The sequence below is a fragment of the Mycobacterium sp. SMC-21 genome (assembly GCF_045310825.1).
GTDB lineage: Bacteria > Actinomycetota > Actinomycetes > Mycobacteriales > Mycobacteriaceae > Mycobacterium.
This window is the reverse complement of sequence record NZ_JBJIAO010000021.1, coordinates 56,272-99,570: the sequence shown is the minus strand read 5'-3', so window position 1 is coordinate 99,570 and position 43,299 is coordinate 56,272. Positions and strand designations below refer to the sequence as shown.

45 protein-coding genes (1 of these 45 only partly in view) are annotated in these 43,299 nt (G+C 68.1%); 21 read left to right on the top strand and 24 right to left on the bottom strand.

Translation table 11 applies throughout. The features are described 5' to 3' along the window. The first annotated feature begins 242 nt into the window (after nucleotides 1-242). Both ACJH6H_RS19635 and ACJH6H_RS19630 read left to right on the top strand, forming a co-directional pair. Nucleotides 243-1,079, top strand: coding sequence for an SDR family NAD(P)-dependent oxidoreductase (locus tag ACJH6H_RS19635; protein ID WP_318986603.1), 837 nt, complete (start codon nucleotides 243-245; stop codon nucleotides 1,077-1,079). Nucleotides 1,080-1,108: 29 nt separating this feature from the next. Further along, nucleotides 1,109-1,939 carry an SDR family oxidoreductase gene (locus tag ACJH6H_RS19630; RefSeq protein ID WP_212812610.1) on the top strand — a complete coding sequence of 277 codons (831 nt, stop codon included), beginning with the start codon at nucleotides 1,109-1,111 and terminating at the stop codon, nucleotides 1,937-1,939. A 281-nt stretch (nucleotides 1,940-2,220) separates the two neighbouring features. On the opposite strand, the gene ACJH6H_RS19625 is transcribed toward ACJH6H_RS19630, so the two are convergent. Both ACJH6H_RS19625 and ACJH6H_RS19620 read right to left on the bottom strand, forming a co-directional pair. Beyond that, nucleotides 2,221-3,081, bottom strand: a complete 861-nt coding sequence (locus tag ACJH6H_RS19625; protein WP_212812611.1) for a glycine betaine ABC transporter substrate-binding protein — start codon at nucleotides 3,079-3,081, stop codon at nucleotides 2,221-2,223. 5 nt (nucleotides 3,082-3,086) lie between these two features. Continuing rightward, entirely contained in the window at nucleotides 3,087-4,229 is a 1,143-nt protein-coding gene (locus tag ACJH6H_RS19620; protein WP_212814933.1) for an NADP-dependent malic enzyme, read from the bottom strand. Nucleotides 4,230-4,365: 136 nt separating this feature from the next. Between ACJH6H_RS19620 and corA the strand changes: the two genes are divergently transcribed. From corA to ACJH6H_RS19605, 3 genes are all read left to right on the top strand, one after another. Beyond that, nucleotides 4,366-5,472, top strand: coding sequence for a magnesium/cobalt transporter CorA (corA, locus tag ACJH6H_RS19615; RefSeq protein WP_212812612.1), 1,107 nt, complete (start codon nucleotides 4,366-4,368; stop codon nucleotides 5,470-5,472). Nucleotides 5,473-5,673: 201 nt separating this feature from the next. Beyond that, nucleotides 5,674-7,071, top strand: a complete 1,398-nt coding sequence (locus ACJH6H_RS19610; protein WP_346416936.1) for an NAD(P)/FAD-dependent oxidoreductase — start codon at nucleotides 5,674-5,676, stop codon at nucleotides 7,069-7,071. Nucleotides 7,072-7,114: 43 nt separating this feature from the next. Beyond that, the gene (locus tag ACJH6H_RS19605; protein ID WP_318986183.1) at nucleotides 7,115-7,393 is read left to right on the top strand and encodes a hypothetical protein; all 279 of its coding nucleotides are present in this window, start codon (nucleotides 7,115-7,117) and stop codon (nucleotides 7,391-7,393) included. On the opposite strand, the gene ACJH6H_RS19600 is transcribed toward ACJH6H_RS19605, so the two are convergent. The 6 genes from ACJH6H_RS19600 to ACJH6H_RS19575 form a co-directional block, all read right to left on the bottom strand. Next, nucleotides 7,390-7,986 carry a suppressor of fused domain protein gene (locus tag ACJH6H_RS19600; protein WP_318986184.1) on the bottom strand — a complete coding sequence of 199 codons (597 nt, stop codon included), beginning with the start codon at nucleotides 7,984-7,986 and terminating at the stop codon, nucleotides 7,390-7,392. The two genes, ACJH6H_RS19605 and ACJH6H_RS19600, sit on opposite strands and share 4 nt — an antisense overlap. Continuing rightward, nucleotides 7,983-9,158, bottom strand: coding sequence for an ABC transporter ATP-binding protein (locus ACJH6H_RS19595; RefSeq protein ID WP_406775620.1), 1,176 nt, complete (start codon nucleotides 9,156-9,158; stop codon nucleotides 7,983-7,985). The genes ACJH6H_RS19600 and ACJH6H_RS19595 overlap by 4 nt, the downstream gene beginning before the upstream one ends. A 3-nt stretch (nucleotides 9,159-9,161) precedes the next feature. After that, nucleotides 9,162-9,998: a carbohydrate ABC transporter permease gene (locus ACJH6H_RS19590; protein ID WP_346416938.1), complete on the bottom strand. Its 837-nt coding sequence runs from the start codon at nucleotides 9,996-9,998 to the stop codon at nucleotides 9,162-9,164. 13 nt (nucleotides 9,999-10,011) lie between these two features. Further along, the gene (locus ACJH6H_RS19585) at nucleotides 10,012-10,911 is read right to left on the bottom strand and encodes a sugar ABC transporter permease (protein ID WP_346416939.1); all 900 of its coding nucleotides are present in this window, start codon (nucleotides 10,909-10,911) and stop codon (nucleotides 10,012-10,014) included. Continuing rightward, nucleotides 10,908-12,317, bottom strand: coding sequence for an ABC transporter substrate-binding protein (locus ACJH6H_RS19580; RefSeq protein ID WP_346416972.1), 1,410 nt, complete (start codon nucleotides 12,315-12,317; stop codon nucleotides 10,908-10,910). Before ACJH6H_RS19580 ends, ACJH6H_RS19585 begins: the two co-directional genes overlap by 4 nt. Before the next feature lie 113 nt (nucleotides 12,318-12,430). Beyond that, nucleotides 12,431-12,931, bottom strand: coding sequence for a general stress protein (locus tag ACJH6H_RS19575; protein ID WP_212812619.1), 501 nt, complete (start codon nucleotides 12,929-12,931; stop codon nucleotides 12,431-12,433). A gap of 80 nt (nucleotides 12,932-13,011) precedes the next feature. Between ACJH6H_RS19575 and ACJH6H_RS19570 the strand changes: the two genes are divergently transcribed. Both ACJH6H_RS19570 and ACJH6H_RS19565 read left to right on the top strand, forming a co-directional pair. After that, complete coding sequence (locus tag ACJH6H_RS19570; protein ID WP_406775619.1) at nucleotides 13,012-13,671, top strand: DUF4190 domain-containing protein; 660 nt, start codon at nucleotides 13,012-13,014, stop codon at nucleotides 13,669-13,671. Continuing rightward, entirely contained in the window at nucleotides 13,668-13,898 is a 231-nt protein-coding gene (locus ACJH6H_RS19565; RefSeq protein WP_212812621.1) for a DUF4190 domain-containing protein, read from the top strand. The genes ACJH6H_RS19570 and ACJH6H_RS19565 overlap by 4 nt, the downstream gene beginning before the upstream one ends. Before the next feature lie 9 nt (nucleotides 13,899-13,907). Here the strand turns inward: ACJH6H_RS19565 and ACJH6H_RS19560 are convergent, their stop codons facing one another. After that, entirely contained in the window at nucleotides 13,908-14,873 is a 966-nt protein-coding gene (locus tag ACJH6H_RS19560) for a CoA ester lyase (RefSeq protein WP_212812622.1), read from the bottom strand. A gap of 25 nt (nucleotides 14,874-14,898) precedes the next feature. Between ACJH6H_RS19560 and ACJH6H_RS19555 the strand changes: the two genes are divergently transcribed. From ACJH6H_RS19555 to ACJH6H_RS19535, 5 genes are all read left to right on the top strand, one after another. After that, on the top strand, nucleotides 14,899-16,212 hold the full coding sequence (locus tag ACJH6H_RS19555) for a magnesium transporter MgtE N-terminal domain-containing protein (RefSeq protein WP_406775618.1): 1,314 nt from the start codon (nucleotides 14,899-14,901) through the stop codon (nucleotides 16,210-16,212). Then, entirely contained in the window at nucleotides 16,209-16,799 is a 591-nt protein-coding gene (locus tag ACJH6H_RS19550) for a DUF1003 domain-containing protein (RefSeq protein WP_406775617.1), read from the top strand. The genes ACJH6H_RS19555 and ACJH6H_RS19550 overlap by 4 nt, the downstream gene beginning before the upstream one ends. 119 nt (nucleotides 16,800-16,918) lie before the next feature. After that, nucleotides 16,919-18,424, top strand: a complete 1,506-nt coding sequence (locus ACJH6H_RS19545; RefSeq protein WP_406775616.1) for a lytic transglycosylase domain-containing protein — start codon at nucleotides 16,919-16,921, stop codon at nucleotides 18,422-18,424. A 43-nt stretch (nucleotides 18,425-18,467) separates the two neighbouring features. Beyond that, on the top strand, nucleotides 18,468-19,601 hold the full coding sequence (locus ACJH6H_RS19540; protein WP_406775615.1) for an Mrp/NBP35 family ATP-binding protein: 1,134 nt from the start codon (nucleotides 18,468-18,470) through the stop codon (nucleotides 19,599-19,601). Nucleotides 19,602-19,629: 28 nt separating this feature from the next. After that, entirely contained in the window at nucleotides 19,630-20,634 is a 1,005-nt protein-coding gene (locus ACJH6H_RS19535; protein ID WP_406775614.1) for a beta-ketoacyl-ACP synthase III, read from the top strand. A gap of 4 nt (nucleotides 20,635-20,638) precedes the next feature. On the opposite strand, the gene ACJH6H_RS19530 is transcribed toward ACJH6H_RS19535, so the two are convergent. The 3 genes from ACJH6H_RS19530 to ACJH6H_RS19520 form a co-directional block, all read right to left on the bottom strand. After that, entirely contained in the window at nucleotides 20,639-21,550 is a 912-nt protein-coding gene (locus tag ACJH6H_RS19530; RefSeq protein WP_406775613.1) for an acyl-ACP desaturase, read from the bottom strand. A gap of 182 nt (nucleotides 21,551-21,732) precedes the next feature. Further along, nucleotides 21,733-23,424, bottom strand: a complete 1,692-nt coding sequence (locus ACJH6H_RS19525; RefSeq protein ID WP_406775612.1) for an aldehyde dehydrogenase family protein — start codon at nucleotides 23,422-23,424, stop codon at nucleotides 21,733-21,735. 41 nt (nucleotides 23,425-23,465) lie between these two features. Then, nucleotides 23,466-24,551 (bottom strand): oxygenase MpaB family protein, encoded by a 1,086-nt coding sequence (locus ACJH6H_RS19520; RefSeq protein ID WP_212812628.1) that lies wholly within the window; start codon nucleotides 24,549-24,551, stop codon nucleotides 23,466-23,468. A gap of 140 nt (nucleotides 24,552-24,691) precedes the next feature. Here ACJH6H_RS19520 and ACJH6H_RS19515 point away from each other — a divergent pair, with 140 nt between their 5' ends. Further along, nucleotides 24,692-25,399 carry a TetR/AcrR family transcriptional regulator gene (locus ACJH6H_RS19515; protein ID WP_212812629.1) on the top strand — a complete coding sequence of 236 codons (708 nt, stop codon included), beginning with the start codon at nucleotides 24,692-24,694 and terminating at the stop codon, nucleotides 25,397-25,399. Between the two features lie 5 nt (nucleotides 25,400-25,404). Here ACJH6H_RS19515 and tatB read toward each other — a convergent pair whose 3' ends face one another. The 4 genes from tatB to sigE all read right to left on the bottom strand — a co-directional run bounded on the left by tatB (nucleotide 25,405) and on the right by sigE (nucleotide 28,736). Continuing rightward, nucleotides 25,405-25,827 carry a Sec-independent protein translocase protein TatB gene (tatB, locus tag ACJH6H_RS19510; RefSeq protein ID WP_406775611.1) on the bottom strand — a complete coding sequence of 141 codons (423 nt, stop codon included), beginning with the start codon at nucleotides 25,825-25,827 and terminating at the stop codon, nucleotides 25,405-25,407. Continuing rightward, nucleotides 25,827-27,320, bottom strand: coding sequence for a trypsin-like peptidase domain-containing protein (locus tag ACJH6H_RS19505; protein ID WP_346416948.1), 1,494 nt, complete (start codon nucleotides 27,318-27,320; stop codon nucleotides 25,827-25,829). Before ACJH6H_RS19505 ends, tatB begins: the two co-directional genes overlap by 1 nt. An 84-nt stretch (nucleotides 27,321-27,404) precedes the next feature. Next, entirely contained in the window at nucleotides 27,405-27,812 is a 408-nt protein-coding gene (gene rseA, locus ACJH6H_RS19500; RefSeq protein ID WP_406775610.1) for an anti-sigma E factor RseA, read from the bottom strand. 90 nt (nucleotides 27,813-27,902) lie between these two features. Next, on the bottom strand, nucleotides 27,903-28,736 hold the full coding sequence (gene sigE, locus ACJH6H_RS19495) for an RNA polymerase sigma factor SigE (protein WP_082762086.1): 834 nt from the start codon (nucleotides 28,734-28,736) through the stop codon (nucleotides 27,903-27,905). Nucleotides 28,737-28,973: 237 nt separating this feature from the next. Between sigE and ACJH6H_RS19490 the strand changes: the two genes are divergently transcribed. The 6 genes from ACJH6H_RS19490 to ACJH6H_RS19465 all read left to right on the top strand — a co-directional run bounded on the left by ACJH6H_RS19490 (nucleotide 28,974) and on the right by ACJH6H_RS19465 (nucleotide 34,683). Beyond that, nucleotides 28,974-29,720 (top strand): O-methyltransferase, encoded by a 747-nt coding sequence (locus ACJH6H_RS19490; protein ID WP_226520965.1) that lies wholly within the window; start codon nucleotides 28,974-28,976, stop codon nucleotides 29,718-29,720. Nucleotides 29,721-30,126: 406 nt separating this feature from the next. Further along, nucleotides 30,127-30,780: a TetR/AcrR family transcriptional regulator gene (locus ACJH6H_RS19485; RefSeq protein ID WP_061007091.1), complete on the top strand. Its 654-nt coding sequence runs from the start codon at nucleotides 30,127-30,129 to the stop codon at nucleotides 30,778-30,780. After that, nucleotides 30,777-31,700, top strand: a complete 924-nt coding sequence (locus ACJH6H_RS19480; RefSeq protein WP_406775609.1) for an ATP-binding cassette domain-containing protein — start codon at nucleotides 30,777-30,779, stop codon at nucleotides 31,698-31,700. The genes ACJH6H_RS19485 and ACJH6H_RS19480 overlap by 4 nt, the downstream gene beginning before the upstream one ends. Then, nucleotides 31,697-33,334 carry an ABC transporter permease gene (locus ACJH6H_RS19475; protein ID WP_406775608.1) on the top strand — a complete coding sequence of 546 codons (1,638 nt, stop codon included), beginning with the start codon at nucleotides 31,697-31,699 and terminating at the stop codon, nucleotides 33,332-33,334. The genes ACJH6H_RS19480 and ACJH6H_RS19475 overlap by 4 nt, the downstream gene beginning before the upstream one ends. Nucleotides 33,335-33,342: 8 nt before the next feature. Further along, nucleotides 33,343-34,017, top strand: a complete 675-nt coding sequence (locus ACJH6H_RS19470) for a methyltransferase family protein (protein ID WP_406775607.1) — start codon at nucleotides 33,343-33,345, stop codon at nucleotides 34,015-34,017. Between the two features lie 72 nt (nucleotides 34,018-34,089). Next, nucleotides 34,090-34,683 (top strand): DUF4126 domain-containing protein, encoded by a 594-nt coding sequence (locus tag ACJH6H_RS19465; RefSeq protein ID WP_406775606.1) that lies wholly within the window; start codon nucleotides 34,090-34,092, stop codon nucleotides 34,681-34,683. Here ACJH6H_RS19465 and glgC read toward each other — a convergent pair. Next, nucleotides 34,680-35,894, bottom strand: coding sequence for a glucose-1-phosphate adenylyltransferase (glgC, locus tag ACJH6H_RS19460; RefSeq protein WP_061010717.1), 1,215 nt, complete (start codon nucleotides 35,892-35,894; stop codon nucleotides 34,680-34,682). The genes ACJH6H_RS19465 and glgC overlap by 4 nt on opposite strands. 77 nt (nucleotides 35,895-35,971) lie before the next feature. On the opposite strand from glgC, the gene glgA reads away from it, so the two are divergent. Further along, a complete protein-coding gene (gene glgA, locus ACJH6H_RS19455; RefSeq protein ID WP_406775605.1) occupies nucleotides 35,972-37,141 on the top strand; it encodes a glycogen synthase in 1,170 nt (389 codons plus the stop codon). A 1-nt stretch (nucleotide 37,142) separates the two neighbouring features. On the opposite strand, the gene ACJH6H_RS19450 is transcribed toward glgA, so the two are convergent. The 5 genes from ACJH6H_RS19450 to folP form a co-directional block, all read right to left on the bottom strand. Further along, complete coding sequence (locus ACJH6H_RS19450; RefSeq protein WP_005059648.1) at nucleotides 37,143-37,310, bottom strand: DUF3117 domain-containing protein; 168 nt, start codon at nucleotides 37,308-37,310, stop codon at nucleotides 37,143-37,145. A gap of 154 nt (nucleotides 37,311-37,464) precedes the next feature. Further along, complete coding sequence (locus ACJH6H_RS19445) at nucleotides 37,465-38,049, bottom strand: DNA-3-methyladenine glycosylase I (protein WP_135355553.1); 585 nt, start codon at nucleotides 38,047-38,049, stop codon at nucleotides 37,465-37,467. Further along, a complete protein-coding gene (locus tag ACJH6H_RS19440) occupies nucleotides 38,046-38,351 on the bottom strand; it encodes a DivIVA domain-containing protein (protein ID WP_060999033.1) in 306 nt (101 codons plus the stop codon). Before ACJH6H_RS19440 ends, ACJH6H_RS19445 begins: the two co-directional genes overlap by 4 nt. A gap of 46 nt (nucleotides 38,352-38,397) precedes the next feature. Continuing rightward, the gene (locus ACJH6H_RS19435; protein WP_212814938.1) at nucleotides 38,398-39,330 is read right to left on the bottom strand and encodes a glucosyl-3-phosphoglycerate synthase; all 933 of its coding nucleotides are present in this window, start codon (nucleotides 39,328-39,330) and stop codon (nucleotides 38,398-38,400) included. A gap of 5 nt (nucleotides 39,331-39,335) precedes the next feature. Continuing rightward, nucleotides 39,336-40,160, bottom strand: coding sequence for a dihydropteroate synthase (gene folP, locus ACJH6H_RS19430; RefSeq protein WP_406775627.1), 825 nt, complete (start codon nucleotides 40,158-40,160; stop codon nucleotides 39,336-39,338). 225 nt (nucleotides 40,161-40,385) lie between these two features. Between folP and ACJH6H_RS19425 the strand changes: the two genes are divergently transcribed. Beyond that, the gene (locus ACJH6H_RS19425) at nucleotides 40,386-41,210 is read left to right on the top strand and encodes a hypothetical protein (RefSeq protein WP_406775604.1); all 825 of its coding nucleotides are present in this window, start codon (nucleotides 40,386-40,388) and stop codon (nucleotides 41,208-41,210) included. A gap of 85 nt (nucleotides 41,211-41,295) precedes the next feature. On the opposite strand, the gene fadD6 is transcribed toward ACJH6H_RS19425, so the two are convergent. After that, on the bottom strand, nucleotides 41,296-43,077 hold the full coding sequence (gene fadD6, locus ACJH6H_RS19420; RefSeq protein ID WP_212812642.1) for a long-chain-acyl-CoA synthetase FadD6: 1,782 nt from the start codon (nucleotides 43,075-43,077) through the stop codon (nucleotides 41,296-41,298). 11 nt (nucleotides 43,078-43,088) lie between these two features. Then, nucleotides 43,089-43,299: the end of a TIGR00730 family Rossman fold protein gene (locus ACJH6H_RS19415; protein ID WP_212812643.1), read on the bottom strand. 353 nt of this gene lie beyond the right edge of the window; 211 of the gene's 564 nt are visible here — the last part of the coding sequence; the start codon falls outside the window, past its right edge — the gene reads right to left on this strand; its stop codon occupies nucleotides 43,089-43,091.

The following is a 43,299-nucleotide window of genomic DNA, read 5'->3' as shown; positions in this document are numbered from 1 at the left end:
ACACACCCAGCCAACCAGACACCCCAATCACAGGCCGACAGCAGCTGACCGTTCTACACCCTCAATCATGAAGAGCCTGAAAATGGGCCCGCACCGGCCATTTCCTAGCATGATTCACAGGTTGAGGGCGGTTTGGTACCGTTTGGTACCGCAGCTCTCGCAGCGCCACCCGGTGCTATCCGACACCGGCGGTACCGGCTACTGTCGCTAGCAGCACGCGCATCGACCACAAGGGAGTGAACATGTCGGGCTTCGCCGGGAAAGTCTGTGTCGTCACCGGAGCCGGATCGGGTATCGGTCAGGCCCTCGCCATCGAGCTCGCCCGCTCGGGCGCCAAACTGGCGATCAGTGACGTCAACACGGAGGGCCTCGCCGAGACCGAGGAGCGGATCAAGGCCATCGGCGCCCCCGTCAAGGCCGACCGCCTCAACGTCACCGAGCGCGAGGCCTTCGCCCTCTACGCCGACGCCGTCGCCGAGCACTTCGGCAAGGTCAACCAGATCTACAACAACGCCGGCATCGCCTTCACCGGCGACATCGAGGTCAGCCAGTTCAAGGACATCGAACGGGTCATGGACGTCAACTTCTGGGGCGTCGTCAACGGCACCAAGGAATTCCTGCCGCACCTCATCGCCTCCGGCGACGGGCACGTCGTCAACGTCTCGAGCGTCTTCGGCCTGTTCGCCGTCCCCGGCCAGGCCGCCTACAACGCCTCCAAGTTCGCCGTCCGCGGCTTCACCGAGGCGCTGCGCCAGGAGATGAAGCTCGCCGGCCACCCCGTCAAGGTCACCACCGTGCACCCCGGCGGCGTGAAGACCGGTATCGCGCGCAACTCCACCGCGGTCGAAGGCATCGACCCGAAGGAACTGGCGAAGACCTTCGACGCGAAGCTGGCCAAGACCACGCCCGAACGCGCCGCCAAGATCATCCTGGAGGCCGTCCGCAAGGGCCACGCCCGCGTGCTCGTCGGACCGGACGCCAAGCTGCTGGACCTCATCATCCGGGCCACCGGCTCGGGCGCGTACCAGGATCTGTTCTCCCGCGTCACGTCCCGCGTGATGCCGTCGCGCTCGCACTGACACCCACCACCCAACGCAAAGGAGCGGTCATGGAGGGATTCGCCGGCAAGGTCTGTGTGATCACCGGAGCCGGGTCGGGTATCGGTCAGGCGCTGGCCATCGAGCTGGCGCGCTCGGGCGCGTCGCTGGCGATCAGTGACATCGACACCGAGGGCCTGGCCAAGACCGAGGAACAGGTCAAGGCCATCGGCGCACCGGTGAAAGCCGACCGGCTCAACGTCGCCGAGCGGGAAGCCTTCGAGCTCTACGCCGACGAGGTGGTCAAGCACTTCGGCAAGGTCAATCAGGTCTACAACAACGCCGGCATCGCCTTCACCGGTGATCTCGAGGTCAGCCAGTTCAAGGACATCGAGCGGGTCATGGACGTCGACTTCTGGGGCGTTGTGAACGGCACCAAGGTCTTTCTGCCGCACCTGATCGCCTCGGGTGACGGGCACGTCGTCAACGTCTCGAGCATCTTCGGCCTGTTCGCGGTACCCAGCCAATCCGCTTACAACGCAGCCAAATTCGCCGTCCGCGGCTTCACCGAGGCGCTGCGCCAGGAGATGAAGCTCGCCGGGCATCCGGTGAAGGTCACCACGGTGCACCCCGGCGGCATCAAGACGAACATCGTGCGCAACTCGACCGCGGCGTCCGACATCGACTCCGCTGGCCTGAACAAGCTCTTCGACAGGGCGGCCCTGACCACGCCCGAACGCGCCGCGCAGATCATTCTCGAGTCGGTCCGCAAGGGCCACGCCCGGGTGCTGGTCGGGCCCGACGCCAAGATCGTCGACGTGATCGTCCGCATCACCGGGTCGGGCGCCTACCAGGGTCTCTTCGCGGCCATCGCCGGACGGGTGCTGCCGAAGCTCGGTTGACTCCCGGGCCAGTTGTGCGACCCCTGCCCGCGGGCGCCGAGACACGGGTGGACTTGTTCACCAACAGCGGCGGGGCGATAAGTCCCTGAGCGCAACCGGGACGACGATCCGCGGGTTGTTGTTGAAGCCAGGGACGTTTCGCGGCGCGGAACGGTGCGTGGCTTCAATCAGAATGGCTACTGCTCCCCGCGATTGAAACCACGCACTTCGCACCAGGTTCACCCACTACTGGTGAGCAGCGCGAGGGCATGTGAACCCCTGACCGCGGATTGCCCGCGCGGCTAGTGGTCCAGCGGATGCTGGGCCAGCCACGCACCCGCCACGGCCGCCGGATCGGCACCCTTGTCGACCTGACCGATCATGTCGGTCAGCGTCGCGGTGTCCAGTTCGCCGGCAATTCCGTTGAGCGCCAACACCTGTTGCTCGGCCAGGACATTGCGCCGGTACAAGGGCACCACGTTCTCGGCGCGGATCAGCGACGTCCGGTCGGTCAGTACCGTCACCCCGGACGGTACCGCGGGCGCCGCCGTCGAGGTCCAGGCCACCGTCACCGCACCCGCCTGCAACGCGTCGAAAAGGCTTGCGCTGTCCTTGAATTCACGAGCGGCCGGCAGGATGCAGTCCCCCACCCGAGCCGGATGCGCGTCGCCCGTCACCACCCCGACGGACAATCCGCCGCAGTGCCCCGGCAGCGCCGCGACATCCCGCTTGGCCCAGCGGTCCGCGGTCGCCGCGGTGACCGCGACGGCCGGCTTGTCCTGTGCCGACGCCGTGTAGTCGGCGGCGGCGACACCTTCGGGCAGCGCCGAGATCATCGACCGGTACACCTGCTCGTCGGCCCGTGCCGTGGCATGCGGGACGAATCTGACGAGCAGTTCACCGGTCAGCCCGGGCGCCACCGTCACATCGGCGGAGTCAAGTGCCGCAACAGGATCCGGGACCAGGTGCACCCGGGTCGGGATACCGAAGTACCCCAGCGCCGCCGAGTACAGATGCGCGAGCAGTTTCGACTCGGCGGTCGGTGCCGCGCCGACGGTCAACGCCGGAGGCCCGGGCACGGACTGCCCGCTGCTGCAGCCCGCCGTCGCCGCGGTGAGCAGTGCGGCCAGCGCCACACCGCCCGCCGCGACCCGGCGGCTCATGGTGTTCAGGCTTGCGAGGCAGCCGCCACCGCGGCCGCCACGGCCGGCCCCACGCGCGGGTCGAGCGCGCTGGGCACGATGTAGTCGACCGACAGATCGTCACCGACGACCGAGAAGATGGCTTCTGCGGCAGCCACTTTCATGGCCTCGGTGATCCGGCGGGCACCGGCGTCCAGGGCGCCACGGAACACGCCCGGGAACGCCAGCACGTTGTTGATCTGGTTCGGGAAGTCGCTGCGACCGGTCGCCACCACCGCGGCGTACTTGCGCGCGACATCCGGGTGGATCTCCGGGTCCGGGTTGGACAGGGCGAACACGATGCTGTTGGGCGCCATCTCGGCGATGAATTCCTCGGGCACCAGGCCGGCCGAGACGCCGAGGAAGACGTCGGCGCCGTCGAGCGCCTCGGCGATGCCACCGGTGACGCCACGGGGGTTGGTGCGGCCGGCGAGTTCGGCCTTGAAGGAGTTCAGGTCGTTACGACCGGAGTGCACGACACCCTTGCTGTCGAGGACGATGATGTCGCGAATGCCGCTGGCCAGCATGATGTTGGTGCAGGCCACACCGGCCGCACCGGCGCCGGAGACCACGACCTTGAGGTTGTGCATGTCGCGCTCGAGCACCTTGGTGGCGCCCAGCAGCGCGGCGAGGACCACGATGGCGGTGCCGTGCTGGTCGTCATGCATGACGGGGCAGTCCAGCGCCTCGATGACGCCGCGCTCGATCTCGAAACATCGCGGCGCGGAGATGTCCTCCAGGTTGACGGCGCCGAACGTCGGACGCAGCCGGATCAGGGTCTCGACGATCTCGTCGGGGTCCTTGGTGTCCAGCACGATCGGGATGGAGTCGAGGCCGCCGAAGGTCTTGAACAGGGCGCTCTTGCCCTCCATGACCGGCAGCGAGGCCGCCGGGCCGATATCGCCGAGGCCCAGCACGGCGCTGCCGTCGCTGACGACCGCGACCAGGCGGTTGGCCCAGGTGTACTTCTTGGCCAGGGTCGCGTCGGCCGCGATGGCACGGCTGACCTGCGCGACGCCGGGGGTGTAGGCGATCGACAACGCACGCTGGGTATCCAGCGGCTCGTTGAGGGCTACGGAGAGCTTGCCCCCTTCGTGGGCGGCGAAAATTTCCGCATCTTCGATGACCACCTGGGGTGTGCGCACAGCACCTGACTTATCTGACACCGCGTCAGGCTACTTCACTCAATTGTTACTCGCCGGTTCCGCGTAGCATTTGCGACTGGTCTACAGATCCGAGAAGTCCGCCCCACGGGAGGTCAGCCGCATGCCCTCGTTCCGCGCGCTCCAACCATCGAACTTCCGTCCCGTCCCGAAAAAGACGCACGCCGGCCCCGATGCCAGCTCCATCCACGTTCCGGTCGCCCGCGCCACTGTCGACTGCGGCGTCTACTCCATGGGCGCGCGGCTGCCCGGCAAGTACACCCACGGTGCCGCCGTCGCCAAGGTGCGCGAACTGCGCGCGGCCGGCGCCGAGGCCTTCGTGTGGATCGGGCTCCACGAGCCCGACCAGCACCAGATGCAGGCCGTCGCCGATGTCTTCGGGCTGCACGAACTGGCCGTCGAAGACGCGGTCTGCGCCCATCAGCGGCCCAAGCTGGAACGGTACGACCAGACCCTGTTCCTGGTGCTCAAGACGGTCAGCTACGTTGAACACGAGTCCGTGGCCAATGCCCGCGAGATCGTCGAGACCGGCGAGATCATGGTGTTCGTCGGGCCCGACTTCGTCGTCACCGTGCGGCACGGCGAGCACAGCGGACTGGCCGGTGTGCGGCACCGGCTCGACGAGTCGCCCACCATCCTCACGCTGGGGCCGTACGCGGTGATGCACGCCATCGCCGACCATGTGGTGGACAGCTACCTCGAAGTCACCGCGCTGGTCGAGACCGACATCGACACCATCGAACAGAGCGTCTTCTCCTCACACACCCAGACCGACATCGAGAGCATCTACCTGCTCAAGCGCGAAGTGGTCGAGCTGCGGCACTCGGTGAATCCGCTGACGATGGCGCTGCAGCGACTGCTGTCCGACCACAACGACCTGATCTCCAAAGAAGTCCGCCGTTACATCCGCGACGTCCACGACCACAACAGCCAGGCCGCCGATCAGATCACCGGGTTCGACGACATGCTGAGCTCACTGGTGCAGGCCGCGCTCGGCAAGGTCGGGATGGAACAGAACGCGGACATGCGCAAAATCTCGGCGTGGGTCGCCATCGCCGCGATGCCCACGATGATCGCCGGCATCTACGGCATGAACTTCGACAACATGCCCGAACTACATTGGCATTACGGCTATTTCGCCGTGCTGACGGTGATGGTGCTGGTGTGCACGGCGTTGTACCGGACGTTCCGCCACAACCACTGGCTGTAATTCAGCTCGGGCGATGAGCGCGCGCCGTAGCCGCTGACGGCAATTCGCTTGGCACGCAGGGCCCGGGTTGGCTGATGTTGCCGTCCGGCCCAAAACCGATCTCGGATCGATTTTTCCTTGACGGCGACGATCGCCGACACCTAAACTCAATATCGAATCGAGTTTTGGTTTTACGAGCGGGCGGCCAGGAGGCAGCGAGAAATGACCAACCCACAGAGTGTCGACCGTGACGTCGACGTGGTCGTCGTAGGCGCCGGGCTGTCCGGCCTCACCGCGGCGTATCGGCTTTCCCAACAAGGACTTTCGGTAGTGGTACTCGAAGCCGGTGATCGGGTGGGCGGCCGGACCGTCAATGTCGACGTCGGCAACGGCGCCGTCACCGATGGTGGCGGTCAATGGATCGGCGCCCTGCACACGCGGATGTACGCGCTGATCGAAGAGCTGGGACTGTCGACCTTCCAGACGTACACCGCGGGAAACACCATCTACCTGCAGCACGGGAAGCGTCGCACCTACACGGGCACCATCCCGCCGCTGGGCCCCCTCGCCCTGCTCGACTTCGCGCAGGCCCAGTTCCGGCTGGAACGAATGGCCAAGCGGGTGCCCGCCAAGACACCGTGGACGGCGAAGAAGGCCGGCGCCTGGGACAGTACGACGCTCGGCCACTGGCTGGACACGAACTGCCTCGTCGACGAGGCACGACACCTGTTCACCACCTGCTTCACCATGATGTATGCCGAAGACCCGCACCGGGTCTCACTGCTCAAGGTGCTGCACCAGATCGCCACCTCGGGCGGAATCAGCTTCATGGTCAACACCCGAGACGGTGCACAGGACTCCCGGGTGGTCGGTGGCATGCAGCTGGTGTCCACGACGCTCGCCGACCGGCTGGATGACCGGGTGCTGCTGGACTCTCCCGTCACCGAGATTCACCAGCTCGACCACGAGGTGCTGGTCCGGTCGGCGCGTGCGGACGTGCGCTGTCGGCGCGTCATCGTGGCCATGAGCCCGGCCGACGCGGGCCGGATTCGTGTCACTCCCGAACTGCCGGTGCGTCGCTCGGCCCTGCAGCGGGCCTGGCACAACGGCACCGAAACCAAGGTGTTCGCGGTCTACGACAAGCCGTTCTGGCGCAAGCAGGGCTTCAACGGATCGGCCCTCACCGACCTGCCGATCGCGCATTTCGTGGTCGACAACTCCCCGGCGGACGGCAGTGTGGGCGTCTTGCTGGTCTTCGTCGGCACGGCAGGCGCAGGTCCGGGCTTCACCTGGACCGACGAGGTACTCAACGATCCCGCGGCGCGCCACGCGGCATTCGTGCGCGACCTGGTCACGCTGTTCGGCCCCGAAGCGGCGAATCCCGTTGAAGTGGTGGAGAAGTCCTGGGTCGACGAACCGTGGATCAACGGTTGTGTCGGCACGCGCGCACCGGGGGTGCTGACGGGATACACCGACGCCGCGACCGTCCCGGTGGATCGGCTGCACTGGGCCGGCACCGAGACCGCGCCCGAGTTCGAGAGCTACCTCGAAGGAGCGGTACGCGCGGCCGAACGCGCCGTGGCCGAGGTTCGCACCGCGCTGAGTGACACCGTCCTCTAGCAAAACGGACCGCCGGTGACAACCGTTCGGGCATGATCTTCCAATGAAAATTGGGCGCAGCTCCACCGTAGTCGCGTTGGTCGTTGCCAGTGGTGTGCTCACCGGCATCACCGCACCCGCCGCCCACGCCAATGGCGCGGACGCCGTGATCAGAGACCTCGAGGCCGAGGGCTACACCGTCAGGATCAACTGGCTCAACGGCAACAAGCCGGTGCTCCTGCCCCGCTGCACCGTGGTCCGCGTCAACAACCCGTCCTCCGACGAACCGGCCGAGGGTGACGTCGTGTGGGCCGACGTCACCTGTCCGAACAACACGTCCTAGGCCCGAGGTTCGGCGGCCCGGCGTCGCTGATCGAGGACGTCGACGCCGTCCTGCTGCCACGCATCCCGCATGGCGGCGGCGCCTTTGAGCCGCACCCAGGCGGCCTCGGTCGCGGTGATCGGTGTGGCGCTGAGGATCCGCACCGGCTGGTACGGCTCAGGCAGCTCGACGTCACCGATCTCGCTGACGCCCAACAGGAATGCGGTGAACGCCGCCCCCTGCCAGACCGGCTGCTGCAGATCGATCAGCGCATCCGGTTCCAGGATCAGGCCTTCGACGGCCGGTGCCGACGCCAACACCGCGATCGAGCGAGCCAGCGCCGTCGGGGTCGGACCGCGCAGGGACAGCACCGCCTCCGCCCGCGGGCCGCTGATCCCGTCGGCCACCATGTCCATCGGGTCCGTCATGGGGTAGCGCGAACAGCCCAGGGACGCATAGTGATACACGTCCCCGTCGGTCGGCCCGTAACGCAGTACCTCGATGGGGTCGGCACCGAGGAACGTGACGCTGGCGCCCACCGGATCGGCGGTGCTGCCGCGATCGGCGAAATGCGTTGTCAGACGGGCACGAACCGCGCCGAGGACGTCGGTCACTGCGGCAACGACAGGTTGCGGCCCGTGGCCGGGTCGAACAGCGTCAGCTTGGAGGTGTCCAGGGCCAGCTCGATCCGGCTGCCCGCCGTCGCGGGCGACTTGGCCGAAACCCGTGCCACATAGGTGTTTTCGCTCGATCCGGCGTCCGCGGTGTCGTCGGCCAGCTGTTCCAACTGGGCGGCCTGGGCGCCGGCGCCTTCGAGCCGGAAGTGCACGTACTTGTCCGCACCGAGCGATTCCACCAGCTCGGCGTCGACCTCGAAGGTCAGCGACTGGATGCGCGCGTAGGCGTCGATCACCGAGGCGTCGTCGAACTGTTCGGGGCGCACGCCCGCGATCAGGTCGGCCGACGGCCGCTGCCGCTCCAGCGCCGCGCGCGCGTCGTCGCTCAAGGTGACCTCGCCGAAGGGCAGCTGCACGCCGACGTCGGTCCGCGTGGCCGGGAAGAAGTTCATCGACGGGGAGCCGATGAAGCCGGCGACGAACAGGTTCGCGGGCTCGTTGTACAGCTCATCGGGGGTGCCGACCTGTTGTGCGACACCGCCGCTCATCACCACCACCCGGTCCCCCAGCGTCATCGCCTCGGTCTGGTCGTGCGTGACGTAGACGGTGGTGGTGCCGAGGCGGGCCTGCAGCCGGGCGATCTCGGTGCGCATCTGCACCCGCAGCTTGGCGTCCAGGTTGGACAGCGGCTCGTCCATCAGGAAGGCCTTGGGGCTGCGCACGATGGCGCGTCCCATCGCCACGCGCTGACGCTGGCCACCGGAAAGCTGGGCGGGCTTGCGGTCCAGAAGTGCGGTCAGGTCAAGGATTTTCGCGGTCTCCTCGACCTTGGCCGCGATCTCGGCCTTCGGCAGCTTCGCGAGGGTGAGCGGGAACGCGATGTTCTGCCGCACCGTCATGTGCGGGTAGAGCGCGTAGGACTGGAACACCATCGCGATGTCCCGGTCCCGGGGCTCCTTCTCGTTGACCCGCTCGCCACCGATGCGCAGTTCGCCGGAGCTGATGTCCTCGAGCCCGGCAATCATGTTGAGCGTGGTCGACTTTCCGCACCCCGACGGCCCGACGAGGATCAGGAACTCACCGTCGGCGATGGTCAGCGACAGGTCCTGCACCGCGGTCGCCCCGCCGGTGTAACTCTTGGTGACGTGGTCCAAAACGATTTCGGCCATGAACTACCCCTTCACCGCACCGGACGTCAGGCCCGCGACGATCCGTCGTTGGAAGATCAGAACAAAGATGATGATCGGCACCGTGATGACCATCGCCCCGGCGGCGATGGAACCGGTCGGCTCCTCGAATTGCGAACTGCCCGTGAAGTTCGCGATTGCCACGGGCGCGGTGATGGCCCGCTGCGTGGCGGTCAGCGACAACGCCAGCAGCAGGTCGTTCCAGGCGAAGATGAACACCAGGATCGCCGCGGTGACGATGCCGGGCGCCGCCAGCGGCGCGATGACCTTCCGGAAGGCCTGCCCCGGCGTGGCACCGTCCATCTTGGCGGCCTTCTCCAAATCCCAAGGGATTTCCCGGAAGAACGCCGACAGGGTGTAGATCGCCAGCGGCAGTGCGAAGGTGATGTACGGCAGGATCAGGCCCGGCCAGGTGTCGAACAGCCCGACGGTGCGCTCGATGTTGAACAGCGGTGTCACCAGCGAGATCTGGGGGAACATCGAGATCAGCAACGCCAGGCCGACCAGCAGCCGCTTGCCCGGAAAGTCCAGGCGCGCCACGGCGTAGGCGGCCATGCCACCGATCGTGACGGCGATGGCGGTGGTGATGAGCCCGATACCGATCGAGTTGAACAATGCCGAGCCGAAGGCGCCGCCGGTGAAGATGCCCTTGTAGTTGTCGAAGGTGATCTGACGCGGAATCAGGTTGCCGTCCTTGACCGATGACGTCGGCTTGAGGGACAGCGAAAAGATCCAGAGCACCGGCAGCAGCGCGTAGATGACCACCAGGACGTTGACCACGCCCCAGCCGGCCAGCCGGCCGCCACTTCTCTGCCCGCTCATCGCCCCACCCATTTCACTGCACCTCGGCCTGCGCACCGGGCGCCGCAGCACCGAAGATCTTGATGTAGATGAAGGCGATGATCGCGACGGTCGCGAAGATCAGCACGCTGATCGCCGAGCCGAGCCCGATGTTGAACGCCTTGAACAGGTTGTCGTAACCCAGGATCGACACCGAACCGGTGTTGTTGGTGCCGCCGGTGAGCACATAGATGTTGTCGAAGATCCGGAACGCGTCCAGCGTGCGGAACAACAGGGCCACCAGGATGGCCGGTTTCATCAGCGGCAGAGTCACTTTGGCGAACCGCTGCCAGCGGCTCGCGCCGTCCATCTCGGCGGCGTCGAGCAGTTCCCGGGGCACCAGCACCAGCCCGGCCAACAGCAGCAGCGACATGAACGGCGTCGTCTTCCACACCTCGGCGAGCACCACGATGGCCAGCGACGGCAACTGTTCGGTCAGCGGCGCGGTGCCCGTGGGCAGCAGGTTCGCGAGGTATCCGGTGCCCGGCGTCCACGCGTAATACCAACTGTAAGAGGCGGCCACGGTCACGATGCCGTACGGAATGAGGATGGCCGTGCGCACGACGGCACTGCCGAACATGGTCCGGTGCATCACCACCGCCAGCGCCATGCCGAGCACGAACTCGATGGCCACCGATACCACCGTGATGCCGAGGGTGACCACGAACGCCGTCCACCAGTAGTGGTCGGTGAGGATCGTCGTGTAGTTGTCCAGCCCCACGAACCGCGTCTCCGCCGGCGCCGCGAGGTTGTCCCGGTGCAGGCTCAGCCACACCGCATAGGCGACGGGATACGCGGCCACCGCCAGCATGACCAGCACGGCTGGGGCGATCAGGAGGTAGGCGAGCCGGCGCTCGGGGTTGGCTGCCGCGTTCGCAACTCCGGTGTCGCTCACGGGATCAGCCCCTTGCCGTCGATCGCCTGTTGCACCTCGGACGCCAGCTTGTCGGCGGTGCGCTCCGGGTCGATCTTGGTGACCGGGGCCAGCGTCGCCGAAATCCGCGTCGACACCGCCTGATACTGCGGCGTGGCCGGCCGGACCGCGGCGTCGGCGAGCTGGCGGCGGATCACCGCGTACTGCGGGTACTTGGCCTGGAACTTGGCATCGTCATACAGCGACGCGCGGACCGCGGGCAGTCCGCCCTCCACCGACGTGAACTGCTGGTTGGTCGCGCTGCGCATGCACCGGATGGCCTCGAAGGCCTCGGCCTTGTGCGTACTGGTCTTGCTCACCGCAAGATTCAGGCCACCGATGGTGACCTTGGCCGGCACCCCGGGCTGCACCGACGGGTAATCCGCGAAGCCGAACACCTTCTTGCTCTCGTCGTAGGCGGTGGCGAACTGCGCATCGTCGGGTGCGAAGGTGCCGACATCGTTGATGGCGCCCTTGAGCTCCGCGTGCTGATCGAGCGGCAGGAACGGCACGCCGCCCTTGACCGCGTTCTCCAGCAGCGACGGCAGCACGAACGGCCAGTTCACCTCGAGCGCGGCCTTGCCCTGCTCGAGAGCGAGCCGCGCCGTCCCCTCGTCGGTCTGGGTGATCGACGGGTCGGCGCCGGGTGCGGTGGCCACCGACTTGATGACCTGCAGGGCCTTGACCGTCGCGGCGCGGTGCTCAGGGGTGTCGGTCAAGGTGACGGTCTTGCCGTCGTCGGACAGCACGCTGCCGCCGGCACTGGTCAGCAGGGTGTTGAACCAGACCACCAGGCCCTCGTACTGCTTGGCCTGCACGGCAATCCAGCTGGGTCCGCCGGCGGCGTGCAGCCGCGTCGCCTGCGCCACCATGTCGTCCCAGGTGGCCGGCGCTTCGGGCATCAGATCGGCCCGGTACCAGAGCATTTGGGTGTTGGTCGTGATGGGCGCGGCGAACAGCCGGCCCTGCCACTGCGCGGTCTTCAGCGGTCCAGGCAAGGTGTCGTCGGCAGCGTCGGCTTCCGCTTTTCCGGCCGGGTCGTCGGCAAGCGGCACGGCCCAGCCGGCCTCGGCGAACTCGGCGGTCCACACGACGTCCAGGCCCATGATGTCGAGGGTCTTGTCGTTGCCGGTCAGCCGGCGCGCCAGTTGCAGCCGCTGATCGTCGGCTCCCTTGGGCAGACTGACCTGCTTGATGCTGAAGCGGCCGCCGAGTTCGGCGTTGCACCGCCTGGCGAGGGCCGAGAACGTCGCCTTCTCATTGGCCGACGTGTAGACGCTGACGACGGTGCCGCCCCCACCGGAACCGCAGGCGGAGACCAACGTGGCGGCCGTGCACGCCGCCGCACCCGCTGCCAGCGCAGCCCGCAGCTTTCCCGCGCGCACCACGGACGCCTCCTGTCTCACGGGAACCTCCCGCGCGCAAACCGTAGAGCGCCGCGGGTGTGCCGTGCAACATATCGCCGCTCAGTGGCGGATATGGCGACCGAGGCCCGAAGGCCCTAGAGCGACAGGCGGCCCAGCAGGTCGCGGCCCTGTTCGGCGCACACCGGATCGCACAGCACGTCGTAGCGGCCCGCGACGAGTTGCATGGTGGAGCTGAAATCCCTTGTGCCGCGGGACATCGCGTACTGCACGCCCGAGGTGATCAAGCCGAAGAAGATGCCGGCGATCAGGCCGGTGAGCAGCGAGCCCCACGCGTTCGTGCCGAAAAGCCCGAGCACCAGGCCGATGAACAGACCCAGCCACGCCCCGGTCAGGATGCCGCCGGCGAGTACCCGCGGCCAGGTGAGCCGCCCGGTGACGCGCTCCACCTGCATCAGGTCGACGCCCACGATGGTCACGTGCTGCACCGGAAACTCTTGATCCGACAGGTAATCGACGGCGCGCTGCGCCTCGGCATAGGTCGGGTACGAACCGATGGGCCAGCCCTTGGGCGGGGTCGGCAATCCGGGCTGACCACCCGGGCCCGGGGTCCGGTCAGGCTGCAGCGGATTCGTCATGCCCCTGGTCTCCTGTCACTCGCCGCGGAACGCACTTCGGCTACCACGATGCCATGAACTCGTGCGCTAGGTTGGTCGGCATGACAAGTCCGGGCGGGCAGTCGGGCCAACCCTCCTGGGATCCGTCGAGACCGGCCGGATCCGTGCCGCCGCCGACCGGCACCGATGCCGAAGCGACCAGCGACTACCCGGTGTACGAGTACCCGGCGACAGAAGAGCCGGGGCCCACTTCCGCGCCATGGCAGCAGGGTCCGCCCGCGCCCGCGCCACAGGTCCCACCGCAGCCACCGACGGGTCCGTTTCCGGTGCCTCCCGGGCCGCCGTCCATGCCTCCCGGCCCGCCGCCGGGCTTCTACGGTGCGCCGCCTGCCGGGCCGTACGGCCCGCCGCCGGGCGCGGCACCGCCGGGATACCTGCCACCGGCCGGATACCTGCCGCCCCCGCTGTACTCGTCGTATCCGGCGCCGAAGTCGAACGACGGCATGGCCATCGGGTCGCTGGTGTCGTCGCTGGTCGCCTTGCCGCTTTACTTCATCTGCTTCGTATTCGGTCCGGTCGGCTCGGTACTGGGCATCGTGCTGGGCACCGTGGCCTTGGCACAGGCTAAAGGCCGGCCGCGCACCAGCGGCAGAACCATGGCCATCGCGGGCATCGTCATCGGTGCCGTCACGCTCGTCGTCGGCCTGGTCGGCTTCCTGCTGTTGGTCGACTGGGCCTCACGCCAAGAACCGACCTTGTGATCGGCGCCCGCGTGAACCGGCTGGCGGTCGGCTCGATCGTGTGCGCGCTGACCGGCGTGGTGTTCGGCCCCCTGGCGCTCATCGGCGTCGGGCTCGGCGTGGTGGCCTACGAGCGCATCCCCGGCAGCGGCACCCGCGGGAGCCTGCTGGCCCTGACCGGCATCGGGTGCGGCGCGCTGGCGTTCCTGCTCAACCTGTTCCTGGTCGTCCGCGTCCTCGGCGGCTAGCCGGCGCGCTCACGCCGGCGGCGTGAACCGCTCACCGGTGCGCGTCATCCCGGCGGCCCGGCCCTTGCCCGCGATCACCAGCGCCATCTTGCGGCTGGCCTCGTCGATCATCTCGTCGCCCAGCAGCACGGCGCCGCGGGCACCGCCCGCCTGCGAGGTGTGCCATTCGTACGCCTCGAGAATCAGCTCGGCATGGTCGTAGTCGGCCTGCCGCGGACTGAAGATCTCGTTTCCGGCGGCGATCTGGTCTGGGTGCAGCACCCACTTGCCGTCGTACCCCAGCGCCGCGGTCTGCCCCGCGACGCGCGTGAACGCCTCGGTGTCCTTCACCTTGAAATACGGGCCGTCGATTGCGTTGATGCCGTGTGCCCGCGCCGCCACCAGGATCGTCATCAACACGTGGTGATAGGCATCGCCGACGCCGTAACCGACGGGCTGCTCGCCGACGACGAGGGTGCGCATGTTGAGGCTCGCCATCAGATCGCCCGGCCCGAAGATCAGCGCCTGCACCCGCGGCCCGCCGGCGATGGCGTGGGCGTTCACGAGCCCCTTGGCGTCTTCGATCTGCGCCTCGATGCCGATGCCGCCGACCGGCAGCCCGAGCGTGCGCTCCAGTTGGGTCAGCAACAGATCGAGCGCCTGCACGTGCGAGACGTCGCTGACCTTCGGTAGCACGATGATGTCCAGCACGCCGCCGCCGTGCGCCACCGCGGTGACGACCTCGATCACGTCTGCGTACGTCCACGGCGTGGTCCAGTCGTTGACCCGGAGGCCGCGCAGCTGGCCCGCCCAGCCCGGCTCGCACAACGCCTGCGCCACCCGGGTCCGCGCCGCGGCCTTGGCGTCGGCAGCCACCGCGTCCTCGAGGTCGAGGAACACCTGATCGGCAGGCAGCGTCTTGGCCTTGGCGATCATCTTGTCGCTACTACCCGGAACGGACAGGCAGGTACGGCGGGGCCGATACAGGTTCTCCACGACCCCACTCTCTACCCTGTGGAGCATGGTGGCGGTCAACAGGGTCTACGTGGCCAGACTCGCTGGACTGGTCGTGCTGGGCCCCGACGGAGAGTCGGTCGGCCGGGTCCGCGACGTGGTCGTGAGCATGGGCATCGTCCGCCAGCAGCCGCGGGTGCTCGGCCTCGTCGTGGAATTGACCACGCGCCGAAGGATATTCGTCCCGATCCTGCGGGTGACCTCCATCGAGCACAACTCGGTCACCCTCACGGGAGCGACCATCTCGCTGCGTCGCTTCGAGCAGCGCCCCGGCGAGGCGCTGGTACTCGGGCAGATTCTGGACACCCGCGTCCGCGTCACCGACCCGGAGCTGCAACAGCTCGCCGGCATCGACGTCGTCGTGGTCGACCTCGCGATCGAGCAGGCCCGGTCGCGTGACTGGCTGGTGACCCGCGTCGCCGTGCGTCACCGCCGCCTGGGCCGGCGCACCACGGTGCACGTTGTCGACTGGAAGAACGTCACGGGGCTGACGCCGTCGGCGCTCGCGCTACCGGGACAGGGCGTCGCGCAGCTGCTGGAGCAGTTCGAGGGTCAGCGTCCCGTCGAGGTCGCCGATGCCCTGCGCGACCTGCCGGCCAAGCGCCGGCACGAAGTCGTCAAGGCCCTCGACGACGACCGCCTGGCCGACATCCTGCAGGAGCTCTCCGAACCCGAACAGGCCGAGCTGCTCAACCAGCTGGGTACCGAGCGCGCCGCGGACGTGTTGGAGGAGATGGACCCCGACGACGCCGCCGACCTCCTCGGTGAGCTCGACGCCACCCGGGCAGCCGTGCTGCTGGACCGCATGGACCCCGAGGATTCCGAGCCCGTGCGCCGACTGCTGCAGCACTCCCCGGACACCGCGGGTGGTCTGATGACGCCCGAGCCCGTCGTGCTCACGCCGGACACGACCGTCGCCGAAGCGCTGGCGCGCGTCCGCGATCCCGAGCTGACGCCGGCACTGTCGTCGCTGACGTTCGTCACCCGGCCGCCGACCGCGACACCGACCGGTCACTACCTGGGCTGCGTGCACACCCAGCGGCTGCTGCGCGAGCCCCCGGCCACCCAGCTCGGCGGCATCATCGACAGCGACCTGCCGGTGCTGTCCCCGACCAGCTCGCTGGCCGAGGTCACGCGCTACTTCGCCGCCTACAACCTGGTGTCCGCGCCGGTGGTCGACGACGAGAGCCATCTGCTGGGTGCCGTCACGGTCGACGACCTGCTCGACCATCTGCTGCCGTCGGGCTGGCGGAGCGCAGACGAACCGGGGCCGGATTCGACGCAGGCCATCACTGACAACATCTCGGGAGCGGGCCGGTGAGCGAGCCTTCGGCGCGGCAGCGTCTCGACGTCCCGCGCACGTCCCGCTTCCGGCTCACGCCGCGGGTCGACGTGGAGGCCGTCGGTCAGTTCAGCGAGTCGATCGCGCGGTTCCTGGGCACGGGCAAATACCTGCTCATCCAGACGGTGATCGTCGTCATCTGGATCGCGTTCAATCTCATCGCGGTCAGCCTGCAGTTCGACCCATATCCGTTCATCCTGCTGAACCTGGCGTTCTCGACCCAGGCCGCGTATGCCGCGCCACTGATCCTGCTGGCGCAGAACCGCCAGGAGAACCGGGACCGCGTGGCGCTCGAAGAGGACCGCAGGCGCGCGGCCCAGACCAAGGCCGACACCGAATTCCTGGCCCGCGAACTGGCCGCGCTGCGGCTGGCCGTGGGCGAGGTGGCGACGCGCGACTACCTCCGCCGCGAACTCGACGAGCTTCGGACGTTGATTGCTCAGCAGAACGGCAAGAGCGGATCCGGCAAACGCAAGACCGGGAAATCACGACCGCCCGTCGAAGATGACGACGCTTTCGGCGGCCCCGCGGCCGAGTCCGCCGACTCCGCCACCGCGGCCGAATGAGAGATTCCACTCTGCGGAATCAATAGGCCGACAACCGACCGCGGAGTAGGTATGGTGACTTGGGTCACAACACAGGTCACCGGGGTCACTCCGGTATTCCACTTTCATAGGATGGCTCAGTGCACATCGGGGGCGACACCGCTGATTCCGCGGACAACGCTGCGCCTACTACTGAATCCCACGCATTTCCCGGCGATTCCGAGCCGGCTGACGACGCCATCGAGGATTACGACGCCGCGGTTGGCGATGACAACGACGCCGCCACCGAAGCCGGGCCCGGTCGGCGTCGGCAGATCGCCAGGGCGCTGCGCCGGCCGTTGGCCGGTGTCGCGGTCGTCGCGCCGCTCGTCCTGATGCTTGCCGTCGGCGGTTCGGCGCCAACTCGGCAAACAACCGCGCACACCAGCGCCACCACGGGCGTCACGCCGCTGGCCGCCGTCACACCCACCACGCCCGGCCCCCGCAATCGGGCCGGGATGACGGTCGTCGCGTCCGATCAGATGCCCCGCGCGCTGCACATGGACCCGACCACTGCCCTGTCGCCGCCGCCGGCGTCGCTCGTGATGGCCCCCGGCGGGCTGCGCATCCCGCCGATCGTCCTCAACGCCTACCGCACCGCCGAGAAGATCATGGCGACCAGCGCACCGGGCTGCGGTATCAGCTGGAACCTGCTGGCCGGTATCGGCCGCATCGAGTCGGGCCACGCCAACAGCGGCGCCACCGACGCGCGGGGCACCGCGCTCACCCCGATCCTGGGGCCCGTCCTCGACGGCACGCTGGCCGGCAACGAGGTCATCGTGCAGAGCATCTCGGCCGGACGCGTGACCTATGCCCGGGCGCTGGGGCCCATGCAGTTCCTGCCCGGCACGTGGGCCCGGTACGCCGCGGACGCTGTCGGCGACGGCAAGCCCGACGTGCAGAACGTCTACGACGCCTCCCTGGCCGCGGCCCGCTACCTGTGCAGCGGCGGGCTGAACCTGCGTGATCCGTCCCAGGTGCTGACCGCGATCCTGCGCTACAACAACTCGATGCCCTACGCCCAGAACGTGCTCGGCTGGGCCAAGGCCTACGTCACCGGCATCGCGCCGGTCGACCTGCCGCCGATCGTCGGCCCGCCGCCCGCCATCGGCGACCAGCACCTGGACAACCCCGAGGGACTCGGGCCGGGGCTGCCGATCAACGCGATGGGACTGCCGTCCGACGACCCGCTGGCGATGACGCCCGCGCTGCAGATGGGCCGCATGGGTCCGCTGCCCGGGCCGGCCGAACCGAAACAGAACTGCGCGGTCTTCTGCCTGCAGGGCGGCCCCTCGCCGAGCGCCGTGCCCGTCCCCGCCCCGGATGCCCCGGCGCTGGACGCCCCGGCGCCGAACCCGTTCGGGCTGCCGCCGTTCCAGTTGCCGCCGGCCCCGCTCGCGCCCGCACCCGCGCCCGTCGCGCCGCTGCCTCCGGGTCCCATCCCGATCACCGCGGTCGGCGTCGGCACCCCGGCCGCCGGCCCGGTCGGCGCCGCACCGGGACCCGCGCCCGGCCCGGCAGCGGTCCCGGCAGTGCCGGCTCCCGCCGGCCCGTTGCCCGCGGAAGCCATGGGTCCGCCGCCGCCCGCCTTCCCGGGCCTACCCTGACCAGCTGCCGGTGCGCTGACCGGCAGTTATAAACTCGCGAGTAATGTCTGCTGAGCTGAAAGCCGCTGTGCGCGCCGCACTGGGCAAAGTCATCGATCCTGAACTGCGCCGTCCGATCACCGAGGTCGGGATGGTCAAGGACGTGACGGTCGAGTCCGACGGCGCGGTGCACGTCGAGATTTACCTGACCACGTCGGCCTGCCCGAAGAAGACCGAGATCAGCGATCGGGTCACCGCGGCCGTCACCGACGTGCCGGGCACCGGGGCCGTCAAGGTGACCCTCGATGTGATGAACGACGAGCAGCGCGCCGAACTGCGCAAGCTGCTGCGCGGCGACGACAAAGAGCCGGTCATCCCGTTCGCCCAGCCCGGCTCGTTGACCCGGGTGTACGCGGTGGCGTCGGGCAAGGGAGGCGTCGGCAAGTCCAGCGTGACGGTGAACCTGGCCGCCGCGCTGGCCGCCAGGGGCCTGTCAGTCGGCCTCCTCGACGCCGACATCTACGGCCACTCGGTGCCCCGGATGATGGGTGTGCAGGATCGTCCCACCCAGGTGGATTCGATGATCCTGCCGCCGGTTTCGCACGATGTGAAGGTCATCTCCATCGCGATGTTCACCCAGGGCAACACCCCGGTGGTGTGGCGCGGGCCGATGCTGCACCGCGCGCTGCAGCAGTTCCTGGCCGACGTGTACTGGGGCGACCTCGACGTCCTGCTGCTCGACCTGCCGCCCGGCACGGGCGACATCGCCATCTCGGTGGCGCAATTGATCCCCGGCGCCGAGATCCTCGTCGTCACCACACCGCAGATGGCCGCCGCCGAGGTCGCCGAGCGCGCCGGCGCCATCGCGGTCCAGACCCGTCAGCGCATCGTCGGCGTGGTCGAGAACATGTCCGGACTGACCCTGCCCGACGGCACCACGATGCAGCTGTTCGGCGAGGGCGGCGGCGCACAGGTCGCCGAAAGCCTCACGCGCACAGTCGGTGCCGAGGTTCCGCTGTTGGGCCAGGTCCCTCTGGACCCGCAGCTCGTGAGCGCCGGCGACACCGGTGTGCCCCTGGTGCTGTCCGGACCGGACACCGCCGCCGGCGCCGCGTTGCGCGGCATCGCCGACAAACTGTCCAGCCGCAAGCGCGGACTGGCCGGGATGTCGCTCGGGCTCGACCCGGCTGGGCGCTGAGCCTCCCCCGTCCGACAGGAATCCACAAGTGACACATATCCATACGCGCAGCGGCGCACAGAACGTCGGCCTGCTGAGCGTGGCGGCCTACCGCCCCGGCCGCGTCGTCACCAACGACGAAATCTGCGAGACCATCGATTCGTCGGACGAGTGGATCTACTCCCGGACGGGCATCAAGAACCGCCGCTTCGCCGGCCGCGACGAGTCGGCGGTCACGATGGCCTGCGAGGCCGGACGGCGCGCCTGTGCCGCGGCGGAGCTGTCCGGCTCGGACATCGACGCCGTCATCGTGGCCACCAGCACCAACTTCCGCAACACCCCGCCGTGCGGGCCCCAGGTCGCCACCGAGATTGGCGCGCAGGGCATTCCGGCCTTCGACATCGCCGCGGGCTGCGCGGGATTCGGCTACTCGCTGGGGGTGGCCGCCGACATGATCCGGGCCGGTAGCGGGGGCCGCATCCTGGTGGTGGGCTCGGAGAAGCTGTCCGACGCCATCGACATGACCGACCGCAGCAACGCCTTCATCTTCGCCGACGGCGCCGCCGCGGTGGTCGTCGGACCGACCGAGGAGCAGGGCATCGGGCCCACCGTCGCCGGCAGCGACGGCGAGCAGTCCAGCGCCATCGTGCAGGACCTCAGCTGGATCGATTACACCGAGAACCCTTCCGGCCCAAGACCTTTCCTGCGCATGGAGGGCCAGACCGTCTTCCGCTGGGCGGCCTTCCAGATGGTCGACGTCGGCAAGCGCGCGATCGCGGCCGCGGGCCTCACGGTCGACGACATCGACGTGTTCATCCCGCATCAGGCCAACGGCCGGATCAACGAGCTGCTCACCAAGGGCCTCGGACTCAGTCCGGAAACCGTTGTCGCCCAAGATATCCAGGATGCCGGCAACACCTCGGCCGCCTCGATCCCCCTGGCGATGTACACCCTGCTGGATACCGGCGAGGCCAAGCCCGGCAGCGTGGCGCTGCTCCTGGGCTACGGCGCGGGCCTGGCCTACGCCGCCCAGGTGATCCGGCTCCCCGGATAGCCGCTCAGCCGGCCACGGCGGCCAGCTTGCGCTTCTCCTCGTAGAACCGCGCGCGCTCGTCGAGCATCCCGAGGAACCCGATCAGTTCCTCACGAGCCTGCTCACCGACCGCACCGAAATCGTTGCGCTCGAAGATGTTCCAGAAACGCAGCACCGGCACCAGCACGTCGTCGTGGTGGATGCGCAGGTCGTAGATGCCGGCCTTGGCGATGGTGAGCGCGTTCTTCGCGAAGTCGGCCATTCCCACCCCCGGCATGGCGAAGTTGATGACCTCGTCGCGAATGGCGACCATCGCGTCGTCCGGTGCGATGTCGAGCGCTGCGGCCATCAGGTTGCGGTAGAAGACCATGTGCAGGTTCTCGTCGGCCGCGATCCGGGCCAGGAGCTGGTCCGCCAGCGGGCAGCCCGACGCCCGGCCGGTGTTGCGGTGCGAGACGCGCGTAGCCAGTTCCTGGAATGACACATAGGCCAGCACCGACAGCGCGCTGCGGTCCCCCGCGTCATAGCCGGCGACGGTGTGCTCCATGCGAAGCCGTTCCAGGGCAACGGGATCGACGCCGCGGGTGACCACCAGGTAGTCCCGCAGCGCGATGCTGTGGCGGCCCTCCTCGGCCGTCCACTGCCCGATCCAGGTGCCCCATGCCCCGTCACGGGAGAAACGGGTGGCGATCTCGCGGTGGTACGACGGCAGGTTGTCCTCGGTCAGCAGGTTGACGGTCAGGGCCGTCTTGGCGACCGGGTCGAGCGGCGAGTCCTCCGGCTGCCAGTCTTCGCCACCGAGGAACGCGAAGTCCCGCCCGCGGCTCCACGGGACGTAGTCGTGCGGGAACCATTCCCGCGACATCTCGAGGTGCCGGTCGAGGTTCTGCGCGACGACGGGCTCCAGTTCGTACAGCACGGCGGCCTGGGTATCCATGGGTCATTCCCTTCATCGGTGGTCGGCGTCAGGTCCACACCCTCTCGAACCTACGGTACCGTAACCTACGGTAGCGTAGGTTAGCGTTCGATGACCAGACGGTGACGACCACTTCATGAAAAAAGCCCGGCCTGTGGCATGACCACAGACCGGGCTTTGCCCGGGTAACCCCGAGAAACCCGTCAGCCCCGCAGTGCCGACACGAAGATCGCGGGCAGTTTGGCCCAGCTCGGCTTGCCGGCGAACGCGGTGAGGAGCCGGCCGGTCGAAGCGGCCGTACGGTTGTTGACGAACCACGGCGGCTTCGGCGAGATCGACAGCTCGCCGCCGATCAGCGAGCGCGGCGACGGGCGGAACGGCCCCCGCACCACGGTGCGCTCGGGCTTCTCGATCAGGAAACCGTTGTGCACCACACCGATTCCGCTCTGCACGTCATCGAGCGTGTGCCCGGGGAAGGCGCCCCAGGTGGCGTGCGGCGTCAGGTAACCGACGCCGGTCCAGGCGTTCACCGCGATGGTGCCGTAGTGCAGCGCCTCGATCATGGCGTCGAAGGCCTTTTCCAGCGCCTTGATGGTGGCGGGCGCCGCGACGATGTTGACGCCCAGCGTGCCGACGAAGTCCTCGTTGGCCAGGCGGGTGGCCTCGCGGAGGAACTCGACGCCGTCGCTGTCGAGGTCGACGACGCCGTACACCGGCGAGAAGTACTCGGTGCCCAGCAGCGCGGTGCGGTCCTCGGGGTCCACCACCAGCACGCGGTCACCGAGGCGCTGGGCTTTCGGGTAGGCGGCCTCGGCGCTGGCGACGCGCGCATCGGAGCCCGGGTAGTAGGCGGCGCGGTTGGGCGCGGCGGCGATGGCCTTGGTCAGGGCCGCGACGAACTCGTCGCGCTGCGCCCACTTCGAGGACAGCACCACGACCTGCGACGCCACGCAGTTGTAGCCGTTGTTGTGCAGCCGCTGGGTGGCGATGTGGTTGGCCTGGAACGCGATATCGGCCTTGCTCCACTTGCCGGGCACCACGATGGTCGGCGACACCCCGCCGAGCTCGCTGGTGATGTCCTTGTGGAGGATCGGCTCGCCCGCGGCCTTGCGCCGGGCACCCTCTTCGCCGACGCCGAAGACAATGGCGTCGTGCGTCAGGGCACTGCCCGTCATGTGCACGTGGTCGACCGCGTCGTGCTGCACCAGGTAGGTGCCGACGTCGGCGCCCCCGGTGAGAATCCGCACCGCGCCGAGCTCGATGAACGGCGCCAGCACCTTGGTCAGCACCGGCAGGATCGGATCGGTGACCGGGTTGAGCTTGAGCGCCACCACGCGGTTGTTGGCGATCAGCTCGTAGACGGTGTCGAGCGGGGCGATCGACGTGATGTTTCCGGCGCCGAGCACGACGCCGATTCCGTTGGTCTTACCGGGATCCCGCTGCGCCAGACCGGCGGTCCGTAGCGCCTCGTCGCGACTGACACCCGGCTGCAGCCACACCTCGGCACTGAATCCGGACAGCAGGAGCTTGTCGAAGACGTTGAGCGGCAACACGTTCACGGTCGTCCGGCCCGCTGCGGTGCTGAAGTCGGCCCCGTCCAGCGGGCTCTTGCCGGCCTCCAACTTGGCCAGGCTCGCGGACAGTGCGGCCGCCCCGGCCGCCAGCGGGTACGGGCCGGAAATCCACTCCTCACCGACCAGCGGCGACTCCGGATTCAGTTGCTTGATCCGGATCGCGGCCTCGACCCACTCGGCGCCGTGCTGCACCGCCAACTGCTGCACGTCGTCGAGAATCTCCCGCCGGCGCGCCAGAGGCGTTGCCGCCCAAGCCTTCTCGCCTTCGGCGAGCTCATTCAGCGCCTGATCCACCAGGGCCGTGTACGCGATGTCCGTCATATGCTGAATTCTCCCGGTGGTGCGGTCGGTATGGGCCGGAATCAGCCGGCGTGTGCTTCGAATTCCAGCAGCGCGTCGCTGTGGTTGTGCTCGTACGGCTTGGGGCCCTGCCCGAGTGCCCGCTTGGCCAGCAGCGCCTGATACTGCTCGAAGGGCGTGGTCCGGCCCCACTTCGCGCGGGCCTCGGCCGGCGTGTAGGTGACGGGGTTCTGGGCCGGGATCTTCATCAGCGTCGGGCCGACGATCGGCGTGGTGTGCGGGGTGGTGAAGTCCAGGATCGCCAGTTCCAGGCGCGGGATGCCCGCGACCGCCCGCAGCAGTGGCCGCGCGATGAGCTTGGCGATGACGTCGTCGGAGTAGTTCTGCGGGATGCCGCCGAGGGTGCGCATCCACTTCGGCATGGTCGCGATGATGGCCCGGCGCATCGGCCAGTTGAACACGCGGCGCATCCAGCTCGGCACCCGCTCGGGCAGGATGTGATAGCCCAGGTCGACGAGGTAGTTCATCATGTTCTGGGCCACCTCGGAGCCGGCCATCTGCGGCCGGTACTGCTCGAAGTACTGCTGGATGCCCTCGCGCGTGCGCGGCACGTCGTCGGGGTTGATGGTCTGGAATTCCGCGGCCCGCGCGCACTCTTCCCAGTACTGCAGTTCCTCGGCCTCGGTCAGCTTGCCCGGCCCGAACATCTCATAGGTGTAGAGGATCGAGTGCCACGCGGTCAGGTGGATCCACAGCTGCGAGTACGGGTCGTTGGCGTCGAACGGCTTGCCGGTGATCGGCTCGGTGCCGATGGCCTTGCCGTGGATCTTGACCAGAATCTCCGAGGCATCCAGGACCGCCTCGGCGTCACCGAACGCCACCAGGGCGAAGTACTGCATGGTGCGGTCGTAGCGCAGCCGGGTGCGGGCGTACACCTGACCACTGGCATCGACCGCCGCGGCGAGGTACGGGTCGAGGTGCTCGATGGTCACGGCGCGGGCGAAGCCCAGCAGCAACGAGGTCGGGTAGCTCCACACCCGCCAGGTGACCGAGTCGGGTCCGAAGAATCCGTAGTCGACCGCGGGCGTCAGTTTCGTGTCCGCAACCGGCAGACCGGCGACCCGGCGAAAAGTGGCGACAGCATCCATCGTCGTTCCCCTTTGAACATGAAGGCGCCCACCGGCGCGGTTTCGTAAATGGTACGGCACGTACCACTAGATAGCCAGAGTCCCACTGATTGGCTGCATCAGGTAACTCCCGGGCAGGTACATGAGGTAAACAAGGAGCCATGGCGGATGCCACCACCGGTCGCTGGGCCGGCCAACGCGAGCGCAGGCGCGCTGAGTTCATCGACGCTGCCCTCGTCGTGATCGAGCAACACGGGCCCCAGACCTCGACCGAGCAGATCGCCGCCCACGTCGGCGTCAGCCGGACCAAGCTCTATCGGCACTTCGTCGACGCCGCGGACCTGCAACGCGAGGTCGCGCACCGGACCAGCGAGATGATCACCGCCGAACTCGCGCCGGTGTGGCGGCCCGAGGGCAGCATGGCGCAGATCGTCAGGGCCGGCGTGAGCGCGCACGTCCACTTCCTGACGCAACACCCGAACCTGTACCGGTACCTGCAGCGATGCTCCATCGATGAGGGCTTCAACGCGTTCGCCGACATCAAGATCACCATCGCCAACCTGCTGACCGCGGTCCTCAAGGTGTACGTGGCCGCCTTCGATGTGAAGGCTGATGCCGAGCGGTTGTCGTATGGCATCGTCGGCCTCGTCGAGACCGCCGCGGGGCACTGGCTCGAACAACCGCTGCGCGACACCCAGGACGCGCTGGTCGACGACCTGACCCGCTGGATCTGGTTGATGCTCGACGACTCACTGCGCGCGGGCGGCGTCTACGTCGCCGCGGACGAAATCCTGCCGCCGGCAGCAGAGATCGCCGAGAACGCCGATCGCTACCGCGACCCGGCCCGCCTGCAGGCCCTGAATCTCTAGCGGCGTCAGGTCGCGTCGGGGTCGAACTGCGGCGTCTGCGACTGCGGGGCCGCCCCCGGAGCGCCCGGTGTGGGCGGGATGCCGTTGACCTCGGGCGTGGTCAGCGGCTTGGTCTGGTCCGGCGGCGCGGGAGTGTCGAAGGCGCTGGTGAGGAACGAGTCGTCACCGTCGAGCAGATGCTTGGTCAGCGCCGCGCGCGGTGTCATGCCGCGCAGTTTCTGCAGCTCACTGAGGGGCTGGCGCAGGTCCTCGAACTCCGGCCCGAGATCCTGACGCAGCTGACTGGTCGCACCGCTGAGGTACTCGCGCACCTGTTTGAGGCTGCCGGCCGTCCACCGGATGGCGCCGGGCAACCGCTCCGGGCCCAGGATCACGAGGCCCGCGATGACCAGCACGAGCATCTCGCCCCATCCGATGTTGCCGAACATCAGCTGGCCGGGGTGTCTGCGTTGGGAACGACGGTGAGCGTCACGTGCCGGCCGTCGCGGATCACCTCGATGGGCGCGGGCTGACCGATCTGCAGCTGACGCACCGCGACCACGAACTCGTCGGCGTCGGCGACCTTGCGGTTGCCGACCTTGACCACGACGTCGTTCTCGAGGATGCCGCCCTTCTCCGCGGGGCTGCCGGCGACGACGTTCACGACCTGGGCACCCGAGGCGACCTTGTCGCTGGCCGACTTGGCGTTGAGGCCCAGCGTCGGGTGGAAGATCTTGCCGTCCTTGATCAGGACCTCGACGGTGGCCTTGACCTCGTTCACGGGGATGGCGAACCCGAGACCACTTGCGCTGTCGGACAACGACTTTCCGGCCGTGTTGATCCCGATGACCTCGGAGTTCATGTTGATCAGCGGGCCACCCGAGTTGCCGTGGTTGATCGAGGCGTCGGTCTGGATGCCATCGATGACGGTGTCGGTGTCGGAGCCTTCACCGGACAGCGGCACCGGACGGTGCAGTGCGCTGATGATGCCGTGCGTGACGGTGCTGCGCAGACCCAGCGGGGCGCCGGCCGCGATGACCTCGTCGCCGACCTTGACCTTCTCGGCGTCACCGAACTTCGCCACGGTCAGGTTGTCGACGTTGTCGACCTTCAGCACCGCGAGGTCGGTCTTGGGATCCCGGCCGACGAGGTTCGCCGGCACCTGCTTGCCGTCGTTGAACACCACGGAGATGTGGTACTGGCTGGGGTTCTTGGCCGCGTCGGAGATGACGTGGTTGTTGGTGACGACGTAGCCGCGGCCGTCGACCACGACACCGGAACCCTGCGATCCGTCGGTGTCGCCCATCGCCTCGATGGTGACCACCGAATCCGCCACGGCGGCAGCGACTTTCGCGAACCGCCCCTCGGGCAGGTCGCCGCCGTCACTGGTCTTCAAGGTGACCTTGGACGTGGTGAAGGCCTCGACCACCTCGGCGGTCTTGCGCCCGACGACACCGCCGAGCACGCCGATGACCAACGCCAGCAGGGCCAGCACCGCGAGCGCCGTCATCGAGACCTTGCGGCCGAACAGCACGTCACGCACACCGAGCTTGCCGACAGGAGCGGCGACCACCACCGGCGGCGGCGGGGGCAGTGCCGGGGTGCCGAGCGACGGCGCGGCCGACGGATCCCGCCACGGGTCGGCAACAGCGTCGTCGTCGTCCTGGGCCTCGGCCTCCAGCGCGCCGGCGTCGGCGGGGTGGCGCTGCAGGGAATCGACGCCACCGGCGGGCCGGCCGAAGGCTTCGGCGAGCACGGGATCGGGCGCCTGGTTGGTCGGGGTGTACTCGCCCTGGTTACGAATCTGATCCTCGGCGAGGAAGGAACCGGTGAAGCCCTCTGGCCGGCCGAACGCGCGCTGCGACGCCGGGTCCACCGGGGTACGCGTCACCGGACGCGGAGCCAGACGGGGGCGATCTCCGGACATGTCCTGATTCGTCACCGGTTTTCCACTCCCCATCTGCTGGCTCTATCCGCACGACCCGCATTGACGGGCGTCTCGGTCACTCAAAATTCAGGGTCAACCCTACCGGCGCCGACGACGTTCCCGCGGCGGCCGATCGGCAAAGTCCTGGTCATCGATTCCGGATGTCTGGATTTCCGCGAACTGCATCGATGTGTCGTTGGGGATGTTCGCCAACGCACCCAGCAACGCAGTGGGCGCGATGATCGGGCACGAATCGCGCAATGCGCTCCGGGCTTGCCCCTGGGCATCGACCTCGGCGGCGCAATCCGGGCACTGGGACAGGTGATGGGCCGCACGCAGGTGCGCACCCATCTGCAGCTCACCGTCGACGAATGCGGCGATAGCCTCGATGGCCAGGTGCTCCGTGGACCCGAAGCGCCGTGGGCCGACGGGGCCGTCGGTCTGCGAGGCGAACTGCGCGGGCAGCCAGGAGAACGCACGACGGAACAACTGTCCCCGGTCGACCATCACCGAGCTCCTCTCCGCGCCACGCCTTCGTCCGTGTTGCCGTTACTACTGAATGTAGCGCGACAACCTGGGACGGATACGTCACAACGCTCAGGCGGACTTGGCGGAGATGGCCGCGGCCGCCTCGGAGTAGTCACCCGGATGGCTGGCGAGGTACTCGCGCAGGGCCTGCCGGCCACGGTGGATGCGGCTGCGCACGGTGCCGAGCTTGACGTCCAGCGTCGCGCCGATCTCCTCGTACGACAGGCCTTCGATGTCACACAGCACCACAGCGGCACGGAACTCCGGGGGCAGCGAGTCGAGTGCGGCCTGCAGGTCCGGCCCGAGCCGCGAATCGTGGTACAGCTCCTCGGGGTTCGGGTCGTCGGCAGGCACCCGGTCGTAGTCCTCCGGCAGCGCCTCCATGCGGATACGGGTGCGGCGACGGACCATGTCCAGGAACAGGTTGGTGGTGATGCGGTGCAACCAGCCTTCGAACGTGCCGGGCTGGTAGTTCTGCACCGAGCGGAACACCCGGATGAACGTCTCCTGGGTGAGGTCTTCGGCGTCCTGCGGGTTACCCGACAAGCGGTAGGCCAGCCGGTACACGCGGTCGGCGTGCTGACGGACCAGCTCGTCCCACGACGGCATGGTGGCCACATCGCCAGTGGCATCGAAGACGGCGGTGCCGGTCAATTCGTCGCTGACTTCAGCCCAATCCAGCTCGGCTTCGGCGACCGGGACATGGGACATGTGGGTCGGGGCAAGCTTTGTGGGGGCCGGCATGGCGGTCGTGGCAATCTCCAGTTCCGTAGGTTCCGCGTCGTCGACACATGACGCATCAGCAGAAACCGGTACCTGGAGTCCGATATTCCCGATCCCGCGAATGTCCGGCGACTGCCGGAGTCCGGAATCGGCTTGCAGATCGTTCACACTCGCGTGCATGGCGATTACGGTTCCCCACCCTGGTGAGGTTGATGTATGAGCAAACTGAACTTTTCCTGAGAAACCCCGCGCCAGCTCCATGACCTGCGAATACCCGTTATATGTTCGCCAAAACTTAACCTTGCACCCCGGGCGTGGCGCGCCGTCGCTCAGGATCGTTCCGCGGCCGGCTGAGACCACCGACCTATTGCGCGTGTACTGACCGGCGGCGTGCTGGGCGTTCGTTACGCTGCGCACATGTCCAGCACCGATGACCCGACGGTTTCGGCCGGCAGCAACCAGCCTGATCCGGCACAGCCGGCTCCAGCGGCACCCGCCCAGCCCGTCGCTGCCGCACCGGCCGCTGCACCCAAGCCGAGCACCGCCGAGGCCATCGTCAAGCATGCCGAGCGGTCCATCACCGAGGAGCCGATCACCGCGGCGACCCGGGAGCGCGCCGAGGAGAGCGGAGCCAACCCCGTCACCCCGGCCGTGGGCGCACTGCTGAGCGTGCTGGCGAAGATCGCATCGGCCAAGGCCGTCGTCGAGGTCGGCACGGGCGCCGGCGTCAGCGGGTTGTGGCTGCTGTCCGGCATGCGTGAGGACGGCGTGCTGACCACCATCGACGTCGAGCCCGAGCATCAGCGGCTGGCCAAGCAGGCGTTCGTCGCCGCGGGCGTCGGACCGTCCCGGACCCGGCTGATCGTGGGCCGCGCGCAGGAAGTCCTGACCCGGCTGGCCGACGAGTCCTACGACCTGGTGTTCATCGACGGCGAGCCCGCCGATCAGCCGCAGTTCGTCGCCGAGGGCGTCCGCCTGCTGCGATCGGGCGGCGTGATCGTGGTGCACCGCGCGGCGCTCGGCGGTCGCGCCGGCGACGCAGCCGCCAACGACCGCGACGTGACGGCGGTGCGCGAGGCCACCCGTGCCATCGCCGAGGACGAGCGGCTCACCCCGGTCCTCGTCCCGCTCGGCGACGGGCTCTTGGCCGCGGTCCGCGACTGACGCCACTGCGCGTCGGCCGCGTTGACCCTGTACTCAGGGCGCAAAAAGTCGAGTAACCCGCGCCCACACCACAGAGTCAACAGTGGGCACACCGGGAATCGCCTTGACCCTGCACCCAGGGCGTAGAAAGCCGAGTAACCCGCGCCCACACCGCAGAGTCAACGGTGGGCACACCGCGAATCCCGCTGACCCTGCACGCAGGGCACAAAAAGTCGAGTAACCCGCGCCCACACCGCAGAGTCAACAGTGGGCACACCGCGAATCCCATTGACCCTGCACCCAGGGCGCAAAAGGTCGAGTAACCCGCGCCCACGCTGCAGAGTCAACGGTCCGCGGCTGAATCTTTACGGGCTCTTGACGGTCAGATCCTTGACGCCCGACTGAACGCGTGTTTAACGTACTAAACATGCGTTCAGTCGAGGACCTCACCACCGTCGCCCGAATCCGCGACGCGGCGATCGAACAGTTCGGCCAGCACGGCTTCTCGGCCAGCGTCCGCAGCATCGCCACGGCCGCCGGGGTCAGCGCGGCATTGGTGATCCACCATTTCGGCTCGAAGGAGAAGCTGCGCGAAGCCTGCGACGCCTACGTCATCGAAACGGTTCGGGCCGCTAAAACCGAGTCGATGCAGAACGCCAGCCCGAGCGCGTGGTTCGCGCAGCTCGCCGAGATCGAATCCTTCGCGCCCATGACCGCCTATCTGATGCAGGCCCTGCAGACCGGCGGCGACCTCGCGAAGTCGCTGTGGCAGAGCATGATCGACAACGCCGAGGGCTACCTCGAAGAGGGTGTGCGCGCCGGGACTCTCAAGCCCAGCCGCGATCCCAAGGCCCGCGCCCGGTTCCTGGCTCTGACGAGCGGTGGTGCGCTCCTGACCTACATCCAGCTGCACCCCAACCCGACAGATTTCCGCCAGGTGCTGCACGACTACGCGCAGGACATGCTGCTGCCCTCGCTCGAGCTCTACACCAACGGCCTGATGGCCGACCCAACCATGTACGAAGCATTCCTGGCGCAGCGCGAAGCAGGCCAACCCATCGTCACCACCACTGAGGAGTGAATGTGAACGCCGCCATCGAAATCGACACCCTGACAAAGAACTTCGGGGCGGTCCGGGCACTCGACGGACTCAACCTGAGGGTCGAACGGGGCGAGGTGCACGGCTTCCTGGGGCCCAACGGCGCGGGCAAGTCGACGACGATCCGCATCCTGCTCGGGCTCGTCCGCGCCGACGCCGGCTCGGTCCGCCTCCTCGGCGGCGACCCCTGGACCGACTCCGTGGCCTTGCATCGCCACATCGCCTATGTGCCGGGCGATGTCACGTTGTGGCCGACGCTGACCGGCGGCGAGACCATCGACCTGCTGGCCCGGATGCGCGGCGGCATCGACGAAAAGCGCCGCGCCGAGCTCACCGAGCGGTTCGACCTGGACCCCACCAAGAAGACCCGCACCTACTCGAAGGGCAACCGGCAGAAGGTCTCGCTGGTGTCCGCGTTTGCCTCGAACGCCGACCTGTTGCTGCTCGACGAGCCCAGCAGCGGCCTGGATCCGTTGATGGAGAACATCTTCCAGCAGTGCGTCGCCGAGGCCGCCGGCCGCGGCACCACCGTCCTGCTGTCGAGCCACATCCTGGCCGAGACCGAGCGACTGTGCCAGCGGGTGACGATCATCCGCGCCGGCCGGACCGTCGAGACCGGGACGCTGGAGTCGATGCGGCACCTGTCGAGCACCACCATCAAAGCCGACATGATCAACAACCCGGGCCGGATCGACCATCTCCCAGGGGTTTCCGACATCTTCTTCGACGGCCGGACGCTCACGGCGCGCGTCGAATCGGAGAGCCTCGGCGCCGTCATCAAGGCACTCGGCGATGCCGGCGTGCGCTCACTGGTGAGCCAGCCACCCACCCTCGAAGACCTGTTCCTGCGGCACTACGACAACGGCCGGAGCCGCCGCGAATCCGAGCAGGTGCGGGCATGACCGCCGCCGTGGACCGCCCGGCCCGGCCCGCCCGGCCCGCCGCCGGGGCATCCAGCTTCACCGGAACCCTTGGGCTGCTTCGTCTTTACCTGCGCACCGACCGCATCGTGCTGCCGCTCTGGGTGCTGCTGCTGTCCCTGCCACTGTCGACGGTGTACATCGGCAGCATCGAGGCCGTCTACCCCACCGCGGCGGCCCGCGCCGGATTCGCCGCGAGCATCATGGCCAGCCCGGCCCAGCGCGCGATCTACGGCAACATCTACAACGACAGCCTGGGCGCGGCCGGCATCTGGAAAGCCGGCATGTTCCACGTGCTGATCGCCGTCGCCGTCATCCTGACGATGATCCGGCACACCCGCGCCGACGAAGAGGCCGGACGCACCGAGTTGATCGACTCGACGGCCGTCGGCCGCAACGCGAGCCTGACCGCCGCGCTGCTGCTGACAGGCGGCGGCTCGGTGCTCACCGGCTTGCTCGGCTTCCTCGGACTGCTGAATACCGATGTGCCCGTGACCGGTTCACTGGCCTTCAGTTGCGCGCTGGCGGCCTCCGGGCTGGTGTTCACCGCCGTCGCGGCCGTGGCCGCACAACTCTCCGCCAGTGCCCGCGTCGCACGCGGTACCGCCTTCGGCGTCCTCGGCGCCGCGTTCACGCTACGGGCAGTGGGCGACGCGAGCGGCAGCGAGCTGTCCTGGGTATCTCCCCTGGGCTGGTCACTTCTGGTCCGCCCGTACGCCGGCGACCGGTTCGGCGTGCTGGCCCTGCACGTGACGCTGACCGCCGCCCTGGTGGTACTGGCGTACCAACTTCAGAATGGTCGCGATGTCGGCGCCGGGATGTTCGCCGAACGGCGCGGCCGGCCACGGGCCAACGGGATGCTCCGTGGCCCAACAGGATTGGCGTGGCGACTGACCCGCGGCTCGGTGCTGGTGTGGACCGTCGGGCTCGGGCTGTACGGGCTGCTGGTCGGCAGCGTCGTCCACGGTATCGGCGACGAGCTGGGCGGCAGCGACTCGGCCCGCGACATCATCACGCGCCTCGGCGGTACCAGCGCACTGGAGGAGGCCTTCATCGCGATCGCCTTCAACATGCTCGGCATGGTCGCCGCCGCGTTCGCGGTCTCCCTGGCCCTGCGGCCCCATCAGGAGGAGACCGGCCAGCGTGCCGAGACACTGCTCGCCGGAGCGGTGAGCCGGATCCGTTGGCTGACGGGCTATCTGGCGATCGCGCTGGCCGGCACCACCGTCGCGATGCTGACGTCCGGGCTGCTGGCCGGCGTGACCTACGGCGCCGCGGCCGGCGACATCAGCGGCAAACTGCCCCTGGTGCTGGGTTCGGCAGCGGTGCAACTGCCCGCCATCTGGCTCCTGATCGCGGTGACGACAGTGTTGTTCGGGGCGGTGCCGCGGTTCGCCCCGGTGGCGTGGGGCGCCCTGGTCGGCTTCATCGCGGTGTATCTGCTTGGTTCGCTGGCGAATTCACCGCACTGGGTGCTGGACCTCGATCCGTTCAGCCACATCCCGCGGGTCGGGTCGGGCAGCTTCACCGCGACGCCACTGGTGTGGCTGCTGGTTCTGGACGCAACTCTGATCATCTTGGGCGCCTTGGCTTTCCGGCGCCGGGATCTACGGTAGGAGAAATCATGAAACTCGCTCTGCAGGCACTCGCCTCGGCGGCTGGGGGCATCGTCTTCTTCGCGGTGTTGCTGTGCGTGCCGGCCGGCACCATCCACTATTGGCAGGCCTGGGTTTTCATCGCGGTCTTCATGGTCGCCACCATGGGCCCGAGCATGTACCTGGCCGTCAAGCATCCCGAGGCGCTGGCGCGACGGATGCACGGCGGCCCGAAGGCCGAGACCCGACCGGTGCAGAAGGTGGCCATCTGGGCGATCCTCGCGTCGGTGGTCGGGACCGGTGTGGTCAGCGCCCTCGACTGGCGCTTCGGCTGGACCCACGTGCCCACGGCGGTCGTGGTCCTGGGCAACGTCGTCGTGGGGGTGTCCCTGGTCGCGGCCCAGTGGGTCGTCATCCAGAACAACTTCGCCGGCGCGAGTATCTCCGTGGAGGCCGATCAGCCTGTCATCTCGACGGGTCTGTACGGGATCGTGCGGCACCCGATGTACATCTGCGCCCTCATCATGATGCTCGCGACCCCGCTGGCACTGGGCTCCTACTGGGGGCTGGTCCCGGTGCTCGTCGCTGCCCCGGCGCTCATGGCCCGAATCTTCGACGAGGAGAAGATGCTGCGCACCGAGTTGCCCGGCTATCTCGACTACACCCGCAAGGTGCGCTACCGGTTGGTCCCCTACGTCTGGTGACACCGAGCGATTTGTGCACGAAAATCCGCGGACAGCGCGGGAAATCGTGCACAAATCGCGGAGACTGAACGGGTGGAACTGTTCACCGGGCTCGGTCTGGCCACCGCGTCGGGCCTCAACGCCTACATCCCCCTGCTGGCGATGGGCCTACTGGGACGCTTCACCAACCTCGTGGAGCTACCGCACCCGTGGGCGTGGTTGACCAACGGCTGGGTGATCGGCATCGTGGCCGTGCTGTTGGTGGTCGAGATCGTCGCCGACAAGGTGCCCGCACTCGACAGCGTCAACGACACCATCCAGACGTTCGTGCGGCCGACCTCCGGCGGCATCGTCTTCGGCTCCGGCACCGCGGCACAGACCGCCGCGGTCACCGATCCGGGCGCGTTCGCCAGTTCCGGCCAGTGGATTCCCGTGGTGATCGGGGCGGTCACCGCACTCGTGGTGTCGCTGACCAAGTCGACGGTGCGGCCCGTCGCGAACGTCGCCACCGGCGAGCTCGCGGCGCCCGTGCTGAGCACCGTGGAAGACGTGGCCAGTGTCGGCCTGGTGATCGTCGCGATCGTGCTGCCGGTGCTGGTTCTGGTCGCGCTGGCGCTGCTGATCTGGGCGGCGGTGGCGCTGCTGCGGCGTAGAAGGCGCCGGAGCACGACCGACGCGACCGTCTAGATCCAGACGCCCTTACCGACCGCGACCACGCCGCCGGCACTGACCGAGAAGCGTTCGCGGTCCTTCTCCAGGTCCACGCCGACCATCTCGCCGGGGCCGACGACGACGTTCTTGTCCAGGATGGCGTGCCGCACCACGGCGCCGCGACCGACGCGCGCACCCGGCATGATCACGCTGCCCTCGACGATGGCGCCGTCGTCGATCACGACGTTGGACGACAGCACCGAATTGCGCACGGACGCAGCCGAGATGATGCTGCCCGCGCCGACGACCGATTCCTGCGCCGAACCGCCGTTGACGAACTTGGCGGGGGCCAGATGCTCCGACTCCCCCAGGATGGGCCAGCGCCGGTTGTAGAGGTTGAACACCGGGTGCACCGACACCAGATCCATGTGGGCGTCGTAGAACGCGTCCAGCGTCCCGACGTCACGCCAGTAGCCGTGGTCGCGCTCGGTGGCGCCGGGGACCTCGTTGTCGTTGAAGTCGTAGACGGCCGCCATCCCGTCGGCGACCATCTGCGGGATGATGTTGCCGCCCATGTCGTGGTCGGAGTCGTGGTTCTCGGCGTCCACCCGGATGGCATCGATGAGCGCCTTGGTGGTGAACACGTAGTTGCCCATGGAGACGAACGTCTGCTCCGGGTCGTCGGGCGTGCCCGGCGGATCGGACGGCTTCTCGATGAAGCTGCGGATGCGGCCCGACTCGTCGGCGTCGATGCAGCCGAACGCCGACGCCTCAGCCCGCGGCACCCGGATGCCCGCGACCGTCGCGCCCGCTCCGCTCTCGATGTGGAACCGCACCATCTGCTCGGGGTCCATGCGGTACACGTGGTCGGCGCCGAAAACCACGATGTAGTCCGGGTCCTCGTCGTAGATGAGGTTCATCGACTGATAGATGGCGTCGGCCGAGCCGGTGTACCAGCGCGGGCCCAGCCGCTGCTGCGCCGGGACCGGGGTGATGTACTCGCCCGCCAGACCCGACAGCCGCCAGTTCTGCGAGATGTGCCGGTCCAGTGAGTGCGACTTGTATTGCGTCAGAACGCAAATCCGCAGGTATCGGGCGTTGACCAGGTTGGACAGGACGAAATCGATCAGTCGGTAGGCGCCGCCGAACGGAACGGCGGGCTTGGCGCGGTCCGCCGTCAGCGGATACAACCGTTTGCCCTCACCGCCGGCCAAGACGATTCCCAGCACCTGCGGCTGTTCCCTCATGCCACCAAACCTAGTAGCCACCAACCGAAGCGGCCAGACATACGCCCCAACCCGCCGCACGCGTTAACGTCATCGACATGCGGGTGGCGATGATGACGCGGGAGTATCCACCGGAGGTTTACGGCGGCGCGGGCGTGCATGTGACCGAACTCGTCGGCCAGCTCACGAAGCTGTGCGACGTCGACGTCCACTGCATGGGAGTCCAGCGCCGGGACGCCTTCGTGGCCCAGCCCGATCCGCTGCTCGCCGGGGCCAACGCGGCCCTGACGACGCTGTCGGCGGACCTGGCGATGGTCAACAACGCATTCGCCGGTCCGGCTGCCATGCCGGACGTGGTGCACTCGCACACCTGGTACACCGGCATGGCCGGACACCTCACGGCACTGCTGCACGGCATCCCGCACGTGCTGACCGCGCACTCGCTGGAGCCGCGGCGGCCGTGGAAGGCCGAGCAACTCGGTGGCGGCTACCGCATCTCCTCGTGGGTCGAGCGCACGGCGATCGAAGCGGCCGACGCCGTCATCGCGGTCAGTGCCGGCATGCGGGCCGACGTCCTGGCCACCTACCCGCAGCTGGACCCCGCGCGAGTGCACGTGGTGCGCAACGGGATCGACACCGACGACTGGTATCCGGTCGAGGCGGGCCAGACCCTGGTTGACCTGGGGATCGACCCGGACCGGCCGATCGTGGCGTTCGTCGGGCGGATCACCCGGCAGAAGGGTGTCGGTCACCTCATCGCGGCGGCCCACCGGTTCGACCCGGACGTGCAGCTGGTGCTGTGTGCGGGCGCACCCGACACCCCCGAAATCGCCGCCGAAGTCGCGGCCGCCGTGAAAGAGCTCAGCGCGACGCGCGCCGGGGTGCACTGGATCCAGGAGATGCTGCCGCTCGAGAAGATCCGGGAAATCCTGGCGACGGCAACGGTTTTCGTCTGCCCCTCGGTCTACGAGCCGCTCGGCATCGTCAACCTCGAAGCCATGGCGTGCGGCACGGCCGTGGTCGCCTCGGACGTCGGCGGCATTCCCGAGGTGGTCGACGACGGCACCACCGGATTACTGGTGCACTACGACGCCGAAGACGCGGTGGGGTTTGAGACAGGGCTCGCGGACGCGGTCAACGCGGTGGTCCGGAACTCGGAACAGGCCCGCACATTCGGGCAGGCCGGCCGTCGGCGGTGCATCGAGGAGTTCTCCTGGATGCAGGTCGCCCAGCAGACGCTCGACATCTATCGGAGCGTCTGCGGCTGAACTAGCTGGTGACGTTCTTCAGTTCGTCGCCCAGGGCTGCGGCCTCATCCGGGGTCAGCTCGACCACCAGACGACCGCCACCCTCCAGCGGTACCCGCATGACGATGCCGCGCCCCTCTTTGGTTGCTTCCAGTGGACCGTCGCCGGTCCGGGGCTTCATCGCCGCCATCGGGTGCTCCCTCCGCACGCGCCCGGACCGCATCCACGGTCCCGGATCAAGGCCGGAGCCAACCCACTCAGCGGGTCGGCTCACGGCACTGAACTGCAACTGAACTATGTCTATTGTTCCCTATCGCTACCGGAGGGTGTGAAAGACCCGCCCGTCACGCCTCCGACAAGCTGTACCGGGGCACCCAACAGGCCTCGACATGGTCGTCGACCATCCCGGTGGCCTGCATCAACGCATACGCCGTGGTCGGGCCGACGAACCGGAAACCGCGGCGCTTGAGTTCCTTTGCCATGGCCACCGATTCGGGTGTCGTCGCCGGGACCTGCGCCAGCTCGGCCGGCCGCGGCCGCGATGGTGGCGCGAACGACCACAGCAGCTCATCGAGGTCCAGACCCTCGTCGATCACCCTGGCGTTGGCGATGGTCGCCTCGATCTTGGCGCGGTTGCGGACGATGCCCGGATCGGCCAACAGCCGGTCGATGTCCTTCTCCCCGAAGCGGGCGACCGTGGAAACGTCGAACCCCTTGAACGCCGCCCGGAAGTTCTCCCGCTTGCGCAGGATGATCAGCCAGGACAGGCCACTCTGGAACGCCTCCAGCGAGACGCGCTCGAACAGCGCCTGCGTGCCGCGCAGCGGGCGGCCCCATTCGGTGTCGTGGTAGTCGCGGTACTGCGTCGCGTCGGCGGACTCCCCGATGTTGACCCAGCCGCACCGGACCCGGCCGTCGGGAGCCGTCATTGCTCGGCGTCCGCGGTCTGCGCCCGCAACGTCGTCAGCTCGCCGCGCAGCGAGTCCAGCTCCTGCGCCAGCCGGTCCAGCACCCAGTCGACCTCACTGGTCTTGTAGCCGCGCAGGGTCTGTGTGAACTTGACGGCGTCGACGTCGGCACCGGTGACACCGGATGCCGGCAGCACGGTGGCTGTGGTGCCCCGCGCCAGCGGCGGCAGCTGCTCGCTGCGACCGAACAGCACGGTGCCCAGGGCGAACAGCACCACCGCGACCAGGATCAGCACCACGAGGTAGATCAAAATCAGCGTCACACCGACGATCCTGCCGGATGGCACCGACAAGTGCCGCCGAGGCGGGTCAGCGCAGGGTGTTCATGGCGGGACGGTCGATCAGTGACACCGTCGACGTGCGGGGCGTGAAGGTGTCGCCGTCGGCGAAGAACTGCGTCAGGCCGACGCCCGAGTCGCTGATGCCGCAGCGCGACAGCAACGTCGCGATCACCTGACGGCTCATCGAGGCCAACTCGTTCAACGGCCGGTTGCGGTGCGTGCGCACCCCGAGATTGACCTGCGCGATGGCGTCGAGGCCCAGCTTGTCGTAGGTGTCGATCAGCAGACCGATCTCGACGCCGTAGCCCGGCGCGAACCCGACCGACGTCAACAGCTCCCGGGTACCGGCGTATTCGCCGCCCAACGGCTGCAGCAGGCACGTCAGCTCGGGCCGCAGGGATGCCAGCAGGGGCCGTGCCACGAGTTCGGTGACCCGGCCGCCGCCGTTGGCGTCTTCGGTGCCGCCGACCTTCAGCGGCCGCCGGTAGAAGCCCTTGACCAGATGCACCCCGTCGGCGAGCAGCAGGGGGCCCAGGAGCTTGGGCACGAACATCGGGTCGGGGTCGAGCAGGTCGGAGTCGACGAACACGATGATGTCGCCGGTGGTGGCAGCCAGCGAGCGCCACAGCGCCTCACCCTTGCCGGGCTGTACCGGCACCTCGGGCAGCGCCTGTTCCCGGCTGACGACCCGGGCGCCGGCCTCGATGGCACGCAGTTCGGTCTCGTCGGTGGAACCGGAGTCGAGCACGACGAGCTCGTCGACCAGACCACCCAGCAGCGGGCTGATGCTGTCGATGACGTCGGCGACGGTGTCTTCCTCGTTCAGCGCGGGCAACACGACAGAGACGGTGCGGCCGGCCTTGGCGGCCTCGAGCTCGGCGATGGTCCACGCCGGCCGGCTCCAGCTGCGTTCGGCCAGCCACGCATGGCGAGCGATGGATTCAGCAGTCATCTCGGGCATTAGGGTCACGCGAGTCCCCTCACTGTTCGGCTCGGTGGACGCCCGCCCTGGATCGACGCGACCATTTCCAGCACGCGTCGGGTGGGGCCCACCTCGTGCACCCGGAACATGGCGGCGCCGTCAGCGGCGGCGAGTGCCGTCGCGGCCAGCGTCCCCTCCAGGCGCTCGGTCAGTTCGACACCTAAAGTCTCCCCCACGAAATCCTTGTTGCTGAGGGCCATCAGGACTGGCCATCCGGTATTTACAAGATCTTTTACGTGGCGCAACAAACTAAGACCGTGGTAAGTGTTCTTGCCGAAATCGTGCGTCGGGTCGATCAGGATGGCGTCCCGCGCGACGCCGACATCGACGGCGTGCTGCGCCGCTGAGGTGACCTCGGCGATGACGTCGTCCACCACACCCCGTTCGGTGACGCCGTAGTTGACGCGAAAGGGCCGGGTTCGGGGCACGGCCCCGCCGGTGTGCGAGCAGACCAGCCCGGCGCCGAATTCGGCGGCGACCTCGGGCAGTCCCGGATCGGCGCCGGCCCAGGTGTCGTTGATCAGGTCGGCCCCGGCCGCGCAGGCCTGCTTGGCCACGTTCGCGCGCCAGGTATCGACGCTGATGAGTTGGTCGGGGTACTCGCCGCGGAGCCATTCGATGAACGGCACGACGCGCGCGATCTCCTCGTCGGCGTCCACGGTGCTGCCCGGCCCCGCTTTGACGCCGCCGATGTCGATGACGTCGGCCCCGTCGGCGATCTTCTGGTGTGCGGCGTCCTTGGCCGCGCCGTCGCTGAAGGTCGCCCCCCGGTCATAGAAGGAATCCGGGGTGCGGTTGACGATCGCCATGATCAGCGCGCGATCGCCGGCCACCTGGCGACCCAGGAACTGGCCCCTTGCGGAGGACTGCACGACTCCCAGGCTATCGGGCTGCCGCAAATCCGCTGATTCCGCGGCCACCGCTGTGGCAAATGCCGCGAAGTGTAGGGAATTCCCTGATTCGAGGAGGTGCCGCGGTCAATAGGTTCGATTCACGTCCAATCGGATCGAGAGCAAACTCCCAGGAGGCCGCAGATGAGCAAGCGAGCACTGTATTTCACGCGCGTCGCCGTCGTTGCCGCGATGACGAGCTTCCCCGTGTTGGCACCGGCGCCCGCCGGGGCCCTACCCAACGGTCTCGACGTGAACTGCAATCAGGAACCCGGCGAGATCACCACCGCGATCTGCGTCATCAGCGGCTGCCCCCGGGTGCACGGCGACTATGTCGTCGACGCGGTGCACTGGAAGATCGACGGCGGCGAGCAGCAAGAAGAGGGCTTCAAGTGCATCAACGGCGCGACCACCCGATTCACGCTCGGTGGCGGCCCGGGTGCCCACTGGAACATCGCGGTGCAGGGGTGCCGCAAGAAGGATCTCGAGGGCGACTGGTGCGGTCCGTGGTCGAACACGACGTTCACCATGCCCGGGGACGCGAAACCCACCCCGAAGGCACCGCCGGTCGTGACCCCGCCACCGGCGGAGAAGCCCCCGGTGCAGTGCCCCGCGGGCTCGCCCACCCCGACGGTGCCGGCCGGCCAGACCTGCGCCCCGATCCCTGACGTCACCAACGCCATTCAGGCGTCGTTCGGCGCACCCGGCGTGTCCAGCATCGCGTTCAACGTCACCAACACCTCCAACATCACGGCGACGTGCAACTACACCGCGACGGCGGATTCGATCAACCCGCTGGTCCCGAAGAAGACGACGCGGCAGTTCAACGTTCCCGCCAACGGCAGCCACACCGAATCCTTCAGTGGCGCACCAACATTGAGCACCTACAACGTGGTGCTGTCGTGCAAGGACGCCAGCGGCAACCAGAAAGCCGAACTCGGCCACGTCGAGACGTCGGTGACGTGGTGATCAGCTGACCGAATTCGGCTCGCCACCATGTGATTTGTGCACGATTTTCCGCGGTACGCGCGGAAAATCGTGCACAAATCCCTGACTAACGCGGCTTCTTGCCGTCCTTCACCTCGGCGGGGTACTCGGGGTAGAACGGCACGTAGCCCTCGTCGCGGCCGGCCAGCACGTAGATCGGGTCCTTCACCTCGTCGCCGTAGCCCTGCTTGCGCAGGTCGACCTTCTGGCTCTTGAACGTCGAGGTGTGTGCCAGGGCGGGCACGACCCGGATGAACAGCGGTACCGCGTAGGCGGGCAGGTGCTCGAAGCCGGCCTTGGCCAGGCGGGCGCCGTCGAACTCGGCGCCCTCGCGCAACTGCACCGACGCCATGCCGGCGCGGCCGCCGCAGCCCGGCACCTCGACGCCGTACACCGTGCACTCCTCCACCTGGTCGTCGGCGCCGAGCGCGGCCTCGACCTCGGTGGTGGCGACGTTCTCGCCCTTCCACCGGAAGGTGTCGCCGAGACGGTCGGCGAACGCGGCATGCGCGAAGCCCTGCGACCGCATCAGGTCACCGGTGTTGAACCAAACGTCGCCGTCCTTGAATGCGTTGCGCACCAACTTCTTCTCGCTGGCGGCCTTGTCGGTGTAGCCGTCGAACGGCTGCAGGTTGTTGACCTTGCTGAGCAGCAGGCCCGGCTGGCCGCGCTTGACCTTGCGCAGCCGGCCGTCGGGTCCGCGGGCCGGCTCGCCGGTCTCCAGGTCGTATTCCACGTAGACGACGGGCGACGGGCAGATGCCCGTCGTCTTGTCGATGTTGAAGACGTTGACGAAGCCGGTGTTGCCCTCGCTGGCGGCGTAGAACTCGCACACCCGCTTGATGCCGAAGCGCGAGGTGAACTCGTCCCAGATGGCGGGGCGCAGCCCGTTGCCGGCGATGACCCGGACCTTGTGTGCCCGGTCGGTGGGCTTGGGCGGCTGGTTCAGCAGGTAGCCGCAGATCTCGCCGATGTAGATGAACGCGGTGGCGTCGTACTTGATGACCTCGTCCCAGAACCGCGAGGCGGAGAACGACTTACCCAGCGCCAGGGCGGCGCCGGCGTTGAGGGCCGACGACGTCGCCACCGTCAGCGCGTTGTTGTGGTACAGCGGCAGGCAGCAGTACAGGGTGTCGCTGCTGTTCAGACGCAGCCCCAACCCGCCGAACCCGCCGAGGGCGCGCAGCCAGCGGTAGTGCGTCATGACGCTGGCCTTGGGCATGCCGGTCGTGCCCGAGGTGAAGATGTAGAACGCCTTCTCCTTGGCCAGGATCTGGCTGGTGCCCACCGGGTTGGCGGTCGACTGGCCGACGGCCTGCTCGCGCAGCTCCTCGACCGACATGAGGCCCGCGGTCAGCTCCGGAGCGGCACCGCACTCGATGACGGGCTCGTGGAAGTCCGGCTCGGTGACGAGCACCTTGGCGCCGAGCAGGCCCAGGCTGTGCGCCAGCACGTTGCCGCGCTGGTTGTAGTTGATCATTCCGGCGATCGCGCCGCACTTGACCGTCGCCAGCATCAGCAGGACGGCGTCCGGCGAGTTGCGCAGCATGATGCCGACGACCGAACCCGGGCCGACGCCCTTGGCCGCCAGCACCGCCGCGTAGCGGTTCACCGTCGCGTTGGCCTGGCCGTAGGTGATGCGCTGGTCCTCGAACTTGATGAAGACCTTGTCCTTGTTGGCCTCTGCGCGTTCCTGGAAAACCTTGCCGATGGACGTCTTCGCCGTCGGGGTCGCACCGAAGCCGGTGATCAGGCCGCGCAGGATCACCGGGGCGTCGGACAGGAAACCGGGCAGTTGCTTAGCAATATCGAGCAGCCCGACGCCGGTGCGTGATGTCTCGTCACTCATGCCCGGTGAGCCTAGTGAGCGATGTCACGCGGCGCACAAGCAGCCATGGCCGCGTCGACGTCTTTGACGACGATGAGCCGGTCGAGCGCGGCCCGCTGGACATAGCCGGTGTCGACCAGCGTGTGCAGCCACGCCAGCAGGCCGTCGTAGTGGCCGTGCGGATCGAGCATCACCAGCGGCTTGTCGTGCATGTTGAGGTAGCCGGCCGTCCAGGCCTCGAAG

Coding starts and splice junctions, on each gene's coding strand:
- ACJH6H_RS19635 (WP_318986603.1), top strand. CDS start 243: ATGTCGGGCTTCGCCGGGAAAGTCTGTGTCGTCACCGGAGCCGGATCG.
- ACJH6H_RS19630 (WP_212812610.1), top strand. CDS start 1,109: ATGGAGGGATTCGCCGGCAAGGTCTGTGTGATCACCGGAGCCGGGTCG.
- ACJH6H_RS19625 (WP_212812611.1), bottom strand. CDS start 3,081: ATGAGCCGCCGGGTCGCGGCGGGCGGTGTGGCGCTGGCCGCACTGCTC.
- corA (WP_212812612.1), top strand. CDS start 4,366: ATGCCCTCGTTCCGCGCGCTCCAACCATCGAACTTCCGTCCCGTCCCG.
- ACJH6H_RS19610 (WP_346416936.1), top strand. CDS start 5,674: ATGACCAACCCACAGAGTGTCGACCGTGACGTCGACGTGGTCGTCGTA.
- ACJH6H_RS19605 (WP_318986183.1), top strand. CDS start 7,115: ATGAAAATTGGGCGCAGCTCCACCGTAGTCGCGTTGGTCGTTGCCAGT.
- ACJH6H_RS19595 (WP_406775620.1), bottom strand. CDS start 9,158: ATGGCCGAAATCGTTTTGGACCACGTCACCAAGAGTTACACCGGCGGG.
- ACJH6H_RS19590 (WP_346416938.1), bottom strand. CDS start 9,998: ATGAGCGGGCAGAGAAGTGGCGGCCGGCTGGCCGGCTGGGGCGTGGTC.
- ACJH6H_RS19575 (WP_212812619.1), bottom strand. CDS start 12,931: ATGACGAATCCGCTGCAGCCTGACCGGACCCCGGGCCCGGGTGGTCAG.
- ACJH6H_RS19570 (WP_406775619.1), top strand. CDS start 13,012: ATGACAAGTCCGGGCGGGCAGTCGGGCCAACCCTCCTGGGATCCGTCG.
- ACJH6H_RS19555 (WP_406775618.1), top strand. CDS start 14,899: ATGGTGGCGGTCAACAGGGTCTACGTGGCCAGACTCGCTGGACTGGTC.
- ACJH6H_RS19540 (WP_406775615.1), top strand. CDS start 18,468: ATGTCTGCTGAGCTGAAAGCCGCTGTGCGCGCCGCACTGGGCAAAGTC.
- ACJH6H_RS19530 (WP_406775613.1), bottom strand. CDS start 21,550: ATGGATACCCAGGCCGCCGTGCTGTACGAACTGGAGCCCGTCGTCGCG.
- ACJH6H_RS19525 (WP_406775612.1), bottom strand. CDS start 23,424: ATGACGGACATCGCGTACACGGCCCTGGTGGATCAGGCGCTGAATGAG.
- ACJH6H_RS19520 (WP_212812628.1), bottom strand. CDS start 24,551: ATGGATGCTGTCGCCACTTTTCGCCGGGTCGCCGGTCTGCCGGTTGCG.
- ACJH6H_RS19515 (WP_212812629.1), top strand. CDS start 24,692: ATGGCGGATGCCACCACCGGTCGCTGGGCCGGCCAACGCGAGCGCAGG.
- tatB (WP_406775611.1), bottom strand. CDS start 25,827: ATGTTCGGCAACATCGGATGGGGCGAGATGCTCGTGCTGGTCATCGCG.
- rseA (WP_406775610.1), bottom strand. CDS start 27,812: ATGGTCGACCGGGGACAGTTGTTCCGTCGTGCGTTCTCCTGGCTGCCC.
- sigE (WP_082762086.1), bottom strand. CDS start 28,736: ATGCACGCGAGTGTGAACGATCTGCAAGCCGATTCCGGACTCCGGCAG.
- ACJH6H_RS19490 (WP_226520965.1), top strand. CDS start 28,974: ATGTCCAGCACCGATGACCCGACGGTTTCGGCCGGCAGCAACCAGCCT.
- ACJH6H_RS19485 (WP_061007091.1), top strand. CDS start 30,127: ATGCGTTCAGTCGAGGACCTCACCACCGTCGCCCGAATCCGCGACGCG.
- ACJH6H_RS19475 (WP_406775608.1), top strand. CDS start 31,697: ATGACCGCCGCCGTGGACCGCCCGGCCCGGCCCGCCCGGCCCGCCGCC.
- ACJH6H_RS19470 (WP_406775607.1), top strand. CDS start 33,343: ATGAAACTCGCTCTGCAGGCACTCGCCTCGGCGGCTGGGGGCATCGTC.
- glgC (WP_061010717.1), bottom strand. CDS start 35,894: ATGAGGGAACAGCCGCAGGTGCTGGGAATCGTCTTGGCCGGCGGTGAG.
- glgA (WP_406775605.1), top strand. CDS start 35,972: ATGCGGGTGGCGATGATGACGCGGGAGTATCCACCGGAGGTTTACGGC.
- ACJH6H_RS19450 (WP_005059648.1), bottom strand. CDS start 37,310: ATGGCGGCGATGAAGCCCCGGACCGGCGACGGTCCACTGGAAGCAACC.
- ACJH6H_RS19445 (WP_135355553.1), bottom strand. CDS start 38,049: ATGACGGCTCCCGACGGCCGGGTCCGGTGCGGCTGGGTCAACATCGGG.
- ACJH6H_RS19435 (WP_212814938.1), bottom strand. CDS start 39,330: ATGCCCGAGATGACTGCTGAATCCATCGCTCGCCATGCGTGGCTGGCC.
- folP (WP_406775627.1), bottom strand. CDS start 40,160: ATGGCGATCGTCAACCGCACCCCGGATTCCTTCTATGACCGGGGGGCG.
- ACJH6H_RS19425 (WP_406775604.1), top strand. CDS start 40,386: ATGAGCAAGCGAGCACTGTATTTCACGCGCGTCGCCGTCGTTGCCGCG.
- fadD6 (WP_212812642.1), bottom strand. CDS start 43,077: ATGAGTGACGAGACATCACGCACCGGCGTCGGGCTGCTCGATATTGCT.